Origin of the sequence: Rossellomorea sp. YZS02, assembly GCF_033963925.1 — a bacterium.
Taxonomy (GTDB): Bacteria; Bacillota; Bacilli; order Bacillales; family Bacillaceae_B; genus Rossellomorea.
Window position 1 is genome coordinate 173,015 of record NZ_JAXBLY010000005.1, and the last position, 57,094, is coordinate 230,108.

The 57,094-nt window shown below is 44.4% G+C and carries 50 protein-coding genes and 3 riboswitches (1 of these 53 only partly in view); of the genes, 47 read left to right on the forward strand and 3 right to left on the reverse strand.

Features of this window, described 5'->3' with window-relative positions; genetic code table 11:
• The 35 genes from SLH55_RS07080 to SLH55_RS07250 form a co-directional block, all read left to right on the forward strand.
• Window positions 1-572: the 3' portion of an ABC transporter permease gene (locus SLH55_RS07080; protein ID WP_320323058.1), read on the forward strand. It extends 184 nt beyond the left edge of the window; 572 of the gene's 756 nt are visible here — the last part of the coding sequence; the start codon falls outside the window, past its left edge; the stop codon is at window positions 570-572.
• 160 nt (window positions 573-732) lie between these two features.
• A complete protein-coding gene (locus tag SLH55_RS07085) occupies window positions 733-1,305 on the forward strand; it encodes an REP-associated tyrosine transposase (RefSeq protein ID WP_320323059.1) in 573 nt (190 codons plus the stop codon).
• Window positions 1,306-1,677: 372 nt separating this feature from the next.
• Window positions 1,678-2,256: a ribosome hibernation-promoting factor, HPF/YfiA family gene (gene hpf / locus SLH55_RS07090; RefSeq protein ID WP_257474867.1), complete on the forward strand. Its 579-nt coding sequence runs from the start codon at window positions 1,678-1,680 to the stop codon at window positions 2,254-2,256.
• Between the two features lie 118 nt (window positions 2,257-2,374).
• Window positions 2,375-3,484 carry an aminopeptidase gene (locus SLH55_RS07095; protein WP_320323060.1) on the forward strand — a complete coding sequence of 370 codons (1,110 nt, stop codon included), beginning with the start codon at window positions 2,375-2,377 and terminating at the stop codon, window positions 3,482-3,484.
• A gap of 14 nt (window positions 3,485-3,498) precedes the next feature.
• On the forward strand, window positions 3,499-4,335 hold the full coding sequence (locus SLH55_RS07100; RefSeq protein ID WP_320323061.1) for a DUF1028 domain-containing protein: 837 nt from the start codon (window positions 3,499-3,501) through the stop codon (window positions 4,333-4,335).
• A 130-nt stretch (window positions 4,336-4,465) separates the two neighbouring features.
• Window positions 4,466-5,581: an SEC-C domain-containing protein gene (locus SLH55_RS07105; protein WP_320323062.1), complete on the forward strand. Its 1,116-nt coding sequence runs from the start codon at window positions 4,466-4,468 to the stop codon at window positions 5,579-5,581.
• A 380-nt stretch (window positions 5,582-5,961) separates the two neighbouring features.
• Window positions 5,962-8,472: a preprotein translocase subunit SecA gene (gene secA, locus SLH55_RS07110; RefSeq protein ID WP_320323063.1), complete on the forward strand. Its 2,511-nt coding sequence runs from the start codon at window positions 5,962-5,964 to the stop codon at window positions 8,470-8,472.
• 476 nt (window positions 8,473-8,948) lie between these two features.
• A protein-coding gene (gene prfB / locus SLH55_RS07115; RefSeq protein ID WP_320323064.1) for a peptide chain release factor 2 occupies window positions 8,949-10,050 on the forward strand; the annotation gives its coding sequence in 2 pieces (ribosomal slippage) (window positions 8,949-9,020 and window positions 9,022-10,050; 1,101 coding nt in all).
• Window positions 10,051-10,462: 412 nt separating this feature from the next.
• Entirely contained in the window at window positions 10,463-11,335 is an 873-nt protein-coding gene (locus SLH55_RS07120; protein WP_320323065.1) for a YitT family protein, read from the forward strand.
• Window positions 11,336-11,416: 81 nt separating this feature from the next.
• Entirely contained in the window at window positions 11,417-11,731 is a 315-nt protein-coding gene (gene cccB / locus SLH55_RS07125) for a cytochrome c551 (protein WP_320323066.1), read from the forward strand.
• Between the two features lie 547 nt (window positions 11,732-12,278).
• Window positions 12,279-12,965, forward strand: coding sequence for a cell division ATP-binding protein FtsE (gene ftsE, locus SLH55_RS07130; protein ID WP_098351957.1), 687 nt, complete (start codon window positions 12,279-12,281; stop codon window positions 12,963-12,965).
• The gene (ftsX, locus tag SLH55_RS07135) at window positions 12,955-13,839 is read left to right on the forward strand and encodes a permease-like cell division protein FtsX (RefSeq protein WP_320323067.1); all 885 of its coding nucleotides are present in this window, start codon (window positions 12,955-12,957) and stop codon (window positions 13,837-13,839) included. Before ftsE ends, ftsX begins: the two co-directional genes overlap by 11 nt.
• Before the next feature lie 39 nt (window positions 13,840-13,878).
• Complete coding sequence (locus tag SLH55_RS07140) at window positions 13,879-15,207, forward strand: murein hydrolase activator EnvC family protein (RefSeq protein ID WP_320323068.1); 1,329 nt, start codon at window positions 13,879-13,881, stop codon at window positions 15,205-15,207.
• Between the two features lie 145 nt (window positions 15,208-15,352).
• Window positions 15,353-15,440, forward strand: a riboswitch (cyclic di-GMP riboswitch).
• A 126-nt stretch (window positions 15,441-15,566) separates the two neighbouring features.
• A complete protein-coding gene (locus SLH55_RS07145; protein ID WP_219165887.1) occupies window positions 15,567-15,803 on the forward strand; it encodes a hypothetical protein in 237 nt (78 codons plus the stop codon).
• 233 nt (window positions 15,804-16,036) lie between these two features.
• On the forward strand, window positions 16,037-16,612 hold the full coding sequence (locus tag SLH55_RS07150) for a class I SAM-dependent methyltransferase (RefSeq protein WP_320323069.1): 576 nt from the start codon (window positions 16,037-16,039) through the stop codon (window positions 16,610-16,612).
• 18 nt (window positions 16,613-16,630) lie between these two features.
• Window positions 16,631-17,245: a hypothetical protein gene (locus tag SLH55_RS07155; protein WP_320323070.1), complete on the forward strand. Its 615-nt coding sequence runs from the start codon at window positions 16,631-16,633 to the stop codon at window positions 17,243-17,245.
• Complete coding sequence (locus SLH55_RS07160; protein WP_320323071.1) at window positions 17,238-17,819, forward strand: redoxin domain-containing protein; 582 nt, start codon at window positions 17,238-17,240, stop codon at window positions 17,817-17,819. Before SLH55_RS07155 ends, SLH55_RS07160 begins: the two co-directional genes overlap by 8 nt.
• Before the next feature lie 74 nt (window positions 17,820-17,893).
• Entirely contained in the window at window positions 17,894-18,274 is a 381-nt protein-coding gene (locus SLH55_RS07165; protein ID WP_226676326.1) for a DUF302 domain-containing protein, read from the forward strand.
• 129 nt (window positions 18,275-18,403) lie between these two features.
• Entirely contained in the window at window positions 18,404-19,543 is a 1,140-nt protein-coding gene (locus SLH55_RS07170) for a PLP-dependent aspartate aminotransferase family protein (protein WP_320323072.1), read from the forward strand.
• Between the two features lie 88 nt (window positions 19,544-19,631).
• Window positions 19,632-19,749, forward strand: a riboswitch (SAM riboswitch).
• A 261-nt stretch (window positions 19,750-20,010) separates the two neighbouring features.
• Entirely contained in the window at window positions 20,011-21,306 is a 1,296-nt protein-coding gene (locus SLH55_RS07175; protein ID WP_219165881.1) for an O-acetylhomoserine aminocarboxypropyltransferase/cysteine synthase family protein, read from the forward strand.
• Window positions 21,307-21,504: 198 nt separating this feature from the next.
• Window positions 21,505-22,578, forward strand: a complete 1,074-nt coding sequence (gene metX, locus SLH55_RS07180) for a homoserine O-acetyltransferase MetX (protein ID WP_320323073.1) — start codon at window positions 21,505-21,507, stop codon at window positions 22,576-22,578.
• A 153-nt stretch (window positions 22,579-22,731) separates the two neighbouring features.
• Window positions 22,732-24,189 carry a S41 family peptidase gene (locus SLH55_RS07185; protein WP_320323074.1) on the forward strand — a complete coding sequence of 486 codons (1,458 nt, stop codon included), beginning with the start codon at window positions 22,732-22,734 and terminating at the stop codon, window positions 24,187-24,189.
• A 249-nt stretch (window positions 24,190-24,438) separates the two neighbouring features.
• Window positions 24,439-25,101 carry a sugar transferase gene (locus SLH55_RS07190; RefSeq protein ID WP_320323075.1) on the forward strand — a complete coding sequence of 221 codons (663 nt, stop codon included), beginning with the start codon at window positions 24,439-24,441 and terminating at the stop codon, window positions 25,099-25,101.
• A gap of 30 nt (window positions 25,102-25,131) precedes the next feature.
• Window positions 25,132-26,478 (forward strand): polysaccharide biosynthesis tyrosine autokinase, encoded by a 1,347-nt coding sequence (locus SLH55_RS07195; protein ID WP_320323076.1) that lies wholly within the window; start codon window positions 25,132-25,134, stop codon window positions 26,476-26,478.
• 25 nt (window positions 26,479-26,503) lie between these two features.
• Window positions 26,504-27,283 carry a tyrosine-protein phosphatase gene (locus tag SLH55_RS07200; RefSeq protein WP_219165877.1) on the forward strand — a complete coding sequence of 260 codons (780 nt, stop codon included), beginning with the start codon at window positions 26,504-26,506 and terminating at the stop codon, window positions 27,281-27,283.
• Window positions 27,284-27,327: 44 nt separating this feature from the next.
• Window positions 27,328-28,668 carry a lipopolysaccharide biosynthesis protein gene (locus tag SLH55_RS07205; RefSeq protein ID WP_320323077.1) on the forward strand — a complete coding sequence of 447 codons (1,341 nt, stop codon included), beginning with the start codon at window positions 27,328-27,330 and terminating at the stop codon, window positions 28,666-28,668.
• Window positions 28,655-29,860: an O-antigen ligase family protein gene (locus tag SLH55_RS07210; RefSeq protein WP_320323078.1), complete on the forward strand. Its 1,206-nt coding sequence runs from the start codon at window positions 28,655-28,657 to the stop codon at window positions 29,858-29,860. Before SLH55_RS07205 ends, SLH55_RS07210 begins: the two co-directional genes overlap by 14 nt.
• Window positions 29,826-30,974 carry a glycosyltransferase family 4 protein gene (locus SLH55_RS07215; protein WP_320323079.1) on the forward strand — a complete coding sequence of 383 codons (1,149 nt, stop codon included), beginning with the start codon at window positions 29,826-29,828 and terminating at the stop codon, window positions 30,972-30,974. The genes SLH55_RS07210 and SLH55_RS07215 overlap by 35 nt, the downstream gene beginning before the upstream one ends.
• 2 nt (window positions 30,975-30,976) lie before the next feature.
• Window positions 30,977-31,936 carry an NAD-dependent epimerase/dehydratase family protein gene (locus SLH55_RS07220; RefSeq protein ID WP_320323080.1) on the forward strand — a complete coding sequence of 320 codons (960 nt, stop codon included), beginning with the start codon at window positions 30,977-30,979 and terminating at the stop codon, window positions 31,934-31,936.
• Entirely contained in the window at window positions 31,902-32,975 is a 1,074-nt protein-coding gene (locus SLH55_RS07225) for a polysaccharide deacetylase family protein (protein WP_219165873.1), read from the forward strand. Before SLH55_RS07220 ends, SLH55_RS07225 begins: the two co-directional genes overlap by 35 nt.
• Window positions 32,932-33,735: a hypothetical protein gene (locus SLH55_RS07230; protein WP_320323081.1), complete on the forward strand. Its 804-nt coding sequence runs from the start codon at window positions 32,932-32,934 to the stop codon at window positions 33,733-33,735. The genes SLH55_RS07225 and SLH55_RS07230 overlap by 44 nt, the downstream gene beginning before the upstream one ends.
• Before the next feature lie 217 nt (window positions 33,736-33,952).
• Window positions 33,953-34,714, forward strand: coding sequence for an SDR family oxidoreductase (locus SLH55_RS07235; protein ID WP_320323082.1), 762 nt, complete (start codon window positions 33,953-33,955; stop codon window positions 34,712-34,714).
• A gap of 12 nt (window positions 34,715-34,726) precedes the next feature.
• Entirely contained in the window at window positions 34,727-34,918 is a 192-nt protein-coding gene (locus SLH55_RS07240) for a hypothetical protein (RefSeq protein WP_320323083.1), read from the forward strand.
• Between the two features lie 17 nt (window positions 34,919-34,935).
• Window positions 34,936-35,964 (forward strand): alpha/beta fold hydrolase, encoded by a 1,029-nt coding sequence (locus tag SLH55_RS07245; RefSeq protein WP_320323084.1) that lies wholly within the window; start codon window positions 34,936-34,938, stop codon window positions 35,962-35,964.
• Window positions 35,965-36,836: 872 nt separating this feature from the next.
• Window positions 36,837-38,033, forward strand: coding sequence for a PDZ domain-containing protein (locus tag SLH55_RS07250; RefSeq protein ID WP_320323085.1), 1,197 nt, complete (start codon window positions 36,837-36,839; stop codon window positions 38,031-38,033).
• 33 nt (window positions 38,034-38,066) lie between these two features.
• On the opposite strand, the gene SLH55_RS07255 is transcribed toward SLH55_RS07250, so the two are convergent.
• Together SLH55_RS07255 and SLH55_RS07260 are read right to left on the reverse strand one after the other, a co-directional pair.
• Window positions 38,067-39,290: a dicarboxylate/amino acid:cation symporter gene (locus SLH55_RS07255; protein ID WP_320323086.1), complete on the reverse strand. Its 1,224-nt coding sequence runs from the start codon at window positions 39,288-39,290 to the stop codon at window positions 38,067-38,069.
• Between the two features lie 469 nt (window positions 39,291-39,759).
• On the reverse strand, window positions 39,760-40,623 hold the full coding sequence (locus SLH55_RS07260) for a DUF1206 domain-containing protein (RefSeq protein WP_320323087.1): 864 nt from the start codon (window positions 40,621-40,623) through the stop codon (window positions 39,760-39,762).
• A gap of 200 nt (window positions 40,624-40,823) precedes the next feature.
• A riboswitch (cyclic di-AMP (ydaO/yuaA leader) is annotated at window positions 40,824-40,963 on the forward strand.
• 134 nt (window positions 40,964-41,097) lie between these two features.
• On the opposite strand from SLH55_RS07260, the gene SLH55_RS07265 reads away from it, so the two are divergent.
• The 6 genes from SLH55_RS07265 (at window position 41,098) to SLH55_RS07290 (ending at window position 46,806) form a co-directional block, all read left to right on the forward strand.
• Window positions 41,098-41,754, forward strand: a complete 657-nt coding sequence (locus tag SLH55_RS07265; protein ID WP_320323088.1) for a TrkA family potassium uptake protein — start codon at window positions 41,098-41,100, stop codon at window positions 41,752-41,754.
• A gap of 2 nt (window positions 41,755-41,756) precedes the next feature.
• Window positions 41,757-43,079 carry a TrkH family potassium uptake protein gene (locus SLH55_RS07270; protein ID WP_320323089.1) on the forward strand — a complete coding sequence of 441 codons (1,323 nt, stop codon included), beginning with the start codon at window positions 41,757-41,759 and terminating at the stop codon, window positions 43,077-43,079.
• Between the two features lie 199 nt (window positions 43,080-43,278).
• Window positions 43,279-44,358, forward strand: coding sequence for a 3-phosphoserine/phosphohydroxythreonine transaminase (gene serC, locus SLH55_RS07275; RefSeq protein WP_320323090.1), 1,080 nt, complete (start codon window positions 43,279-43,281; stop codon window positions 44,356-44,358).
• Between the two features lie 2 nt (window positions 44,359-44,360).
• On the forward strand, window positions 44,361-45,536 hold the full coding sequence (locus SLH55_RS07280; RefSeq protein ID WP_320323091.1) for a phosphoglycerate dehydrogenase: 1,176 nt from the start codon (window positions 44,361-44,363) through the stop codon (window positions 45,534-45,536).
• Between the two features lie 325 nt (window positions 45,537-45,861).
• Window positions 45,862-46,503, forward strand: a complete 642-nt coding sequence (locus SLH55_RS07285) for an HD domain-containing protein (RefSeq protein ID WP_219165861.1) — start codon at window positions 45,862-45,864, stop codon at window positions 46,501-46,503.
• A 36-nt stretch (window positions 46,504-46,539) separates the two neighbouring features.
• Window positions 46,540-46,806 carry a CsbA family protein gene (locus SLH55_RS07290; RefSeq protein WP_320323092.1) on the forward strand — a complete coding sequence of 89 codons (267 nt, stop codon included), beginning with the start codon at window positions 46,540-46,542 and terminating at the stop codon, window positions 46,804-46,806.
• Between the two features lie 66 nt (window positions 46,807-46,872).
• Here the strand turns inward: SLH55_RS07290 and SLH55_RS07295 are convergent, their stop codons facing one another.
• Entirely contained in the window at window positions 46,873-48,861 is a 1,989-nt protein-coding gene (locus SLH55_RS07295; protein WP_320323093.1) for a peptidoglycan recognition family protein, read from the reverse strand.
• Window positions 48,862-49,442: 581 nt separating this feature from the next.
• Between SLH55_RS07295 and uvrB the strand changes: the two genes are divergently transcribed.
• The 6 genes from uvrB (at window position 49,443) to SLH55_RS07325 (ending at window position 56,714) form a co-directional block, all read left to right on the forward strand.
• Window positions 49,443-51,425, forward strand: a complete 1,983-nt coding sequence (gene uvrB, locus SLH55_RS07300; protein WP_320323094.1) for an excinuclease ABC subunit UvrB — start codon at window positions 49,443-49,445, stop codon at window positions 51,423-51,425.
• 7 nt (window positions 51,426-51,432) lie between these two features.
• The gene (uvrA, locus tag SLH55_RS07305; RefSeq protein ID WP_320323095.1) at window positions 51,433-54,306 is read left to right on the forward strand and encodes an excinuclease ABC subunit UvrA; all 2,874 of its coding nucleotides are present in this window, start codon (window positions 51,433-51,435) and stop codon (window positions 54,304-54,306) included.
• A 368-nt stretch (window positions 54,307-54,674) separates the two neighbouring features.
• A complete protein-coding gene (locus tag SLH55_RS07310) occupies window positions 54,675-54,989 on the forward strand; it encodes a DUF4870 domain-containing protein (protein WP_219165857.1) in 315 nt (104 codons plus the stop codon).
• A 22-nt stretch (window positions 54,990-55,011) separates the two neighbouring features.
• Complete coding sequence (locus SLH55_RS07315; RefSeq protein WP_320323096.1) at window positions 55,012-56,133, forward strand: DUF4097 domain-containing protein; 1,122 nt, start codon at window positions 55,012-55,014, stop codon at window positions 56,131-56,133.
• A gap of 21 nt (window positions 56,134-56,154) precedes the next feature.
• Window positions 56,155-56,358: a PspC domain-containing protein gene (locus SLH55_RS07320; RefSeq protein ID WP_219165855.1), complete on the forward strand. Its 204-nt coding sequence runs from the start codon at window positions 56,155-56,157 to the stop codon at window positions 56,356-56,358.
• Window positions 56,358-56,714, forward strand: a complete 357-nt coding sequence (locus SLH55_RS07325; RefSeq protein WP_098351986.1) for a phage holin family protein — start codon at window positions 56,358-56,360, stop codon at window positions 56,712-56,714. The genes SLH55_RS07320 and SLH55_RS07325 overlap by 1 nt, the downstream gene beginning before the upstream one ends.
• Window positions 56,715-57,094: the final 380 nt, after the last annotated feature.

The following is a 57,094-nucleotide window of genomic DNA, read 5'->3' on the forward strand; positions in this document are numbered from 1 at the left end:
AACTCTTCAGTCTGATCATTGCCGGGGATATCGTATCGAGTGAATTCTCGTCGGGAACCATCAAGCTATTGCTCATCCGGCCAATTCACCGTGTGAAGATTCTCCTTTCCAAATACATAACCGTACTGGTTATCGCAACTGTTTTAACAGCCTCTCATTTCTTATTTTCTGCCGTACTTGGTTCACTGTGGTTTTATGATAGTTTCTTTGATTTGAACGAGAACTTTTTTATTGTGGCAGGGGCGTATGTCCTGAGATTCATAGAAATGCTGGTGGTTTGTTCGTTCGCTTTTACCTTTTCTGTGGTGACGAGAAGCAGTTCGTTTGCGATTGGTTCTACGATCTTTCTGACCTTTTCTGGAAGCGCGTTATTGATGCTGATGAACGAGCGTGGGCTGGAGTGGGGAAGGTATCTGTTGTTTGCGAATACTGATTTGCAGCAGTATTTCTTTGGGACTCCGCCATTTGAAGGGATGACGTTTTGGTTTTCGGTTGTGGTGATTGCGGTTTATTTGGTTGGGTTTGGTGGATTGTGTTGGTGGAGTTTTGGTCGGCGGGATGTGGATGTTTAGTTTTGTACCAGGTACAATTCAATACCATCTGTACCTGGTACAAACAGGTGTAAATGTACCAGGTACAGAATTAAAAGCTCAAAGAAATACCACTCTGCAGGAATTTTTTAGGTTATGTCGAATTGATATATTTGTACCTTATTAGAGAAAGGAAGAGTATATGACAAGAAACCTTAGAGTTTGGTATCCTGGAGCCATCTATCACATTACTGCACGTGGAAACAGAAAGAATAATCTATTTCGAGACAGAAAGGATTACAATCATTATGTAGGATTAATGCAAAGAGCAAAAGAAAAAACCCCATTCCTTCTTCACTCCTATTGCCTCATGCCTAATCATGTTCACCTCATTATCGGAACACTCAATGATCCTCCTTCAGACATTATCCACTACGTTCACTCCATTTATGCCAGATACTTTAACCGAAAATACCATTATGTTGGCCATGTGTTTCAGGATAGATACTACGCCAAACTAATTAAAAACTCTAAGCAACTGATTGACACGAGCAGTTACGTTCATCTGAATCCAGTGAAGTCGAAATACTCCAAGAAACCTGAAGACTATCAATGGAGTAGCTACAAAAACTATATATCCGCCGGTGACAAGTCAATTGTTGATACTCAAAAGATTTTTTCGTATCTTGGAGAATCTCCTTATGAAAAGTATAAATTTTATGTAGAAATGAAATATAAGATTAAGGATTGGAACGAGCCTCTTCTAAAATATTGATTATAATTTGTACCAGGTACAACGAGACCATAATGTACCAGGTACATTCCACACCATCTGTACCTGGTACACAAACTAACTTCACTTCCTTCACAAATCCGCCCCAAACTCTCCACAAAACCTCCACAACCCCACCGTCTACCCCACCAAAAAAGTGAGATAATAATACCATAAAGAGTACCAGGTGACCCCAAAACACTCGCAACCCCCACCTCACTCTTAAAACTCTCCAACCCTTATTCACCAACACCTTCGACACCACATTACAAACTTTACGAAAAATTGACAAAATTTTAAGAAAGTTTAAGAAGGATAAATGAAGGGAATGGAGAATATATAAACATAGCTTTATTTTTAAAAGGAGGAGTTTACATGTTGAACTACAACATTCGAGGCGAGAACATTGAGGTAACTCCAGCGATTCGCGAACACGTGGAGAAGAAGATTGGCAAGTTAGATCGTTACTTTAATGAAACTCCTGATGCAAATGTACATGTTAATTTAAAAGTGTATCCTGATAAAAATACGAAAACTGAAGTGACTATTCCAATGCCGCATTTAGTGCTACGAGCAGAGGAACGCAACACAGATATGTATGCGGCCATTGATCTGATAGTAGATAAATTGGAGCGTCAAATTCGCAAACATAAGACAAGAGTGAACCGTAAGATGCGTGAAAAAGGCAGCCCGAAGGAGTTCTTCGCGGCTCAGGAAGATTTGAATCATGTTTCTCCTAATGGCGCAGCTGCCGTTGAACTGGAGGAAGAGGACGATCAGGAAGTAGTAAGAACGAAGCAGTTCAACCTGAAACCGATGGACAGCGAAGAAGCCATCCTGCAGATGAACATGCTCGGTCATACATTCTTCATCTTCACCGATGCAGAAACAAACGCGACAAACATTGTGTACAAGCGTCGTGACGGTAAGTACGGTTTAATTGAAACAAACTAAATTGATAACCAAGGAATCCTGCGGTCACAATGATGACCGCAGGATTTTTTAATTGATAGGAGGATTTTACCATTTTTTGTCGAAGTTTGATGGTAGGCAAAAAATAGGGGGAAATGAAATGAGAGATCCACGATTAGAAAAGTTAGCGGAAGTGCTTTTAACCCATTCACTAAAGGTGAAAGAAGGGGAAAAACTTATGATTGCTGGGGAGCAGACTACGAAGCCCCTCATAAAAGAACTCCTTAAAAAATCTTACGAAATAGGAGCTATCCCTTACTTTGAATTGGGAGACCAGGAATTAAATCGAATAATGGCAACACACGCCAGACCAGAACAGATGATCCTGCGAAACAAATGGAATTTGGAACAGTATCAGGACCTGGATGCATTTATTAGTATTGCCAGCGATGCCAATGACGCAGAAATGAGTGAAGTCCCTCCAGAACAATGGCAGGAACTTATGCCTCATATGAAAGAATCCAACGACTATCTCATCCAAAACAAAAAGTGGGTTCTTCTAAACTATCCAAACTTCTCACTCGCACAAAAAGCAAAGATGAGCTATGACACGTTCTTTGATTATCTTCTGGAAGTCTGCACAGTCAATTACAAACAGATGGAAGAAGCCCAGAAGCCTCTGAAAGAGTTGATGGATAAAACCGATAAAGTGCGCATCACCGGTGAAGGGACGGACCTTACATTCTCCATCAAAGACATTCCGTCTGTCATGTGTTTCGGTGAGCGGAACATTCCGGATGGAGAGGTGTATACGGCTCCTGTGAAGGATAGCGTGAATGGGACGATTACCTATAACACTCCGACACTTTATAGGGGATTTTCGTTTAACAATGTTTCCTTGACGTTTGAGGACGGCAAAATTGTGAAGGCGACTGCAGATAATACGAAGGAATTGAACGATATCCTCGATACTGATGAAGGTGCCCGTTTCATCGGTGAGTTTGCTCTTGGTGTGAACCCGAAGATCAACGAACCGATGCTGGATATTTTATTTGATGAAAAGATTAACGGAAGCTTTCACTTCACCCCGGGACAGGCATATGAAGAGGCAGACAACGGAAACCGCTCCAATGTGCACTGGGACATGGTGTGTATCCAGCGTCCTGAATACGGCGGCGGGGAAATTTACTTCGATGATGTTTTAATTCGTAAAGATGGGTTATTTGTAGTAGAAGAGCTAAAAGGTTTGAATCCTGACGCTTTAATCTAAAGGAGGACTTCATCATGACGTATTCCATTGTAGGCTATGACCCGGAAGAGAAAGAATGGGGGATTGCGGTACAATCGAAATTCCTCGGTGTTGGATCGGTTGTGCCGTTTGCAAAAGCAGGGGTCGGCGCAGTGGCGACTCAATCCTACGCGAACACTTCTTACGGTCCACACGCACTTCAACTGATGTCAGAAGGAAAGACGGCGGAAGAAGCTCTTGAAATCATTACAAAGGATGACCCGGAGCGTCCGTTACGCCAGGTAGGATTGATTGATGCCGGTGGAAACCCGGCCACGTTCACGGGTGAAGGGTGTTATGACTGGGCCGGTGGGCAGACAGGCAAACACTTTGCCGCGCAGGGAAATATATTAGTAGATAAGAACACAGTGAAGGCGATGGCGGAGACTTTTGAATCGACGACCGGGTCCCTTGCAGAGCGATTGTTACAGGCATTGAATGCCGGGCAGGAAGCAGGCGGTGATTCCCGGGGGATGCAGTCCGCTGCCCTGTTAGTCGTTAAGGAAAACGGCGGGTATGGCGGATTCAACGACCGGTATATAGATCTGAGGGTGGACGATCACACCTCTCCAATCAAAGAACTGAAGCGGGTCTATCAACTTCATCAGCTCTACTTTAAAGAATCGGATGCCGGTAGAGTGGTATTATTGGAGGGGAATATCCATGATGAAGTGGAACGTGAACTATCGCGACTTGGTTATGCGAAAGAAAAGCAGTCCCTCTATCAGAATCTGAAAGACTACCTCCACACGGAAAACTTTGAAATGCGTGAGCAGGAAGAGAATTATATCGATTTGGATGTATTGGATTATATGAAAAAGCAGGGAAGATAGATGGAAAAAGAACCAGTCGGAAATCGATTGGTTCTTTTTTCTTGTTTTAAAACAGTTTAATGCTTGCTAGAAATGTTATATAATGAACATTTGTGTACGGGACTCAGAGAAGTTGGAGGTAAATACAAACATGAGTACAGTCGGTAGAAATGAACCATGCCCATGTGGCAGTGGAAAGAAATATAAGAAATGCTGTGAGAACGTTGTGAATATAGATACCCTGGTGAATCAGGAGCTGGATGTGCTGCAGGCGCAGCTGTATGACTTTATCGCTACGGCTCAGTCTGCGGAGATGGAAGAGAGCTATCATCACTACTTGTCCAAGATGGACTTGATGCAGGCCGATCCGGATATATATGAAATGGCATTTGTCAGCTGGTACGGAGCGACTCAGAAGGATGCTGACGGTGTTCGTTTAATTGAACGTTTTGTAGATAAACAGTTGAGCACCGTGACCCGCCCTCAGACAGCTGAAATATTGGAATCATGGAAGAACATTCGTGTGACAGCCGGTACAGTTGAGAAGCTGGATGACCATACGCTTCGTGTCGATGAAGCCATCTCAGGGGATACGCTTGTCGTAACGGAGAAATTTGGTAAGCTTGAGGAGAACAGCTTCTTCTTAGGGTTACTATTACCAAATGGAGAGAAGTATCTTCCATTTGCTCAATACTTCATTTATCCAGCGATTGAAAAAGCTGCGATGGAATTAGTGAAGATCCGTTATGAACAAGGTGAGTTTGAAACTCTCCATGATTACTTATCAGGTCAGTACCTGGAAATCGCGGATGTCGGATTTGTTCTTTATAGTGCGGAGAAGAAGAAGTCAGGAAAAGCGGCTTCTAAACCAGATCAGGCAGAAGCAGAACAAGATTCTGATAAGAATGCCGAAGACTCCATTGAAGGAGTGGAAATCTGGAAGACGCCGGAATACAACGAAGCGATTACTTCCCTTCAAACCTTCCTATCTGAAAAAGGGGAAGACAAGAATGAAAGTGCACTCCTCGTAGCCGTATTGGAAAAATACTTCTACACAGAACGCCCAACGATCCGCAATCCAAAAATCTACTCAGGGGCAATGGTCGACATGGCGAAAAACATCGACGAAATCAGCATCCGCCACGTTCAAAAAGAACTGGCGGAATACTTCGATGTCTCTGCCAACAGCATCTCCAGACGAAGCAAACAAATCTGGGAAAGCTACCAGGACACAGTCTACGAACTGCTAAAAACAGTGAACGCCTAACCAGAACTAAATACACTTTTCACAAAAGTCGCCTATCAAAGGCGGCTTTTTTTGAGGGACGGACCTCCCAATTCATGACCATTTAGAATAGAATGCTTGATATGATAGCATTCACTTCTTCCAAAGGCTGAAAAAGGGAGGTCCGTCCCTCAAAGGCTTAAGTTGTATCCGATATGGGATAGTGGTAAGATTGATAGGGAATATATCGTGTTTTGGTGGGAGGATTATTGCGTTTTATAGCGAATTTTAAGTAGAGTGATGCGGAAGAGTTTCTGGGAATTTACAGGGATTTCACATAATTCTCATCGGAATCTCATTTAGTTTCGTTATACTTGTGACGTTTGGCTCTCATTCCAACACAGATAAAGGAGCGTTTATACATGCTTGGTCTATTAAACAAAGTGTTCGATGCGAATAAAAGAGAATTAAAGAGGCTGGAGAAACTGGCCGATCAAATAGAAGAATTAGGCCCCGATATGGAGCGTCTGACGGATGATGAAATCCGTGAAAGAACAGAGCGCTTCAAAGAGCGTTATCAAAAAGGCGAAGATTTAGAGGACATGCTCGTTGAAGCATTTGCTGTCGTTCGTGAAGCGGCTCGACGTGTACTGGGACTTTACCCGTACCGCGTTCAGCTTATGGGTGGTATTTCCCTTCATGGCGGAAACATCTCCGAGATGAAAACCGGTGAAGGTAAAACCCTGACGGCTACAATGCCTGTTTACTTGAATGCTATCACAGGAAAAGGCGTTCACGTTATCACGGTCAATGATTATCTTGCCAGCCGTGATGCCGAGGAAATGGGTAAACTGTACAATTTCTTAGGGTTAACTGTAGGGCTCAACCTCAACTCTATGTCCAAAGATGAAAAACGTGAAGCCTATAATGCGGATATCACATATGGTACAAATAACGAGTTCGGGTTCGACTACCTTCGTGACAACATGGTGCTGTACAAAGATCAAATGGTTCAGCGCAGCCTTCATTTTGCCGTCATCGATGAGGTCGACTCCATTCTGATCGATGAAGCACGTACACCATTGATCATTTCAGGTAACGCACAGCGTACGCCTCAGCTGTACATCCAGGCGAATGCGGTCGTACGTACCCTGAAAAAAGAAGAAGATTACACATACGATGAAAAAACAAAAGGTGTTCAATTAACAGAAGACGGAATCAGCAAGGTAGAAAGAGCCTTCCATATTGATAACCTGTTTGATATTTCACATGTAACTCTTAACCACCACATCAACCAGGCGCTGAAAGCCCACGTTAGTATGCACCGTGACGTTGATTATGTAGTTCAGGAAGGCGAAATTGTCATTGTTGACTCCTTCACGGGACGTCTGATGAAGGGCCGCCGTTATAGTGACGGTCTTCACCAATCAATTGAAGCCAAAGAAGGCCTTGAAATCCAGAACGAAAGCATGACGATGGCAACGATCACGTTCCAGAACTACTTCCGTATGTATGAAAAGCTGTCCGGTATGACGGGTACAGCGAAGACGGAAGAAGAAGAGTTCCGTAATATCTACAATATGAACGTTATTGTCATCCCGACGAACAGACCGATCGTCCGTGATGACCGAGCCGATCTGATTTACGCTTCCATTGAAGGGAAGTTCAATGCGGTTGTGGATGACATCAAAGAACGAAACGATAAAGGGCAACCTGTACTGGTCGGTACGGTTGCCGTAGAAACGTCAGAATTGATTTCCAAGCTTCTTACTAAAAAAGGCGTACGCCATAATGTATTGAATGCGAAAAACCATGGCCGTGAAGCAGAAATCATTTTAGAAGCGGGGCAGCCTGGTGCTGTCACGATTGCAACAAACATGGCCGGTCGTGGTACGGATATCAAGCTTGGGGAAGGCGTCATCGATCTTGGCGGTCTTGCCGTTATCGGTACAGAACGTCACGAATCACGCCGTATCGATAACCAGCTCCGTGGACGTTCCGGACGTCAAGGGGACCCTGGTGTGACTCAGTTCTACCTTTCAATGGAAGATGAATTGATGAGAAGGTTCGGGTCTGACAATATGAAGAGCATGATGGAACGCCTTGGAATGGACGATTCCCAGCCAATCCAAAGCAAGATGGTCAGCCGTGCAGTCGAATCCGCTCAAAAACGAGTGGAAGGAAACAACTTCGACGCTCGTAAACAGCTTCTACAATATGATGATGTCCTGCGTCAGCAGCGTGAAATCATCTACAAACAGCGTAACGAAGTCATCGATTCCGAAAACCTTCGTGAAATCGTTGAAGGCATGATCAAATCAGCCATTGAACGCCAGGTAGCAGCACATACTTCAGAAGAAGAGATGGAGAACTGGAATCTGCAAGGCATCGTAGATTACGTCAATGCCAATCTTCTACCTGAAAATGACGTGACGGTCGACGATCTTCGCGGAAAAGAAGCAGATGAAATGGCGGCACTCATTTATGAAGATGTACAGCACCGCTACAATGAAAAAGAAGAGCAGCTGACGCCGGAGCAAATGCGTGAGTTTGAAAAAGTCATCCTGCTTCGCGCCGTTGATACAAAATGGATCGACCATATCGATGCCATGGATCAACTTCGTCAAGGTATCCACCTTCGTGCATACGGACAAAACGATCCGTTACGTGAATACCAGCATGAAGGATTCGCTATGTTCGAAAGCATGGTCCTTGCCATCGAAGAAGACGTGGCCAAATACGTCATGAAAGCGGAAATCCGCAACAACCTGGAACGCCAGGAAGTGGCCAAAGGTCAAGCGGTCAACCCGAAAGAAGACGGAGCAAAAGCCAAAAAACAACCAGTCCGTAAACAAGCAGACGTCGGCCGCAACGACCCATGCCCATGCGGAAGCGGCAAAAAATACAAACACTGCCACGGAATAACCGGATAACGAAAAGAAATCAGATGATACCTGGGACTTATTTTGCTAAAATAAATCCCAGGTACTTTTCCGTTTTTTACAGGTAGCAGAAGTAGAGGTATTTATAGTGGATGATTTTGTGAAAGACTTTGTTGAAGCCTTGTTGATTAAAGCGGAAGGTGCTCGACTCCTGCGGGAAAAGCGGGACAGTTCGAAAAGCGGAGGCGGCTTGCACAGCCCCGACAAGCATAAGATGAATGGGCCGGGAAGGCGCCCTTTGCCTTCTTGGACCATTTAGCTTATGACCTCGAGGGGCTAGCCGCCGGAGCTAGACAGGTGAGACCCCGCAGGCAAAGCCGAGGAGGCTCACCGCCCGCCCCGCGGAAAGCGAGCACCTGCAGCGGAAATCAACCGCTACTGTCCAAATTAATAGCCATTCATCCTACTTCACAACCTTTTCAATTAGGTAATCCCAACAACCCAAATAACTATAGAGGTGACCACACATGGAACTATCAGAAATCAGAGCAGAGTTAGAAAAATCAGCTAAGACATTAGCGGACTTCAGGGGGTCTCTTTGACTTAGAAAACAAAGAGGCAAGAATCCAGGAACTGGACGAAATCATGGTCCAGCCCGACTTCTGGGATGACCAGCAAAAAGCACAAGGACTTATCAATGAAGGGAACGGTCTGAAGGATCTAGTCAATGAATACAAATCATTGCTTGAATCCCAGGAGAACCTGGAGTTGACCCTTGAACTAGTCAAAGAAGAGCCGGACGAAGAACTTCAAAAGGACCTGGAAGAAGAACTAGGTGACCTGATCAAACGTCTAAACGACTACGAGCTTCAGCTTCTATTAAGTGAAGAACATGATAAAAACAATGCCATCCTTGAACTGCATCCCGGTGCAGGTGGAACCGAGTCACAGGACTGGGGTTCCATGCTTCTTCGTATGTACACTCGTTGGGGTGAAAAACGTGGATTCAAAGTGGAAACTCTGGATTACCTTCCAGGAGATGAAGCAGGAATCAAAAGTGTAACGTTGGCAATTAAAGGCCATAACGCATATGGTTACTTAAAAGCTGAAAAAGGCGTACACCGTCTTGTTCGTATTTCACCATTCGATTCTTCGGGCCGCCGTCATACTTCATTCGTGTCTTGTGAAGTTATGCCTGAATTCAATGAAGAAATTGAAATCGACATCCGTACGGAAGACCTGAAAATCGATACGTACCGTGCAAGTGGAGCCGGTGGACAGCACATCAATACAACCGACTCAGCTGTCCGTATCACTCACTTACCAACTAATGTCGTGGTAACGTGTCAATCGGAACGTTCCCAAATCAAAAACCGTGAGTCGGCCATGAAAATGCTGAAAGCGAAGCTCTACCAAAAGCGGATCGAAGAACAAGAGCAGGAGCTTGCTGAAATCCGTGGAGAACAAAAGGAAATCGGGTGGGGAAGCCAGATCCGTTCCTACGTCTTCCATCCATACTCCATGGTCAAAGACCACAGAACCAACACAGAATCAGGAAACGTTCAAGGCGTCATGGACGGCGACATCGACCCATTCATCAACGCATACCTGAGATCCAGAATACAATAAAATGCCAAACTGCCCTCCCGATCAGCGGAAGGGCAGTTTTTTTGAGGGACGGACCTCCAAAAGCCATAGATCGACCATATTAAAGCCCTTTACCGAGGTCCGTCCCTCAAACTCATGAACCTCATCCCATTAATGCTTTAACACGTTATTGGACTGTTATTTACACCTTTATGTGCCCATGCTATACTCTCAAAGGTTGATGCAGAGGGATATTAGAGCAGTTAATCTTCTCGATATGCATCACGATATCAACTTGTATTTCATTAGAATTGAGAGTGCAAATTCGTCATGGATTGTATACTTCTTCACAAAAAGGATGTCCTGATTTAGAGGTCCGTCCCTGAAGAGTGGTGCATCAAAGAAAAGATTTGTACTCATACTATTAATACATAGGTTAAAGGAGTCGTACTGGATGGGTTTGAAGGAAAGGCGTCGTGATCAGGTAATTAATCCACGGAAAGAGAAGTTGTTAGAGTATTTGTTTGTTGTGTTTGGGTCGACGATTGTGGCCATTGCGTTTAATGTGTTCTTACTTCCGAATGAGGTTGCCTCAGGAGGGGTTAGTGGGATATCGACCATCCTGAATGGACTGTTCGATTGGAAGCCCGCATATGTCCAATGGGCATTTAACATACCGCTATTCATAGCAGGATTGATCTTCCTGGGTCTGCAATTCGGTGTTAAAACAGCCATCGGTACGGTGTTTTTACCACTTGTCGTGTTCTTGACCGAAGACTGGAAGCCATGGACGGAAGATCCGCTCCTTGGCGCACTCTTTGGCGGAATCGGTGTAGGACTTGGTTTAGGGATCGTGTTCCGGGGAAGAGCCTCAACTGGAGGGACGGACCTAGCTGCGCAGATTGTTAATAAGTTTACGGGACTGTCTCTTGGGACATGTGTCGCCCTTATTGATGGTATGATCGTTCTTTCGGCAGCCATCGTTTATGATATTGAGCGAGGGTTATATGCCCTAATTGGATTGTATGTCACAAGTAAAACCATCGATCTCGTACAGGTCGGAATAAGCAGATCGAAAATGGCATTGATTATAACCAATCGCCAGGAAGAAGTTCGTGAAGGAATCCTGAATAAAATCGACCGTGGTGTGACAAAACTATCTGCATACGGTGGCTACACGGATGATGAACGCCCGATCCTCATGTGCGTTGTTGACCAAACAGAATTCACAAAACTGAAACAACTGGTCAAAACCATTGATCCAACTGCATTCGTCGTCACAATGGATGCTTCAGAGGTACTGGGGGAAGGTTTCAAACGGGTTTAATCTTGGTATAATTATGTAAGAGAGGGACGGACCTTGTATCATATCCGCGACTCTGATAAATGTTTCCGAGGGGGATTAAAGATGAAGAGAAAGCTGCTAGGTGTTCTTTTTGGCGCTTCATTGGTACTGGCTGCCTGTGGTGGTGACGGCGGCGACAGTACAGAAACAAGCTCCGGCGGAGTGGACCCTGAAAAAATCGTAAATAATAAGTGCACCAGCTGCCACGGTGGAAACCTTGAAGGCGGGATGGGGCCGGCCCTGAAAAATATCGGTGCTGAGCTAAGCAAAGATCAAATTCTTGAAACCATCAAGAATGGTAAAGGTCAAATGCCACCTGGACTCATTGAAGGTGAGGAAGCGGAAGCAGTAGCTGAATGGTTATCCAATAAGAAATAAGATCAGGAGAAGAATCCACGTTGGGGTTCTTCTTTTTTTGCATGGATTCACTCCATCAACATAAAATATCCACCATTTCTTACTCCTAAGAGTTTATCCACAAGTTTTTCCTAGTCCTTCTTTAAGTGTTTATTACAGAAGTTTTTCTTACATCATGGTTCATTTTGCTGAGCTCAATTATAACCTAGTAATTTAATCAGAATAGCATCAACTTAACGTTTATCATTTTAAGAACCTGAAACTTTAGAGTGTAGTATTAGTACCTGTTATTAGATAAAAAGTACTATTTTTCCATCAAAAAATAGGTAAAATCGACAACAAAACAGGTAAAAAATTCACATTTTTTCACGTGCTGAAATGAAAATGTAATAATTTTTTTCCTTAACTTACTATAAAGTGATGTTATAATTATTTTCGGAAGCGTAATTCGAGTTTTTTCACCATTTTTTGTCTAACGGTGGTAAAGACGACTAGGGTTACGTGCCGTGTACATATGTCGATAACAGCCAAGAGGGTAACTACATAATACAAATTAGGTGATTTGAAAATGATAGAAATGAAAGACGTCTACAAGCAGTACAGCAACGGTGTCATGGCTGCTAATGGCTTTAACGTCCACATTAAGCAAGGTGAGTTTGTGTATGTGGTGGGTCCAAGTGGCGCCGGGAAATCTACGTTCATCAAAATGATGTACCGCGAAGAACGTCCTTCCAAAGGAGATATCATCGTTAATGGTATCAATCTCGCAAAACTGAAGAATAGTAGAGTTCCATACTTACGAAGAAATGTTGGAGTCGTGTTTCAGGATTTCAAGCTGCTACCATCGCTGACAATCTATGAAAACATAGCCTTCGCACTTGAAGTAATAGAAGAACATCCAAAACAGATTAAGAAGAGGGTCATGGAAGTTCTTGACCTGGTAGGGTTAAAGCATAAAGCAAGAATGCTGCCGAATGAGTTATCAGGCGGGGAACAGCAGCGTGTATCGATTGCACGATCGATTGTGAATACGCCAAAACTTGTGATTGCAGATGAGCCGACGGGTAACCTTGATCCGGAAACGTCTTGGGATATCATGAACATCTTTGAAGAAATCAGCAACCGTGGAACAACGGTCATAATGGCTACGCATAACCGTGAAATCGTAAATACAATCAAGCACAGGGTAATCGCCATTGAAAATGGCCGCATTGTCCGGGATGAACAGCGAGGTGATTACGGTTATGAAAGCTAGAACGTATGGCAGGCATTTCAGAGAGAGCTTCAAGAGCATCGGCCGTAACGGCTGGATGACTTTCGCATCGGTGAGTGCGGTTACCGTAACACTGCTACTTGTAGGTGTGTTTATCGTATTGATGTTAAACATGAACAAGGTAGCGACTGATATTGAGAAAGACGTTGAGGTTCGTGTATTACTTGAAATTGGTACTGAGAAATCCCAGATTGATCAGATTGAGAAGAAGATTCAAAAGATAAATGGAGTTGAATCCGTCGAATACTCTTCTAAAGAGGAAGAGCTTCAGAACCTCGTCAAGGACTTGGGTGACGATTTCAGATTATTTGAACAAGATAATCCACTGTATGATGTGTTTATCGTAAAAGCTGAAAACCCACGTGATACGGGAAAAATAGCTGGACAAATCAGCTCATATGACGGTGTAAATGAAGCACTGTACGGTGAGGCGAAGATTGAAAAACTATTTAATGTGCTGGAAATGAGTAGAAATGTAGGACTTGTATTAATTATCGGTCTACTATTCACTGCCATGTTCCTCATTTCAAATACAATCAAAATTACCATTGTCGCAAGAAGAAGGGAAATCGAGATAATGAAACTCGTGGGTGCAACCAACTGGTTTGTACGCTGGCCGTTTATATTAGAAGGATTATGGCTGGGTGTTTTAGGTTCTATTATCCCGATCGCTCTTGTCACCACAGGTTACTACTATGCTTATGAATTTATTAAACCGAAACTACAAAACAATTTTATTCAGATATTAGATTTTACCCCCTTTATCTACCAAGTAAACGGATTGATTTTACTGATGGGTTGCCTGATCGGTGCCTGGGGAAGCTTTATGTCTGTGCGTAAATTCTTAAAAGTGTAAAATTTGATAGGTTGATAGAAGCTGAAAGGAGCATGCCGCTTGAACAGGAAGTATTTTATATCATTATCACTTGCAGCAGCATTAACAATCGGGGGTCTGCCAACGTTCGCTACAACTGCTAGCGCTAACTCCTCTGTGCAGGACTTAAAGAAACAGCAGGGTGACGTTTCTTCTAAAAAGGAAGAGGTCAATGGAAAGATAAATGAGAAAAATTCACAAATTGACCAAAACATCAGCAAGCAGAAAGATATTCAATCCCAAATTACTGAAATCAGCACGAAGTTGAAAGATACAGAAACAAAAATTACAGAAAAAACAAAAGAGATTAATGAAACGACTGCTAAAATCAATAAGCTTAAGGCAGATATTGAAGAGTTAAAGGAAAAGATCGCAGAACGTAACGAGCTTTTAAAAGAACGCGCTCGTGCGATTCAAGAGAAAGGCGGCTCAGCCAATTATCTTGACGTACTTCTTGGAGCGGAAAGCTTCGGAGACTTCATCAACCGTGTCACAGCAGTAAATACAATCGTAAATGCAGATAAAAAAATCATGGACGAACAGAAACGCGATCAAGCTGAATTAGAGAAAAAGCAGGCGGAAGTAGAAAAAGAACTTGCTGACCTTGAAGCTTCAAAAGCGAATCTTCAGTCCCTGAAAAAAGATCTGGATAGCCAAAAAGCTAAAAAAGCAGAATTATTCAAGCAGTTAGAAGCTCAACAGGCTACGTTAAAAGTAGAAAAAGCTGATCTTGAAAAAGAATCAGACGAGCTTGCTAAGATGGAGCAGCAGCTTGAAGGAGAGATCCAGGCAGAACAAGCACGCCTGGCAGAACTAGCCCGTCAGCGTGAAATTGAACGCAAACGTCAGGCTGAAGCTGAAGCAGCTAAACGTGCAGCGGCTACGTCAAGCAATAGTGGTGGTGGCTCGACGTCAACAGCGCCAAGTGCCCCGGTAAGCTCAGGAGCATGGACAGCTCCAGCACATGGAACGATCACTACCAACTTCGGATGGGATGTCTTAAATGGTGAAAGAAGATTCCACTATGGTACAGACATTGCGGCACGTGGAAGTGTTCCAATCTCAGCAGCAGCTGATGGATATGTCATCAAAAGCCATTACAGCTCAAGCTACGGTAATGTTGTATACATTACTCACTCTATCAACGGTCAAACGTTCACTACTGTATATGCTCATATGTCTTCTTCATTAGTAAGTACTGGACAAGCTGTGAATAAAGGCGACCAAATCGGATACATGGGTAACACCGGCTTCTCATTTGGACAGCATTTACACTTTGAACTTTACAGAGGATCTTGGAGTGCATCTCATTCCAATGCTGTAGATCCACGTCAATATATTAACTTTTAAGTTTTAAAACCCCGTTCTCTAGTAGAATGGGGTTTTTTATCGGATGCTTTCACTCTGTATTAGGATAAAGGATTCATCAACTAATTACGGTATTGTGTTTTCATATCATCTTTCTTTTAGTATAATGACAATATATTTAAATGATTTTCGAAAAAGGCAAACTAATTGAAAAATTAGGACGCAAAGCCACGGGTCTTCCATTTTATTAAAATAATGATCGCCGGGTTACCGAAATAACGGAAGCAATGAATACTAATGGTTGCATTTTGCTAGTATGATTTTGCCTGCCGATTCGTAGGATATTTTTTACTAGAGATGCTTTATTAGTAAGGATTGAACCTGTAAGAAGGATGATGGTATTGGAGTTAGCTGATATAAAGAGACAATTGAGAAGTTTCTGCAGAAGAAATCGTACAGCATTAAAGTACACCCATATAGGACAGTATACAGCTGAAGAAGTCAGTGACATGTTCCTGGAATGTGTCGGTCCTGAAGAACTTGAAAAGATCCTACACGACATTGAAATAATCAATCAGCGCGGTGGGGACAGCGTTAAATATTTTATGCTTATATTGGAAGGTTTGAAAGCGGCCTAGATTGCAAGAATACTTATGGATCACCCTTTGTATAATCGGGGTGATCCTTTTGTTTTATGAATCGTATCAGGGCAGGTATAGTTCTTATTTGTTCAACGGTCCGACACACATCCAGCGTACAAATCTGTAATAATTCAACTAAGGGATACACTATGAGTAAATAACTTGATTGTGGGTTTGAGATTTAAGATACTAATACATAATAGGGTATATATTTGAACGGGGGAATTTCAATGACCGGACATTTATTTGAACATCATAAAGCTTCAAAGCTGCTTGATCCAAAGCGGCAAGCCATAGTGCCTGTAGACAAAGCATTGGAGATGCTTCAATTAAAACCTGATGATATTGTGGCAGACCTGGGTTGTGGGAATGGATATTTAACCCTTCCGATTGCCAGGATAGTTGAAACGAAGGTGCAGGCAGTAGATTTACAACAGGAAATGCTTGAGTACTTGAAGCAGCGTGCTGGGGAAGAAGATATAGACAACATCGTGTATGTGAAATCATCCCTTGAGTATCTTAGCTTCAACAAGGAAACGTTAGATAAGGTTGTATCTGCTTTCGTCCTGCATGAAGCTCCTGATTTGATCAAAGTTTTTCAAGATCTTCATGACATGTTTAAAGACGATGGAATCTGGTTGATTCTTGATTGGGAGGCTGTAGAATCCGAAATGGGACCGCCAATAGAGGAAAGGCTTGCTTCTGAGGACTTGGACCGTCAACTTACTTCAGCGGGCTTCACGACAACAGTCGGGCATTTCCATCCGTCCGTCTACTATATCGTTGTGAGAAAGAACGCTTGTTAGTGAAGGGAGTAGTGACCGATGCATGAAATGTGGTACTCCATAGGTTCATTCACGTTTCCTTCTTCCTGGGGAGCAATCATTGCCTCCTTCTTCCTGACGTATCTGTTTCTCTATTTCTGGAATAGAAAGGCAAGCGATTGGTATTCGAGTGCGGTCTTTTATTTTATTCTTACCTGGAAGCTGAGTGTCATAGTGGTAGATTTTCAAACGGTCATCGATCATCCCCTTACAATCCTGTATTTTCATGGAGGAAGGGTTGGTTACTGGCTGGGGATCCTGGCAGCACTTTTATACATAACCTTAAAAAGGGGAGTAAGCCCATCCATTGTAGTCATCGCCTGGGTCAGTACGGTGGTTTCCTTTGAATTTGTCCATCATGTATTAGAACTGGATTTCCTTTCAGAAATCTTCCAACTTATCATCAACGGGACACTCTTTTGGTTTCTATTAAAAAAATCAAGTGGACTAAAGCGGGAAATATGGATAGTGCAATTAGTGGTTGTTTTCACACTGCTTCAACTGCTGTTTCATTCGTTAAATACAGGTTTTACGTTCACTACCGTTACATGGACGTATGTAGTGGTGATGATCTATCTAATTGCTTTATGCGGGAGGAGGAACCATATTGAATAAACGGAATTTTGCCCTGGCAATCGTTGCACTGCTAATTGGGATTTTTCTAGTTAACCTGTTCCAGGATCAACAGGAAAAAAAGGCAAAGCAAGAGTCAGCACAATTAGCCAAAGAGTCCATGGACCTGAGCAATGCCAAGCAGGGGCTGACGAAAGGTGACCGTGCGCCGAATTTTGAACTCACCACTTTAAATGGCGAGAGCATTCAACTGTCCGACTATCAGGGAAAAAAAGTGATCCTGAATTTCTGGGCCACCTGGTGCCCGCCATGTAAAGCCGAAATGCCCCATATGCAACAGTATTATGAAAAAAATGCGGATAAAGAGAATGTCGAAATACTTGCCGTTAATCTGACTTCCCAAGATGACGGAAAGAAAGCGGTCCAGCAGTTTGTCGATGGATACGAGCTCACCTTCCCGATCCTCATGGATGATAAAGGTGATATCGGAGACGAATACAGAGCTTTTACCATTCCGACCACCTATATGATCGACACCAACGGCCTCATCCAGCACAAAATCGTCGGCCCCATGAACGAAGAAATGATGGGTAAAATGGTCGAACAGATGGAATAATGGGAGGGACGGACCTGGTTTCATTACATACGCTATGAGGTATAAGTAACCATGACTCAAAAAGGAGGATCAATATGTTCCATTACACAAAAGAAGTTTCAATGAATGTGAAAGAAGCGGTGACAGCCGTTGAGAACGCACTTAAAGAGGAAAGTTTCGGTGTTCTTTGGAATCTTGACCTTGCCGGGAAGCTCCAGGATAAGGGTCTGGACTTCAATGAAGAAGTGGTCGTGCTCGAAGTATGCAATCCGCATGAAGCAAAGAAAGTGCTGGAGGAAAGCATGCTCGTAAGTTACTTCCTGCCTTGTAAAGTGACGGTATACACAGAAGGCGGAACAACCAAAGTCGGTATGGCGAAGCCGAGCAAGCTGATTGAGATGGTTGATAATGATGAACTGAAAGAGTTGGCATTGGATATTGAAAATCGCTTGATCGGTTGTTTAGAAAACGTTTGATGGATGGGAACCTGTTGCAACAAAGCGACAGGTTCTTTTTTTATGGAAACCAACATCTCTCACTCCTCACAATCTTCTGAATATGATACACTTTTTAAAATACATAGATAAAGGAAGGATGACGGAAATATGAAATTCACCACCAAGGTTGTACATAGTCAGCTTAAGGGAACGGAGGAAATCCGCAGTAAGACGACGCCGATCTACCAGACGTCTGCATTTTCTTTTACCTCACTGGAGGAGCTGGAGGGCTTTTATGAGGGGAAGTCTCCTTATCTCTATACAAGAACGGGTAATCCCAACACCGATGAACTGGGGAAGATGGTGGCGGACCTGGAAGGAGCACCAGCTGGTGTCGCCACATCTTCCGGTTTATCCTCCATCCTCGTGGGAATCCTGGCTGTCGTTCGATCAGGAGACCATATCGTAGCAGCAGAGGATTTGTACGGTGGTACCTTCCATATGTTAAAAGCAGAACTGAACTCATTCGGCATAACCACATCATTCGTTGATTTTACAAATGAGAAGGAAGTAGAAACAGCGATCACTCCGCAAACCAAACTGCTTTACAGTGAAACCGTCACAAATCCATTTATGCGTGTTGAAGATATCTCTAAAATGGTCGCTTTGGCGGAAAAGCATGGCTTGAAAACGATGATTGACAATACGTTTGCCACGCCGTTTCTGCGCCAGCCTTTCCTTGAAGGCGTAGACTTGGTCGCCCACAGCGCGACGAAATATATCGGTGGACACAGTGATATCACGGCAGGGGTGGTCGTAGGTCACGAAGAGCTTGTCCAAAAAGCAAGAGAGAAAGTGGTCAATATTGGTTCGAATTTAAGCCCTTTCGAAGCCTGGTTGACCTGCCGTGGTGCCAAAACGCTGGCACTGAGAGTCGGGACACAGGCCCGTAACGCAGAGACCCTTGCAGATGAACTGCGAAACAACAGAGGAGTGAAATCGGTCTATTACCCAAGCAACCTATCAGAAAAAGGGAACGGTGCAATCGTGACGATTGAACTTGAGCCAACATGTGACATCAGTACATTCTTCAAGTCCCTTGGCTGGATCAAAATCATCCCGTCCCTGGCCGGTGTGGAAACGACGGTATCGTATCCACTTGGAACATCCCATCGTGCCCTTCCGAAAGAAGCTCAGGAGAAACTTGGCATCAACACCCATGTGGTGCGCATATCGTTAGGTATCGAGGATGGGGAAGACATCGTCGCTCAGTTTACAGACGCCATTGTAGCTTCTGTTAAAAAATAAAAAATTCTGAAAATACTCTTGACGATGGTGCTCCTTACCCTTTATAATTCATCTCAACGCAAGAATTTTTTACTTTGACAACTATATGCTCTTATCCAGAGAGGTGGAGGGACTAGGCCCGATGAAACCCGGCAACCTTCATGTACGCTAAAGCGTCGCATGAAAAGGTGCTAATTCCTGCAGGCGATTTGCCTGAAAGATAAGAGGAGGACCCTATTCATTTAGACCCTCTTCTTAGGAAGAGGGTTTTTTGTTTTTACCTCTTCTATCTTCTCAGTTTTTGTGTTCAGCAGGAGAATGTTTGGAGAAGTTCAGCTGCTGATATTCTTTGAAAATTCAGCAGGTGAATTCATCCCAATAATCAACAGCTGAAAAAACCACCCTTTTCAACAGCTGAACCAAACCAAACCAAACCAACCGTAAACCAATCCAAAGCCCAAATCTAAAAAAACCAGGAGGAATTCCCAATGACCAAATCATTCGATTTCGACACTCTGCTACTTCACGGCGGCCAGGAGCCCGACCCATCCACAGGATCAAGAGCGGTACCGATCTATCAAACTACTTCCTACGTATTCGATAACAGCGATCATGCAGCCAAACTATTTGCCCTTGAAGAGCCTGGCAACATCTATACACGCATCATGAATCCGACAGTCGACGTTTTGGAGAAGCGCCTTGCCTTGTTAGAAGGAGGCATCGGGGCCCTTGGGGTGTCATCGGGAATGGCCGCCATCTCCCTGTCGATCCTGAATATTGCTGGAGCAGGAGATGAAATCGTGGCAGCCACAAATCTCTACGGTGGAACGTATAACTTGTTCTCTACGACTCTGCCGAAATACGGGATCAAGGTTCATTTTGTGGATCCGACTGATCCTGAGAACTTCCGTAAAGCAATTACGCCGAAAACGAAGGCGGTATTTGCCGAAACGATTGGAAATCCAAGCCTTCACGTTCTGGATATCGAGGCGGTCTCAAAAGTGGCGCATGACAACCACATTCCACTTATCATTGATAACACCTTTGCCACTCCGTACGTGTGCAAGCCGATCGAGTGGGGAGCGGATATCGTCATCCACTCTGCAACCAAATGGATCGGTGGTCACGGGACGGCAATCGGAGGCGTCGTCATTGACGGAGGGAAGTTTGACTGGAACCATGAGAAATTCCCTGGATTCACGGAAGAGGACAGAAGCTATAATGGACTTCGCTACGCACAAGATGTTGGCCCGGCTGCATTTATCACCAAACTTAGAGTGCAGCTTCTCAGGGATCTCGGTGCCTGCTTAAGTCCTCAAAACGCATTCCTGTTGCTGCAGGGACTTGAAACCCTGCACCTCCGTATCGAACGTCATACGGAAAACGCATTGAAGATTGCGGAGCATTTAAATCAGCACAGCGGGGTCGCGTGGGTGTCTTATCCTGGACTGCCTCAGCATCCATCCCACGCACTTGCTCAAAAATATTTAAAAAACGGAGCAGGCTCCATCGTCGTCTTTGGCATAAAAGGGGGCAGGGATTCAGGGCGGAAAGTCGTTGATAATATTTCCCTATGGTCCCATGTTGCCAACGTCGGGGATGCGAAATCACTGATCATTCATCCAGCTTCCACGACGCATCAGCAATTAAATGAGCAGGAAATCCGCGCGACCGGGGTAACCGAGGATCTTGTAAGACTTTCCGTCGGCTTGGAATCTGTGAAAGACCTGATCGAGGATTTGGATCATGCGATTGAAGTGGCGTTGGAAACGTCGAAGGTATAAGATTTAGGTTTATTGAAGATAAATCCAGGGCTGGATGCTAGTAAAAGGGCATCCAGCGGGTTACTGTATACAGATATCAGCGAAACTGCTTCTTGCAGTCAAATTTAAATGAACCTTTAATACTAATCGGGACATATGGTCGGTGGAAAAACTCAACCCATCGATCACCCCAAACAACACCAAAAAGGAGGTGGAGGAATGGAGAATTCATATTCGTACGAAGTAAGCTCCATTACCATCCCATCCCTCACGTTAGAATCAGGCATCGAGTTGGAAAATGTTCATCTTGCATATGAGCGTACAGGTCGTAAAGATGGCCCTGTCATCCTCGTATGTCATGCCCTCACTGGAACCCATATTGTCAAAGGTACCAGTGAGGACCGCGGCTGGTGGGCTGGACTGATTGGCCCCGGGTCGTATGTTGATACGGAGCGATTCAATGTGGTTGCTTTCAATGTATTGGGAGGGTGTGAAGGAAGCAGTGGTCCAACGGCCGTCAATCCGGATACCGGAGAGCGATACGGTCCGGATTTCCCCCACATCACGATAAGAGATATGGTCCATGCCCAATATGAGGCGCTGCAGCAGCTATCCGTCCAGCACGTAGAAGCTGTGATCGGAGGTTCACTCGGTGGTATGCAGGCGCTTGAGTGGGGAGTGCTGTACCCTTCCTATATCAATAAAGTGTTCGCCCTTGCTGTCTCACCGGCACTGAATGATTATGGTCTCGCGTTCAATCATATCGGGATCACGGCGATCGAAGGGGATCCAGAATTTTATAACGGACACTATCCCCAGGGAGCCGGTTTAAAAGGGCTGGAGATCGCAAGGATGGTCGGGATGGTGACGTATCGGACCCAGGAATTATTCGATCAGCGGTTTCAGCGGGAGAGGACGAATGAGCAATTTAATGTAGAGAGCTATCTGGATTATCAAGGAAAGAAATTAGGAAAGCGTTTTGATCCCAACAGCTATCTTACCTTGTTGAAAGCCATGAATACCCATGATATCGGAAGAGGAAGGGGAGGTGTGGATAAAGTCGCTGAATCCTATCGGTGCGAGCTGATTTCCATCAGCTACGAGGGTGATTTGATCTATTCCCCTCAATACTTAAAAGACTTCACGGAACAAGTATCAAATGGGGAGCACTACTATATCCCGACAGCATTCGGTCATGACGGATTTTTAGTGGAATTTGAGAAGTGGGGAGGGATCATCTCTTCCCATCTCAAACACCATCAGGTTCAAAGAATGGCGACGAACATCAAATAATCTCCATCCAATCATAACTCGTCCCCTTCCGGCATATAGTTAGATAAGCAAAGACATCGCACCGCCTTAGCGCGTTTTTGTGTGGTGTCTTTTTTCGTTGGGTGGAAGATTTTCATCCAGACCATAAACAAACGACTAGCTGGAGGGGAATATATGGAGTGGACGGGCAGAAGGCTCATCATCACCATCATCATTAGCATGCTGATCGGTGCAGGAGGAATGTATGGAGGTTTGGAATGGGCTGATTTGGCAGGGGACGAGCCTGCTCAGTTCGATGGTAAAGGGGAGCTTAATGATAAGCTTCACAAGGTAGAGGTCGCTTATGATCTGATCAGCGATAAGTTTTTTCAGGATGTAGACAAAGGGCAGCTCGTGGAAGGTGCGATCCAGGGGATGCTGAAAACCCTCGATGATCCGTACTCTGTATACATGAACGCAGAGACCGCGTCCCAATTCAATGACGCCTTGGATTCGTCCTTTGAAGGAATCGGTGCGGAGGTCACGATCATGGACGGGAAGCTTGTCATCGTGGCACCGTTTAAAAATTCACCTGCCGAGAAAGCGGGACTGAAACCGAATGACCGCATCATCAAGGTGGACGGGAACAGTATCGACGGCCTCGACCTTTACGAGGCAACGTTGAAAATACGAGGGAAAAAGGGTACGGAAGTGAAGTTGGAGATCACGAGAGAAGGACTGTCGGATCCAATCGAAGTGTCCGTGAAACGGGACGATATCCCGGTTGAAACGGTCATCTCGGATGTGAAGGAAGTCAATGGTAAGAAAACGGGTTATATTCAAATTACCACCTTCTCGGAAAATACCGCCATCGATTTTAAAAAGCAGCTGGCAGAACTTGAAAAGAAAAAAGTGGAAGGATTGGTCCTGGATGTGAGGGGCAACCCTGGAGGACTCCTGTCGAGTGTGGAAGAAATCCTGAAACAATTCGTCACTGAGAAAAAACCGTATGTCCAAATCCAGGAACGAAGCGGAGAGGTGCTGAAATCCTTCTCGAACAGTAAGGAAAGAAAAGCGTATCCTGTCGTCGTTCTTATCGATGAGGGCAGTGCATCTGCATCTGAAATCCTTGCCGGTGCGCTGAAAGAGGCAGAAGGCTATCCCCTGATCGGGACGAAGAGCTTCGGGAAAGGGACCGTACAGCAGGCAGTGCCGATGGGGGACGGCAGCAACATCAAGCTGACGATGTTCAAATGGCTGACGCCGAACGGGAACTGGATCCATAAGAAGGGAATCAAGCCGGACATCCCGGTCAGACAGCCATCCTACTTCTATGCCCATCCCCTTCAGGTGGAGAAGCCATTGGAAGAAGGCATAAACAATGAACAGGTGAAAAATGCCCAGGAAATGCTTCAAGGGTTAGGCTTCACACTTGATCGGGTCGATGGATATTTCAGCAAGAAAACCGCTAAGGCCGTCAAGGACTTCCAGATCCAGGAAAGCATGGATGTCACGGGAATCATCGATGCCAAAACTGGGGAGAGACTACAGGAAGAAATAGTAAAAGCGGTGCAGAATGAGCAGAATGATCTGCAGCTGCAGGCGGCTTTGGAGTATATTGAAAGAACAGCAAAAGGAACTGATAAAGAATAGTCTGCTAAAGAGAAAGGTTCTTAGTGAAATGAACCTTTCTCTTTTTTTTAGTTTTATTCGTGAAAAAAGAGGGGATATAGGAATGGATGTCGAATAATATAACTTAATTTACCAATTAAGGGTTCTATATGACTAAAAGGAGGTGCAAGATTGAAAAAATAGATAACAAGTAATGAATATATAGTCCTTATCCTCAATATAGTAAATTAACATTATTTCTAATTACTTTTTTTAAGGAGGTGAGGAATATTGATAGAACCAAGTAAAATGCATGAAGAGAGCGTTGCACTGGAGCAGGTGGACATTAAGACTCGAATAGATAAGTTGAACAGCAAGAGGATGATGGATATCGTCATCAGTTTGATTTCTATGATTCTATTAAGCCCGATCTTTCTCCTGATATACCTGCTCATTATGATGATGGATGGTCGCCCGGTCATATTTAAACAAACCCGGACAGGCATCAATCATACTCCCTTTACTATTTATAAATTCCGAACCATGAGGGAATCCAATGAAGTAGAGTACGGCTGGAAAGATAAAGTCCCTGATGACTTCGTGTTCAAAGGGGAACACAATCCGGATATTACCACCCTGGGAAAGATTCTTCGTAAAACAAGCCTCGATGAATTACCACAACTATTGAATGTTCTAAAGGGTGATATGAGTATGGTAGGTCCACGACCGGAAGTGCCACGCATCACTCGATATTATGATGAACAGCAGCGACAGAGATTATTAGTAAAACCCGGAATGACCGGATATGCCCAAGTAAATGGGCGCTCTGATATGAACCACGGACAGAAGATATTCTACGATTTATATTATGTTTATAATCAATCTCTCCGGTTGGACCTCAAGATCCTGTTGAAGACAATCGGTACTGTTTTGCGGCGTAGTGGTTCTTATTAGAGAACAACGGAGGTTGAAAGGAGTGTAGGGGTGGAGCAATCATTTAATTATCAAGCTATATTGAAAGAGCTAAAAAACGGTTTGAAATTCATTATCCTGACCACAATACTCACGACGGTCCTGGGGGCCATCATCACGTTCTTCTGGCTCTCTCCTATGTATGAATCCAAGACAGATCTGCTGGTCAATGGTACGGTCGTGAAAGGGAATGGGGAAGACTTATCACTTAATGAAGTGGAAATCAATATCCGTTTAATTGAAACCTACAGTATCATGATCAAGAGTGACCGGATCATGGATAAGGTCGAAGATAAGCTTGACCAGCGCATCAGTAAGGAAGAGCTGGTTAAACAAACAAGTGTAGTCACGAACGAAAACTCCCAGATCATTTCCATCATCGCTGAGAGCCCGAATCCTGAAAACGCAGCAGAAATTGCGAATGAAGTAGCTCTGACGTTTAAAGAAGAAGTAAAGAAAGTGATGGATATCGATAATGTTCATGTTCTTTCATCTGCCAGTCCAAGTGATAAGCCGGTACGCCCCAATAAAATGATCAACATCCTTCTGTCTATGGTCATTGGGTTTATTTTGTCTGCTACATGGGTTCTCTATAGGAAACACTTTGATATGAAATTAATCACCATCCATGAAGTAGAAGAGGCATTATCCCTTCCGGTGTTGAGTGGGATTCCTCATATGAAGAAGTCTAAAAAGGTGGGCGGGGGCTTATCTCAACATCTATTAAAAGCCGGAGAGGTTCATTCCCCTCTTGCTGAGGCTTATCGTTCGCTAAGGACGATTGTCCAGTATAAAACGAAGAACAATGCTGCTTCTGCATTAATGGTGACAAGTAAGCATCCAAATGAAGGGAAGTCATTGACCAGTGCCAACCTTGCGATCGTCATGGCACTCGATAATAAGAAAACCGTTTATATCGATTGTGACTTAAGGAGACCTGATGGACAATTCCTCTTTGGTGTCAGCAGTAGAAAAGGGGTTACTTCCTATCTAGAAGGATATTCTACAGCGAAGGAAATTGTATCAGGAACACATATTCCGAATCTCTCGGTCATCGTCGCCGGAATCATACCTCCGAATCCTACAGAACTTCTGTCATCAAAGAGAATGGACCAGTTGCTGCAAGAGCTTAAGAAAGAGTATGAATATATCATTATTGACAGTCCGCCGATGGTCGTATCAGATTCTTTGGCATTAGCCAACAAAGTGGATGGATGTATATTCGTCGTGAATGCCCAAAAATCCAAACGTGATGAAGTGTCCGATGGAATTCAGCAACTGCAGCAGGTGAAAACGGAAATCCTCGGTACCATCCTGAATGAAATCGCTCCATCCAAGAAAGTTCAGTATTACTATTAATCGTTATAACAGAGGAGGAATCAGTGTGATTGTAGATATACACAACCATATCTTACATGGTATTGATGATGGCCCCGTGACACTTGAAGAATCGATTTCAATGGCAGGACAAGCGGCGGAAACGGGTATTTCACATGTCATCGCCACTCCCCATCAAGGGAACGGACTCCATTTTAATAAAGGGCATCGCATTGTCCATCAGGTAATGGAACTAAATCGTGAATTGAAGAAGCGTCAGATCCCGCTTACGATACTTCCGGGAATGGAAATCCATTTATACGGAGAAGTTGCGGAGGATTTGCAGAAATTGGACTCCATTTTGTTGACTCTGAATGAAACGAATAAGTACGTGCTGATCGAGCTCCCTAATAGTCATTTCCCCTCCTATACGGAGATGATTCTTTATAAGCTTCAATTGGTGGGGTACGTACCGATCATTGCCCACGTTGAACGTAATGAAGAATTGAGGAAAAAGCCGGAGCTGCTGTATTCCTTATTTCAAAAAGGAGCCCTATTCCAAGTGAACGCTGGTAGTATCTTAGGTAAGTTCGGAAAGAGTATTCAAAAGTTTGCCTATGAATTGATCAAATACAATCATGTTCATGTTGTGGCATCTGACGCTCATAATCATCATTCCAGGACGTTTACATTAGGGGAAGCCTATCAAGCGATCCAACATGAATTTTCGGCTATGTATACCAATTACTTTCGTGCCAATGCCGTGTATATTGCCAATGGCATGGATTTCACCAGCTTTACACCAGAGAAAATAAGGAGAAAACAGAGATTGATCGGATTTAAGTGATGCCGCTCCCATGAAGTCATACGTGATTAAGGTGGTACAAGGAGATGAAATTCATAAAAAAATTAAAGGCTCTTATCCTTAAAGGAAACTTCTATCGTAACGTCTCCATTCTCGTTTCAGGCACAGCCATATCTCTCATCGTCATCGTATTGACGACTCCATTGTTGACTCGATTGTACACACCTGAAGAATTTGGTGGATATTCCATTTATGTATCCATCCTGTACACGACATCGGTGATGGCTTCCTTATTATATGAATCGGCTATCCCACTGCCAAGGGATGAGGATGATGCGGTAAATCTCTTAAGTCTTTCATTGATAATTGTATCTGGAATGAGTGTTTTAAGCTTGATTGGGGTCTGGTTGTTCCGGCATTTCATGGCATCCATCGTGAACATTCCCCATTTAGAAGAGTACTTATGGCTACTGCCTTTGAGCTTATTCGGTTTTGGCGTCTTTCAAGTATTGAATACGTGGCTCATAAGGAGGGAAGCCTACCCCTTCATGGCTAAGGGGAAAGTGTTTATGAACATGAGTCAAGTATTCTCGCAAATCAGCCTGGGTCTTCTTCATTTTGGCCCGGTTGGTTTGGTTGCAGGAGAGGTAGTTGGAAGGATGGTAGGCAGCAGTACAGTACTCAGGCTGTCTTTTAAATCCATTAGAGTCCGCCTTCATCAAATCAATCTAAAAAAAATGGGGATGTTGGCCAATCGCTATAAGTACTTTCCACTTATATCAAGCTGGTCGTCCATATTAAGTGTTGCCAGTGGTCATTTGCCTGTCTTCTTCATCGCCGCAACATTCGGGTCGAAAGCTGCAGGCCTTTATATGCTCGGTCAGCGGGTACTTTCGATTCCAGACGCCCTGATCGGGTTCTCGGTGAAACAAGTGTATTTTGCCAGCGCCACAAAACAGAAGCGTTCCACCACTACTCCATTGAACTCCCTTTTTTGGCAGATGGTGTGGAAGCTGTCTGGTGTAAGTTCCTTGATCATATGCATCATTGTAGTAGCCGCACCATGGACATTTGGACATGTGTTTGGCGAAGGGTGGATTGAATCAGGGACCTACATCCAAGTGATGGCGATTCTATTTTTCTTCCAGATGGTCGTTAATCCCATTACATCAAACTTTTATGTCTTTGAAGCCCAACATTTACATCTTATTGGGGAATTCGTTCGTTTTGTTCTCTTGTTGGCTGCAGTATTGGTTTCGATCCATTCCCAATTCTCATCCATACAGTCCCTGCTTTGTTTAAGTGTTCTGGGTTCCGCAGGATATTTGGTTGTTGCTTTTCTTGCCTGGTATGCAATGAGAACAAAAGGTGTGACCCAAGATCAATTGAAATGTGAAATAGGAGTTGAAGCCAGTGAAGCTAAATGAATTTCTTCCCGGTTGGCTGAATTCGTTTCTTTATTTTACATTGGCTTGCAGCTCAATCGTATTTGTTGAGCCTTCTCCCTATGATGTTCTGTTAATGATCCTTATCGCATTGATGTTGAAGAAAATGATCCCCTTTTCGATGGAGCTCCCTGCTCCAATGCTTCTGCTGATCATATTTATAACGTGTAATTTGGCTTCACTCTATTTTGCAAAGGATCCTGTCCATGGTCTCAGCTATAGCGTCATCACGTTTTACCTCGTACTGACATGGATCTGTATCGGGAGCGTGGTCTCCATATATAAAGAAAAGGCTCTTGAGACCATATTTAATGGATACGTAATTGCTGCAATGGCAGCGGCCGTAATCGGTCTCGGTTCCTTCTTCAACCTACTTCCGTTTTCAGATTTATTTATGTGGTCGGGAAGAATAAAGTCGATGTTTAAAGATCCGAATGTGTTCGGTCCCTTTGTGATTCCTGCGGCACTTTTCTTGCTACTGAAGATTGAGATGGTGACTGGGAGAGAAAAAGTGAAAGTATGGATGTTCATCAGTTTCATTGTCCTCTCTTTAGCCGTCTCATTAAGCTTTTCCCGTGCTGCCTGGGGGCATCTTGTCGTCGCACTTTTCATTTATTTTATGTTTTTTAAAGGGAATATCAACAAACGAATCGGTATTATCATTCTCCTTATTCTTTCTTCTCTTCCGATTCTCTACTTTGTTATGGCATCTACTGATCTAGTCGATCTGTTTCATGAGCGGTTAGGATATCAGGAATACGATAATACCCGGTTTGATAAACAGAAGGAATCGTTGGAAGCCGCATTGACCCATCCTCTGGGAGTGGGGTCGGGGCAATCGGAGATGATGTTCAATCATTCTACTCATAGTTTATATGTGAGGATACTCACTGAAAATGGATTTCTGGGGTTTATCTCTTTTATTGGTTTTGTGGGGATGAGTATGTTGACTTGCTTCCGGAATATCAGGAAGACGGAAGGAGTGTATCAGGGTTATTTTGTTGTGATTCTTGCATCCATCATCGGCTTACTTTTCAATAGTTTCTTTATCGATACACTGCACTGGCGCCATTTCTGGCTGCTGCTTGCCTTACCCTGGTGCACTGTCGACAGTATTCTTAAACAAGAGGGGGGAGTATATGAAAGTCATACAATTCATTACAAGAATGGATGATGTAGGGGGAGCTCAAGTTCATGTTCTCGATCTCTCCCTGAGCCTTATGAGAGCGGGACATGAAGTAGTCGTCCTCTCCATGGGGAGCGGACCTGTCACCGATGAGCTCCAGAAGAAAGGAATTAGATGCGAAGAGTTGATACATCTTCAATTAAAGATCCATCCAATACAAGATTGGTTTGCATTGAACGAGCTTTGCAAGTGGTTGAAGAAACTAAAACCTGATATTCTCGCTACTCACTCTTCGAAAGCAGGTATGCTGGGACGTATCGCTGGAAAGATCTGTCGAGTCCCAACTGTATTTACAGCCCATGGATGGGCCTTTTCTGAGGGGGTGCCTGAAAGGAAAAGAAGAATGTATGCCATTCTTGAAAGGGTTGCAGGAAAGATATCCAATGGGATCATAACCGTTTCAAACTATGACTATCAGTTAGCTAAAAAGCACCGGATCATACACGAATCAAAAATGAAGACGATCCATAACAGTGTTCCAGATGTTCCCGAAAATCTCCGAAGGAATCCATCGGGGTCCAAACCCAAATTAATCATGGTAGCAAGGTTTGCCTCCCCAAAGGATCACCGACGCCTTCTCCTCACACTGGAAAACATCCGGGAGCTCTCTTGGGAGCTGGATCTGGTGGGGGACGGACCTTTAGTGCAGGAGATAAAGGATATGGTTGCAAGGAGTTCCATTGCACATCGCGTCCATTTCCTTGGGAACAGACGAAATATACCCGAACTATTGGCAGACTCACATCTATTTGTATTAATCTCAAGGCATGAAGGACTTCCCATCAGTGTCATTGAAGCAATGAGAGCCGGGTTACCCATCGTTGCATCGGATGTAGGAGGAATGAGAGAACTTATTGATGAAGGGAAGAACGGTTTTCTGATCCCAAGGAATGACTCAGAGACATTAAAGGAAAGGTTAAAGACGCTGCTCATTGACCCACAATTGATGAATAAAATGGGGCAATGCAGTAGAACGAGATATGAGAGTCACTTCTTATTTGAACATATGAGTGATCAAACGATAGAGATGTATAAGGCAGTTCAGCTAAATGGTATTGGAATGAGACCAGTCGGACTTCCAAATAAGAGTAGAGAGGTGTAATGATGAAGGTATTGGTAACGGGCGGAGCGGGATTTATAGGGTATCATGTTACAAAAAGTCTACAAGAAAAAGGACATTCTGTTATAATGATCGATTCTCTTATCACTGGCAAAGAAGAAAATATTCCAGATGGTGTTGCATTTTACAAAATGGATATCACCAGTCCGGAAATTGAAACAGTATTCATAAAGGAAGAGCCGGATGTCATTATCCATTTAGCAGCACAGATTTCTGTGTCCTATTCAATGAAGAATCCGCAGGAGGATGGAAAAGTCAACATTATCGGGACCATTAACCTTCTTCATCTGAGTGCAAAATACCATCTGAAAAAATTCATCTTTGCTTCTTCTGCGGCAGTGTATGGAACTCCTCTGAACCTGCCGATCGATGAAAGTCATCAGCTTATGCCTACCTCATCCTATGGTTTATCCAAGATGACATCTGAAAACTATATTCAAATGTATTACCAATCAAATTCCTTACCTTATACGATCCTCCGATTTTCCAATGTGTACGGACCAAGACAAACATCAGAAGGCGAAGCGGGCGTAATCTCTATCTTCCTGAACAATGCGTCACAGGATAAACCCATCCAGGTTTTCGGTAATGGGAATCAAACCCGGGACTTCATATATGTGAAGGATGTTGCTGAGGCTTGTGTCCAGTCACTTGAACTCGGCGAGAACAAGATCATCAATATTGGTTCAGAAACACAGCTGAGCATCAATCAACTCATACACTCAATATCCAAAATTAGCGAAAAACCTTTATCAGTCAAGTTCGAATCTGCAAGGGAAGGTGATATTGAACATAGCTCCCTGGACTATTCAAAAGCAAGGGCGCAGTTGGAATGGTCTCCTCGATACTCATTGGAACAAGGCCTTCGTGAAGCATTGAATGAAATTCAAAGAAAGAGAAGGAGGAGTCATGAAACTGCTTGGGAAAAAAGTCACTCCATTTAATAAAAATCAACCAGGAACTCTAGTTATTTCATTGGATTTTGAGCTCTATTGGGGAATGCAGGACCAGCTTCCCTTTAAAACGTATAAAGATCAATCTGAAGAAGATGCTGAACATGTGGTTTCATCCATATTGGAAAGCTTCAATCGATATAATATCCATGCCACATGGGCCGTTGTCGGCTTTATGTTTTATCAAAATTTCAAAGAGTTGAGAAAAGATTTTCCGGCAAAACTGCCCGGTTATCATGATTCACAGCTTTCGCCCTATGTGTATCTTAATTCTATAAAAAATGATAGAGATCATTATGAATTTCACTTTTCCCCCTCAATGATCAGTGAAATAGCAAAGGCAAAAAACCAAGAGATCGGCACCCACACCTTTTCCCATTATTACTGCTTAGAAGAAGGTCAGACAATCGAAGAATTTAATGCTGATCTCAGTAAAGCCATAGAAGTAATGAAAAAGGTGCGGCAGGAACCAAAAAGCATTGTTTTTCCCCGTAACCAGATAAAGAAGGAGTATGTCCAGCTTTGCAGAAGTAAAGGGATCACTTCCTACCGGGGTACTGAAAAATCTTGGATTTACGATTTGAAGACGGGTGAAAATAAGAGGTATGTGAAGCGCGCTCTCCGTTTTCTTGATGCCTATTTCAATCTCACTGGACACAATACGTATTCCCTAAAGGAAAGTGATGGGTCTATGCCATTGAATATACCATCAAGCAGGTTCCTCAGGCCTTATTGTCCAAGGTTAAAAAGGCTTGAATCCCTTCGTCTTAAAAGAATTCTGGACGATCTAACGTATGCTGCGCAGAACGGCCAAACCTATCATTTGTGGTGGCACCCACATAATTTCAACTCGAACTTGCGAGAAAATCTTGAATTTCTCAATCGAATTTTTGAAGTATTCTCTGGATTGAAGGAAGAGTACGGGATGAGAAGTCTAAATATGACAGAACTACAAAGGGAATTTAATTATAATAGGGGGATTTGTGATGAAGCCGATTTACTGGAAGAAATGGATGTTAGATATAACTGATTTATACGGAACAATTGAAACAGATAGACCTCATAAAAAAACAGACATCACGATCGTTTCTCAACTTCCTAAACATATGTCTGATGACAAATACCATATGCTTAAAAAGTTTAAGACCCTCCATCTGAATCTTGAGCAAACAGAAGAAGAATTATTCAAGGGAATGAATCGAACCACCCGGTATCAGATTAACAGGGCCTCTAAAGATTCTTTTGAAGTCACAATCATAGATCATCCCTCTCCAAAAGACATTAAGGAATTTGTTCAGTTTTTCATCCCGTTTTCAAAGGAGAAAGATATCCCATCCTGCAGTTACAGTAAACTGAATTCCCTAGGTGAAGAAGGAATGCTTGTGATAACGAAAGTGATAGATGAGCATGGGCGTAAACTGGCTTCGCATGCGTATTCCCTGACAGAAGGAAAAGCGAGCATGATTCACTCATGTTCCGGACGGTTTGAATTCGGAAATAATCAAGAAAGAAATCGAATCGGAAGGGCTAATCGCTTTCTTCATTGGAACGATATCCTATACTTTAAGGAGCAAAATTATCAGATTTATGATTTTGTCGGTATATCATTCGATGATGATGAGGATAAAGCCATGAAGAATATTTCTGACTTTAAAAAGGGTTTCGGAGGAAGGGAAGTAATAGAATACAAATATTATATAGCCCATAGCCTTCCGGGAAAAATAGTATTATTTATCTTAAGTCAAAAATGGAGAAAGAGGCCGGATTTCTTAGAGTATAGCTTTAAATAGAAATATTTCTATCAAATATAACCGAACATCATTAGACCTCCTGTTTTCAGAGAGGTCTTTTTGTATGGAAAGAAATTATTGTTTCAGCTGTGGATATGCCATTTTGATAAAGGCATTTCATTCAATTTTACTGAAACTCTGAAATAGTAATCACTCATTCTCCCGTTCTATCTATTATAATAATGACCCTCAATTTACTAGAAAGGAGATTGATAGAATGTTCTCAGTTAAAAACAAAGTCGCCATCGTGACAGGCGGTGGACGGGGTCTTGGGAAAGAGATGGCCATGGCGCTGGGAGAAGCGGGAGCGCATGTGGTCGTATGTTCGAGGAACCTCCCGGCGTGTGAAGAAGTGAAGAAGGAGCTCCTGGATCTAGGCGTACAGTCACTCGCCATCCCTTGCGATGTGACAAAGAAATCAGATGTTGTGAACGTAGTCGAAATGGTGATGAAAGAGTTTGGCAGAATCGATATCCTGATCAATAATAGCGGGACGTCCTGGACCGGCCCTTTTGCCGACATCCCTGAAGATAAGTGGGACAAGGTGATGGATGTTAATGTGAAGGGGGCTTTTTTGTTTTCACAGGAAGTGTCCCGAATCATGGTGGGTCAGAAAAGTGGGAAGATCATTAATATTGCTTCCGTGACCGGATTTGGCGGGACGAATCCCATGCTGATGGATACCGTTCCCTACAATACGAGTAAGGGGGCGGTCATGACCCTGACGAAGGATCTTGCAGTGAAGCTGGCGCCTCATAATATTCAGGTGAATGCCATCGCACCCGGTTTCTTTCCTACGAAAATTACAAAGGAATTATTCGCCAGTCAGGGAAACATGATCAAGCAGCATATACCTGCGCGGAGATTTGGGCAGCCAGAAGATTTGAAAGGTGTTGCCGTCTTCCTTTCCTCTACTGCCTCGGATTATATCAATGGACATATTTTGATCGTGGATGGCGGCATCCGTGCACAGGTTTAAGGAGGGGAAGACATGGATCCATTTTATGAAGATATGAAAAAGCTATGGATGAGTGTGGAGTATGAGCTGAATCAAGCGATTAAAGTGAAATTGGACGACCCGGTGTTTGTAGAATCCGTCAAGCAATGGCTGCAGCTATTCCACGTTATCGTGAATTTATTTCAAACTCTGCTCTTTCCACAGGCAACGACATTAAATGAATAAAGAATAGAGGTAACACGATGAAAGAAGAGAATAATCAAAAAGAAGTCGCAAGGTGGAGAGGCTTCATTGACACATTGCAAAATGAAAGCGAGTGGCAGCCGAACTTTCCAAGGGAAGAAATCTGGAATCGATACAACAGTAAACTATGGTACTATCATTCCGAAAATAAAAATGGTCTGATCCCCGTATTTTTACTATATTCACATATCAACAAACCATCCATTCTTGATCTGACCAAAGAACATAGTATGATAGGGGGATTTCTGAAGGAAGGATATGATGTCTACCTTCTCGAATTTGGTGAACCTGTAATAGAAGAAAGAGGAATCGGTTTGGCGGAGTATCTTTCTCTTTATGTGGACCCGTGCATAAAGGAAACGCTTAAACATAGTGGTGAAAATCAGCTTTCCCTTTCCGGCTTTTGTTTAGGAGGGACGCTAGCTGTCATCTACGCAGCGTTACACCCTCAACTCATCAAGAATCTTATGCTTTTTGTCACCCCCATCGACTTTAATCAAATCCCGGATTATCGCAGTTGGGTCGAAGCTTTGAAAAAAGATGAATTGGATGTCCCGGCTTTCGTGGAAGAAATGAATATCATCCCCGCACCCTTCGTCCGCTATGGAATGAGGGCATTGACCGCGCCTATTTACCTTTCTCCCTATTTTTCACTTTTAAACAGAGCCTACGATAAGGAATATACGGATTACTGGCTTCGCTTCAATCAATGGACCAATGATCATCTCTCCCTAACCGGTGCGATGGCAAGGGATATCCTCACATATTTCATTAAAGAAAATGTTTTGATGAAAGGGGAATTTACACTCTCCGGGGAAAAGGTCGATCTGAAAACAATAGAATCCAACACTTACATGATTTCTTCTCAATATGATCATTTGGTTCCAACATCCATCAGCACTCCATTATTAGACCTGATTTCGAGTGAGGATAAGCAATTATCAGAGGTGGCAGGGGGACATGCCAGTCTTATTAAATATGGAATTTCAACCGGACTTAAAGAGTGGTTACACGCTCACTCGAAATAAAGAAAGGAGGGAAACATGACGATGATGGATTGGGAAGTGGATTACCCGTTGGAATATTTAAGTTTTGCTTTCTTTGTTTTTAAGGATTTTATTTTATCTTATTTTAATTAAAAGGCTGTTTTCGCAAAGATTGTTGCTATTCATATACAGACGAAGATTTGCGAATGCTCTGTCTTATAGGGTGTGGTGCAGTCGGGTGAAGGGAACAGTCCCGCTTTCCTCAGACGTTCGGCCGAGCCTCCTCAGAAAAAACCGCTTCCGGGGTCTCGGCACGCCCGTTTTCCGTATGAGTCTACGCAGTACCCTGCACCCTCTAAAGTAGTAAGTAGTTGACAGAGCAAAATGGTTTGATGGTTTGTGACCTCAGTTTAAAAGAGTAAAGGACAAAAAATCAGTCAATGAAATTAATGTAAAAGCAGTGGCATACACAATTTCCACATTTCCTTTATGATCGTAAAACTTTTCATCTGTCTAGTTGATTGGAGCGGAAGGTGCTCGACTCCTGCGGGAATAGCGTGAAAGTTGAGACCCCACAGGGCAAAGCCCGAGGAGGCTCAACTCACGCCCCGCGGAAAGCGAGCACCTGTAGCGGAAATCAACCGCCACTCGCTACATCCAAAAGCAACAATGTATTCGAAAACAGCCAAATGAAAAAAGAGACGGTCGGCAGTTAAGCCTGGTCGTCTCTTTTTTGCAATGATAGGGAATATTTCCGTCTAATCGACATCATTTCCCGGGAAAATATGAGGAATGCTGTCGGAAATGACATCGAAACGTAAAATGAACGAATAAAATTGCAATAGGTTTTAACCGCTTCTTTTGATAAAATAGTAGATAATGCAAATTTTCTTACAAAAGGTGGTGAGTGATCATTGGTTGAGATTTGGTTGCTGGAGATCCTGAAAGGATTCGGGAAATTATTTCTGCATCCTGTTTTCTATCTCTCTGTGTTCTTCTCTATTATGATGGGCTATTACCGTGTGAAGAGGGAACGAAGAGATTTTAATACGAGATTGTTGGATGGATACCATGATATGAGGGTATTATTTTCTTACGGTATCGTACTAGGGTTGCTGTTTTCAATCGTTACGGTAGGAGTGGGAATGGTGATTCCTATCGCCGGCGTGATCCTGATCGGGGCGGTGTCGATCCTGTTTGCGCTGACGGGTCGTTTTCAGCTTATGTCAGCTACCATGACTGTAGGTTTTTCCTATTTCATATTAGTGTTGTTGGATTATTTTCAATGGGACATCCCCTATGTGAATACATATGTGGAGAACGTGAACCTGGGACTGCTGAGTTCCGTCGTCGTACTACTGGGTGTGCTGACGATGATAGAAGGCATCCTGATTCGACTGAATGGTTGGAAGCATACATCACCCCGTTTATTCAAGAGTGCCCGCGGCCTGAAAGTTGGGGCACATCTCGGGAAGAAACTGTGGCTGGTTCCGATGTTCATCCTGATTCCTGACGGGAGCTTGACGCTTCCATTTGACTGGTGGCCGGTGCTTACTGTTGGGACGGAAACGTATTCTTTGCTATGCGTACCGTTTCTTCTTGGTTTTCAGCAACTTGTGAAAAGCACGTTGCCGGAAGTGGCGATTAAATATACGGGATCCCGGGTTTTCTGGTTGGGTGCATTCGTTTTGACGTTGGCCGTAACAGGTTTTTGGGCACCTATGTTTTCAATCGGTGCAGCAGCCGTCGCCGTCATAGGACGTGCATGGATTGCATACCGCTACAGAAGTACGGAGGATTCAAAGCCTTACTTCTTCAAACGTCAGCCGAAGGGAGTCATGATCCTTGGTATCCTCCCGGGGTCGCCTGCCAAGAAATTGACCCTTGAAGTAGGTGAAATCGTCCTGAAGGTGAACGGAGTAGAGGTAAATACGGAAAGAGCGTTTTATGAAGCCCTTCAAAAGAATGGGGCTTATTGTAAACTGGAGGTACTTGGGACGAACGGAGAGAACCGTTTTACTCAAGGAGCTTTGTATGAAGGTGATCATCATGAATTGGGGATCATTTTTGCCGATGAGGCTTCTGGATGGGAGCATCACCAGGTTTCTTGAATAAGAAAAAAGGATAGCCGCGGCTATCCTTTTTTAGTGCTTTTCACTATCCTTCTCCGTCTTATCAATAATCGACGTACCGACCAAATCTCCGGTCACATTCAGGGCCGTGCATCCCATTCCGACAAGGGCATCGATCGCCGTCAACAAAGCGACGGTTTCCATTGGAAGGCCGAGCTGGGCGAATACCGTTGCTATCATGATGATACCTGCTCCAGGGACACCTGCTGTTCCGATTGAAGCCAATGTTCCTACGAGGACAACGACCAGCATATCGGTCAGAGATAACGGGTCTCCGACGACATTGGCGGCGAATACGGCAGATACGGCAATCCGGATGGCAGCGCCGTCCATATTAATCGTTGCACCGAGGGGTAAGCTGAACCCGTACAGGCTTTTCGGCAAGCCGAGATTTTTAGCTGCATTCAGTGTCAATGGCAGTGTTCCAGAACTGCTTTGGGTGACGAATGCAGTCAACATTGGTGTGCGGGCTTGAGCAAAGAAACGGCGCGGGCTGATTTTGAAACCTGCAAGGGCGATAATATAGATTCCGATTTGGACAAACAATGCAATATACAGAACGAGAATCATATTACCTAATGAGAGCAGCGTGTCCAGTCCCTGATTTCCGACTGTATTGGCCATGATGGCAAAAATCCCGACCGGTACATATTGAAGAATCACCTTCATGACGGCCAGGGTGGCTTCGTTCAAACCATTTACTACCTTATACACATGGTCGCCCAGTTCACGATACTCCGCTTGCGACCGTAAATACGAAATCGCAATACCGAACACAATGGCTGTAAAAATGATCCCCAGAAGGTTCATTTCAGTGAATGCCGTGACGATATTCTCCGGAATGATATTCAGGAGGACGCTTGTGACTCCGGGATTTTCCGGCACCTTGAATTTCTCCGTCGTATCAAGGGTCATGCCTGTTCCTGGTTTAAAGATACTGGCAACGGCGATTCCGACGATGATGGCTAAAGCAGATGATAATAAATAGTATAAGAACGTCTTTCCGCCCATTCGTCCAAGCTTGCTTACATTCGTCTGATTCACTCCTACCATCAAGGTGAACAAGATGAGGGGGATGATCAGGAACTTAAGCAGGCGAATCAAGATGTCGCCAAGGGGTGAAAGGACGGATGCATCCTTTCCGAAGATTAGACCGGCGGCAACCCCCAGTACGAGAGCCACGGTTATTTTGATGATCAGGGATGTATTGAGATAACCTCTCCATAGAGATTTCATGTTTTGACGCCTCCTTTAGTCTTATAGTCCCCAAAGTCCTAAAACATAACATTTATATAAATCTGATAGGTTTAGTGAGGATTCATTTTCATAAGATACAACAGATCTTAGAAAGTGTCAAAGTCGGTGATTATTTGAGTGGAAAAGACTCTTATATTTCAAATAGATCCCTCTGAACAGATGGTCTTTTAGCATCCGCTTGTTATACCGCTGTTGATTTCCGTGCAAGACTTCGCTTTCCTCGGGCGTCCGGCTGAGCCTCCTCGTCGCATACGCTCCTGCGGGGTCTCAGCCAGTCCGCTTTTCCGAAGGAGTCTTCGTCTTGCACTCCAATCTACAGCTGGAACCTGCTGAATACATGAGTTAAGCTTTAGCACTTAAAAAATCCGAACGAGATTGATTTTTAATCAAATCACTCGTTCGGATTTTTCTTTAGCTGGAACCCTTTTGTCCCAGCCTCTTTATTTGATTAATAAATCGTCATATGACGGTTCTTTCCTTTCAGTATCTGAAAAACTCCATATAAGAATAATCCAACGGCTACGATTCCAAGGAGCCATTGTCCGAAAGGCTGCTGGGCGAGTTTAGATAATGCCCCGTCAAGTCCCTTTGTTTTATCCGGGTCGGCGGTGATGGCCGTCTGGATGAAGAAATAGCCAATGAGTAAAAAGACGATCCCGCGTGAATACAGCCCCAATTTCCCAGTTTTTCGTCCAAGTTCCCATTCCTTCTCTGTCATTTCATGTCGTTTGAATTTGTCGGTGTATTTCTCTGTATAAGCTTTATGAATTTCATAGAGTGCGAAACCAATAATGATAAGTCCGACAATTCCGACGATCCATTGACCGAAAGGCTGGGCCAATAGCTTGGCTGAAAGGGTCTGTTTGGAACCCGAACCGGATCCCGAGCTTTTGGCATGCATGGCAATGGCAAAGGCGTTGTAGGTTAAGGACCCATAGGCGATGCCGCTGATAAGGCTTGCGAGTCTCCTGAACATGGACTTCCCGTCATTCTTTACATGCTCCGGATCTTTGATCACCTGGATGAGGCGCCAAAGGACGATTCCAATCAATCCAACTCCCAGGACCCATAATAGGACTTCCCCAAAAGGCTTGCTTGCCACGGCCGCAAAGGCCCCGCTCGAATCCGAGGTGCTACCGCCTATACCGAGTGCAGCCATGACGGATAATGCCCCAATAAGCATATACACGATGCCCCTTGAGATATAACCAACCCTTGCAAATCCTTTAATCCATGGTTTTATATTATTCGATGAAACGGATGAACTGTTTTTGTTCCCATTTGACGAACTAAGGGATGAAACTCCTGCCATAAACCTTTCTTCCTTTCTAATTCAATTTTCGTAAGACTTATGTATGCTATTCCCCTGATAACGAAATAACAAACCTTTTTAACGAACAGTAAATGTTGGATGTATTGAGACAATTTTGCCTGTTTTTCTTTAAGAATTTTTTACAAATAATCTATTTACAACCCATGTGGAGAGGAGTAATATATCTATCATCAAATGAATATTCTTTATCGCTTAATTCATGAATTGAAGCGGGGGAACCATTAGTACTATAGGGGTGAATCCTTTCTATTGAAAGGTAGGGCTACTTCCATGACCCGAATCCGTCAGCTAACCTCGTAAGCGTAGTGGGAGAGGATGATACTTGTGATCTTTAATGGATAATGACCACAGGCTTAGTTCCTGGTGGTCTTTTTGCGTTGTTTGATATGGGAATTAAGTCATGAACAAGCATTAGATGGTTAAGCTATAAAAAAGGTTTTGGAGGATTTCATCATGAAAAAGCAGTTTGCCGTTATTGGATTAGGGAGATTTGGAGGGAATTTGGTCCAGGAGTTGGCTGATCTGGATGTTGAGGTGTTAGCCATTGATATTCATCATGATGTGGTACAGAAATATATTGATATTGCGACTCATGCTGTGCAGGCGAATGCCATGGACGAATCCGTTCTCAGGTCACTTGGTTTGCGGAATTTCGATCACGTGATTGTATCCTTCGGGGATAATATAGAAGCAAGTATTCTCACGACGCTCCTTCTTAAGGAATTGGGAGTGAAGGAAGTATGGGTGAAGGCGTCAAATTCCTATCATCAGAAGGTGCTTGACCGGATCGGGGCAGATAAGGTCATTCATCCTGAAAGGGACATGGCCAGAAGGATCGCCCATCATATCACATCTGAAAAGATCATCGATTACATCGAGTTATCGAAGGAGCACAGTATTGTAGAAGTATGCGCTTCAAAGAAGGTAGCCAACAGAACGTTGAATGATCTTGATGTACGGGCAAAGTTCGGATGTAACATCATCGCCATCCACCGGGGAGAAGAGGTCATTGTATCTCCTTCTGCCGATGAAGTGGTCGAAATGGAGGATCTCCTGATCGTCATAGGACATAATCGGGATATTAACCGATTTGAAAAAGAAGGTGTATAAGGATGAAGCAAAAGGTCATTCGGTTAAGTCCACCGCAGCTTCTTGTTGTGACCTTTCTATTTTTTATCATATTGGGGATGGGACTGTTAAAACTTCCTTTCGCCACCACTGAACATATTACCTGGCTTGAGGCCCTGTTCACGACTACGTCAGCCATGACTGTGACGGGTCTTGCTGTTGTGGATACGGGGAGCGTCTACACTTTGTTCGGGGAAATCGTCGTCATGAGCCTTATCCAGATCGGAGGACTAGGGATCATGTCCTTCGCGGTCTTGATCTTTATGATGCTAGGTAAAAAGATCGGATTCAAAGAGCGATTGCTTCTGCAACAGGCCCTGAACCAAACGTCAGTGGGCGGGGTCATCAAGCTTGTGAAGTATTTATTTGTCTTTTCTTTTATCGTTGAAGGGTTTGCCGTCCTTTTATTAGCGACGGAATGGGTGCCGGAGTTTGGATGGAAGAGGGGATTATATGTCAGTGTCTTTCATTCAATATCGGCGTTTAACAATGCAGGCTTCTCCCTATGGTCCGACAGTCTGATGGGATATGTGGGTAGCCCTGTCATCAACTTGACGATTTCATTTCTGTTTATATTGGGAGGGATCGGGTTTACGGTTCTGGTGGATTTGTGGAAATCCAAAACGATCCGTCAGTTATCCCTTCATACCAAAATCATGGTAATTGGAACCTTCCTGGTCAATGTTATTGCCTTCATCATGATATTCGTACTGGAGTTCAATAATCCGAATACCCTGGCTTCACTCCCGATTTCAGATAAGATATTTGCCTCCTATTTTCAGGCGGTAACACCCCGGACAGCAGGATTCAACTCACTTGATTACGGGAGCATGGAGCGTTCCACTTTGCTCTTTACGATCTTATTAATGTTTATCGGAGCAGGGAGTGCTTCCACTGGAGGGGGTATTAAGCTGACGACCTTTGTTGTCATTTCCCTGAGTATGATTGCCTTTTTAAAAGAGAAAAAAGAGATTCGGATTTTCAGGAGAACGATTGATCAAACGCATATTTTTAAAGCATTGGCTTTATCCATGATCAGCGTGCTCTTGGTCTTCACCGCTCTTTTCTTCCTTGAAATGACGGAAAAGAATGTGTCGTTCCTTTCCCTTGTGTTTGAAGTGGTGTCTGCCTTCGGGACGGTAGGGCTGTCCATGGGGATTACGGGCTCCCTTTCGGTCATAGGAAAATGGATCATCATCATTGTGATGTTCGTCGGTAAACTCGGACCCCTCACATTGGCTTTCTCCCTTTCCCGACCTGATAAAGAGAAGATCCGCTATCCGAAAGAAGATATCCTTACAGGCTGAAAATCGGCTTTCCTGCTTTGCCCATCCAGGGCATGTGGGAAGGCCGATTTTTTTATAAATCAAGCAAGAATCCATCCATGACCTCGCATAAGGCTAAAAACACTGTTGTTAAGCGTTTTCATCATGAGTTTTTGTGATTGACTTAAGCATTGCACGGGATTATACTGTTGAAAAATTCTGACTTTTGGTGGTGCTGTTGTTGAAGCGTGTGTATAACTTTTCTGCTGGTCCTGCTGTGTTGCCTGAGCCTGTATTACAGAAGGTACAGGCCGAGTTATTGAATTATCGTGAAAGTGGCATGTCTGTGATGGAATTAAGTCATCGGTCGGCCCCTTTCCAAAATATAATAGAAGAAGCACAAGGCCTACTCCGTGAACTGCTTTCGATCCCTGACAATTATCAGGTGATTTTCATGCAGGGGGGAGCATCCCTGCAGTTCTCCATGATCCCCCTGAATCTTCTCGGTGAAGGACAGGGAGCGGATTACATCGTGACAGGAAGCTGGTCGAAGAAAGCCGTTAAAGAGGCAGAGAAAGTCGGAAAGGTCCAAACACTTTCCCTCAAAGAACCCTTTGAGATCCCGTCCTACACATCAGAAGATTTTTCATCACAATCGAGCTATGTACATATCACATCCAATAATACGATCGAAGGGACCCGGTTTCATGAATATCCTGACACAGGGGGCATTCCCCTTATCGCCGACATGTCTTCCCATATCCTCTCTGAGAAGATCGATGTTTCTTCATTCGGACTCATCTATGCAGGTGCCCAAAAAAATCTCGGGCCATCAGGCGTGACGGTCGCCATCATCCACGACAGCCTGGTCGGGAAGGCACCTGATCAATGTCCGACCATGTTAAATTACGAAACATATGTGAAGCATGACTCCCTCTTCAATACACCGCCGACCTTTGCCATCTATGTTCTGAAGCTTGTACTGGAATGGGTGAAGGAGAACGGTGGGGTGGAAGGGATGCAGGAGCATAATGAGAAGAAAGCGGCCCTTCTTTATTCCTGTATCGATGAATCATCGTTATTCCAGAACCCCGTACCGGTGAAAAATCGTTCACTTATGAACATTCCGTTTTCTACGGGAGATGATGAGTTGAATGCCCAGTTTTTAATGGAAGCCAAAGCGGAAGGGTTTGAGTTCCTGAAGGGCCATCGTTCAGTTGGGGGAATGAGGGCCAGTCTATACAATGCCATGCCAAGTGAAGGTGTAGAAGCACTTGTCGATTTCATGAAAAAATTTGAAGTGAAGCAAGGAGGACAATGAACATGATCTCAATCAATACGTACAATGCCATCAGTCAAAGCGGATTATCCCTGATCGAGGATGATCTCAACTATCATTTGAACGGAAATGGGGATCCGGATGGAATCCTCGTCAGGTCAAAGAACCTCCATGATTATGATTTTCCGGCTTCCGTCAAAGCCATCGCCCGTGCAGGGGCGGGAGTCAATAATATCCCCATCGATCTCTGTACGGAAAAGGGGATCGTCGTTTTCAATACACCCGGTGCCAATGCGAACGCCGTCAAGGAGCTTGTCCTCGCCAATTTGATTGCTTCATCTCGTAATCTGTATACGGCCGTTGGCTGGACAAACTCATTAAAGGAATCGGAAGAAGATGTACCCGGAGTAGTGGAAGCAAAGAAAAAAGAGTTCGTGGGAAGTGAAATCAAAGGGAAGAAGCTCGGAGTCGTAGGCCTCGGAGCGATTGGTGTCCTGGTGGCCAACGATGCCCTTGCACTCGGCATGGATGTAGTGGCGTACGATCCGTTTATCTCCGTCGATGCTGCATGGCGTTTATCGCAGGATGTGAAACGGGCCCATCAAATTGAAGAAGTGTGGGCAGAGTGTGATTTCGTCACCCTACACATCCCTTTGACGGATAAAACAGCAAGCTTCGTGAGCCCGGAAGCTTTCGCGAAAATGAAAAAAGGGATGACGATCTTGAACTTTTCACGAGGTGAGCTTGTGGAAGAGGATGCCATGGCCGGAGCATTGGATTCAGGGGTTGTCCGGAAATATGTGACGGACTTTCCGAATAAAAGGGTACTCGACATGAAAAATGTCGTTCCTGTTCCTCATCTCGGTGCTTCTACCGTTGAGTCGGAAGAGAACTGTGCCATCATGGCCACCAAGCAGTTAAAAACGTATCTTGAAACCGGGAATATTAAGCATGCCGTCAATCTGCCGGATGTAGAGCTGCCGTACAGCGGGAAAATGAGAGTGACAGTCATGCATCAGAACATCCCGAACATGGTGGGACAAATTGCCACGGTCCTGTCCGGATACGCCGTCAACATCGCAGATATGATCAACCGCAGTAAGCATACGTGGGCCTATACCATGATCGATCTTGACCAAAAGCTAAATGAAGAGGAACAAGCGGATGTCAAACAAAAATTGAAAAACATCTCTGGCGTCGTTTCCGTGCGCCTTATCTGATCCATATAACACTCCCTCATTCAATGAGGGAGTTCTTTTTATCAGCACATCCTATCCTGAAAAAATGTGGACGGGCAATCAGCACGTATCATTACCCGGTAAAATACCATATTAGTAAGAGAAGTAGAAATGATTGCGCTAGTGGAAGAACACCGCAGCCCCGAGGAAAGCGAGCACCTGGAGCGGAAATCAACCGCTACTCGCCCCATTAAATGCAACCCGATATATGAAAAAAGCCAAAGGAAAAGCCACGGATTTTTGCATCGGCGGACTCTCCTTGATACTATTTTCATAAAGTAAAGATAATCAGTGAGAGGAGAATACCATGGGAATTCATCATTATTTTAAAAGCTTATCAGATCTCGAGACACTCATCCGCTGTCCGGGTCGATTCAAATATCATGAGCATAATGTAGCCAGTCATTCCTTCAAAGTGACGAAAATCGCCCAGTTTCTCGGGACGGTGGAGGAACAGAACGGAAAGGAAATCGATTGGAAATCCCTTTACGAAAAAGCGCTGAACCATGATTATGCAGAATTGTTCACGGGCGATATCAAAACCCCTGTGAAATATGCCTCAGGCAAGCTGCGGGAGCTCTTCAGCCAGGTGGAGGACCAGATGGTGAATAAATTCATCACGACGGAATTTCCACCTCAGTTCCAAGAAGTGTACAGGGAACGTTTCAAAGAAGGGAAGGACGAGACCCTTGAAGGAAGGATTCTCTCCGTTGCGGATAAAATCGACCTGTTGTACGAATCCTTCGGTGAAATCCAAAAGGGAAATCCAGAACCGTTATTTATTGAAATCTATCAGGAAGCGCTGTCTACCATTGTGAAATATAAGGACCTGGAATGCGTACAATACTTTCTCGAATACGTCCTTCCGGATATGCTGTCAGAGAAATTCATCCCCCATAGTGAGCTGAAGGAACGGACACGGAAACTGATCCGGGAAGGTGACGAGTAAGAACCCCTTTCCAGAATGGGGAAACTTCGGTAGAATATGTGGTATTCCCTTATCTTTCAAGGAGAGTTGAACGTGTCCAAAATTATTTTAGGCTTATTTTTACCAGGATTGCTTGTCGTTCTGTTCACAAGGGTGACGTATAATCATTATGTCGGCCTGATCCTGACCGTTGCCCTCATCGCGGCTTCCGTGTCAAAGGGCTATACGGATTCTTGGTTGCTCATAGTCATAGACGCGGCTTCGCTGACCGCCGGATTCTGGTATAGTGACCGGATGATGAAAAAAGCGAAGAGAAGTGCATGAGTATAAAGCTCATAAAAAAACCAGGTCCCTTTAAGAGGGTCCTGGTTTTTTAGTGGTTATTTTTTTCTATTTTGGGGCAGCGACTACATCAACATCATTCGCTCTTACAAAGGCAAGGCGGTGATTAAGGTGGATGAGGTAAAACTCATCGTCCCCCCAAACAATCTTGTGCGTCGTCTCCGGGTTATACGTGTAGACCGGTGCGCTGTAGAAGCTTCCCTTCACTTTCTCAGAGGCGACATATTTCTGTCCCGGGGTAAGGGTATATTGAAGCTCAGTCATGCCTCTTACCGGAATCCCTTCAGGGAAGGCTTCTGCTTCCGGATAAGCTAATCCGTAAACCGGGATACCTGTTTTTCCTTCTTTTGGTGTGATGACAATGCCTGAGCCTTTGGTAGTATTGGTCCCTTTCGGATTATAGAACCACGCTTTTTGAGCTCCATACCAAATCGCGGTCCAGTCCCCTTCTTCTTCAGCCTTATAAAAAGTTTGACCTGTTACGGCTTTATTTCCCCAATTAGACGCATCCAGTGGATGAGCATTTGGAAGTGCCGCATCTTTGATTAGTGGGGCATCGAAGCTCGGAGCTGAATACAAATACACAAAGTTTGCCGATTGTTTCGGCACAGGTTCACCGGTCGGTGTCTGAAGATCCGGCATATTCGTGCTGAAATTAGGCCGGATTTGCACGACGTCTTTTTGCTTTTTCCCTGACTCGAGCGGTGCTCCTAAGATCTGCATATAATGTGCCCAATCCCAGAATGGACCCGGATCCCAGTGCATGGCCGGCTGTCTGGCGGCGGATGTTCCCGGCACTTCGTCATGTGCGATGATGTGATCTCGGTCCAGCGGAATATTGTACTCCTTGGATAGGTGCTTTACCAATCGCGCAGATGCATGATAAAGCTGTTCGTTATACCAGGCTGCCCCTTCAATCGCGATTCCTTCATGTTCGATCCCGATGCTCTTGGAGTTGAAGTACCAGTTACCTGCATGCCACGCTACATCTTTGTTATCGACCATCTGGGTAATATCACCGTCCGAAGATCGGATTACATAGTGGGCGGAAGCCTGGGTCGTTTCCCGTTGAAATACCGTTTTTGTTAGATCATAGCTGATTTCCGTGTCGTGGAGGACGATGTACTTGATTTCCTGATCATCATACGGACGATTGGCTTTGTCGTAGTTGCCGTATGACCATTCATATACAGTGCCATCATGATCGATTTGTTTGTAGGCTGCCGGGACGTAATGGCAGGCAAGGCCATTCGGACAGTCTGCCTTGTTCTCATCGTTGTCGGATTTCAAATGTAGGCTGTTGATGGTTTCTTTATTAGGTTGGGTTTGTTTAGCTGCCAGCTTGACGGAATATCCATCTTCAGTCTGCTTCACTGCACCATTGTTGATCGTATCATACACCCGATCGGCAAAATCCCTTGCTCCTGTACTGTCAGATGAACCACTGTATTTGGCAACAGCTCCATACCAATCATTGAGGTCAGTCGAAGCTTGTCCCACCGTTTGTTTCGCATACTTGGCGAGTAGTGCAGCAGCGCCGCGGATGTTCTGCTTTTCATCATGCTTCAACGTTTCTGTTGGAAGGGAAAGCAAGTCAGCTGCCGTATTTAATGTGTGGAGAGAGGGGTCGGTAATGGACAAATCGGAGAACCTTTCAGTTGTCACCGCTTGCTGTCCAGCTGCTTCTTCCTTCCCTGATAGATACATATGAAGGGGTTCATCTCCGGGCTCTTCCATAGAATCAAGGTCGACATCAGTCAGATGCATCAGTCCGTAGCCGCCGGAAGCACTCGGCTTCCCGTCATGGTGTTCCCATAAGGACATGTTATAACCGACTGATAGCAGGATTTCGACGGGTACGTTAAACTCCTTGGCGGCTTCTTGAAATGCTTCCTGCAATTCTAGTGAATCGACCATTGCTGCCTGTGCGATTCCTTTATAAGAACTGGAAGGAGATACGGGGGATATGGCAGATCCCAATAGGAATCCTGTCATACTCAGACTGCCGGCAACTTTTAACCATTTCGCTTTTTTCATACATTCCTCCTGTTGTGAAGTATTTTAATAGAACACATAAAAAAGCTTAATGAAAAATAGACTGAATAGTCAATCAATTATTGGATATATGCCTAGATGAATATTTTGGGGAAGATAATTGAATTGTGGATAAAGAGTGAATTATGTGAATAAGATACTGGTTCTATTGGTTATTCACAGTTTGAAACCGTGTACAAAAGGTTTGTTCACAAGAAAATTGACGAAATGTGCATAAGTTTAAGGATTTTCCACAAGTGTTATCGAGTTATACACATGGTTATGCACAGGGTGTGTATAGAATTGGTCGCATTCTGTCGAAAAAAGACGGTCGCCCCGCAGTTCCTTGTCGAAAATTCTATTCTATCACCAAATAAATAAGAACGTTGAAGTTATCCACAATGTTGAGAAAGAAAAAAGGGAAGGTCCGTCCCTCGAGTGAAATAAACGAACTTTTGTTCGCTTATTGTTGGTTAATCCTGAAGGAAATGTGGTAGAATGTGTATAGAAGAATGTACAGTGTTTAAGATGGGTATATGTAGGTAAATACAAGGTAGCAGTCCTTTATTATAGGAGGTTTCACGGTGAAAGATCAATTTGAGCTCAAGTCTAAATATAAACCAGAGGGAGATCAGCCCCTGGCTATAGAGAAACTGGTACAGGGTATAAATGAAGGGAAGCGTCATCAAACTCTACTTGGAGCAACAGGGACGGGAAAGACATTCACCGTCTCCAATGTGATCAAGCAGGTTGAGAAGCCGACCCTTATCATTGCCCATAATAAAACCCTGGCAGGACAGCTCTACAGCGAGTTTAAGGAATTCTTCCCTGATAACGCAGTTGAGTATTTTGTCAGTTACTATGATTACTATCAGCCCGAAGCGTATGTTCCACAGACCGACACCTTCATCGAAAAGGATGCAAGCATCAATGATGAAATCGATAAATTAAGGCACTCCGCTACCTCGGCTTTGTTCGAGAGGAAGGATGTCATCATCATTGCCAGCGTATCCTGCATTTATGGTTTGGGTAATCCGGAAGAGTACCGCGAGCTCGTCCTTTCCCTCCGAACGGGAATGGAGATCGAACGGAATCAACTGCTCCGTAAGCTTGTGGATATCCAATATGAGCGAAATGATATCGACTTCCAACGCGGAACCTTCCGAGTACGTGGAGATGTTGTGGAAATTTTCCCGGCTTCCCGTGATGAGCACTGTATGCGTGTAGAATTTTTCGGTGATGAAATCGATCGGATCCGTGAGGTGGACGCCCTGACAGGGGAAATCTTGGGAGATCGAGACCATATCGCCATCTTCCCGGCTTCCCACTTCGTTACCCGTGAGGAAAAAATGCAGGTAGCGATCAAAAATATTGAGAAAGAACTGGAAGAACAGCTGGCGATCATGAAGGAAGAAAATAAATTGCTAGAGGCACAGCGCCTGGAGCAGCGGACACGTTATGACCTGGAAATGATGAGGGAAATGGGCTTCTGTTCAGGAATCGAGAACTATTCCCGACACCTGACATTGCGGCCGTCCGGATCGACTCCGTACACGCTTCTGGATTACTTTCCTGATGACTTCCTGATCGTAATCGACGAGTCCCATGTAACGTTGCCTCAGATCAGGGGAATGTTCAACGGGGACCAGGCACGTAAAAAAGTGCTCGTGGATCATGGATTCCGTCTGCCTTCAGCCATGGACAATCGTCCTCTCCGATTTGAAGAATTCGAGAAGAAGACCCAGCAGCTCCTTTATGTTTCGGCAACTCCCGGACCATATGAGCTGGAACATAGTCCTGAAATGGTCGAGCAGATCATCCGGCCGACGGGACTTCTGGATCCGATCATCGAGGTACGTCCGATCGAAGGGCAGATTGATGATCTGTTAGGTGAAATCAATGAACGGATCGAGAAGAATGAAAGGGTACTCGTCACTACGTTAACGAAGAAGATGTCAGAAGATCTCAGTGCTTACTTGAAGGAAATCGGGATCAAGGTCCAATATCTCCACTCAGAGATCAAAACGTTGGAGCGTATTGAAATTATCCGGGACCTCCGATTGGGGAAATATGATGTGCTGGTCGGAATCAACCTGCTCCGGGAAGGGCTGGATATTCCGGAAGTTTCACTTGTCACCATCCTTGATGCTGACAAGGAAGGCTTCCTGCGTTCAGAACGGTCCCTGATCCAGACGATAGGCCGGGCTGCCCGTAACAGCAACGGGAGAGTCATTATGTACGCAGATAAAATCACGGATTCCATGCAGAAAGCACTCGATGAAACCGAGCGTCGCCGTACGATACAGCAGGAATACAATGCAAAACACGGCGTGACCCCGACGACGATACAAAAAGAGATCCGTGATGTCATCAGGGCAACTCATGCCGCTGAAGAAGCAGGGGTTTATGAAGGAGAACAGACAAAGGTTTCGAAAATGTCTAAACCGGAGCGACAAAAACTTATTGCTAGCCTGGAAGTGGAAATGAAGGAAGCGGCCAAGGCACTCGATTTCGAACGTGCCGCACAGCTTCGCGATACCATTCTTGAGCTCAAGGCGGAAGGATGAACGAATCATGGCGCAGGACCAAATAATCGTACAAGGAGCTAGAGCTCATAATTTAAAAAATATAGATATTAAAATCCCACGGGATAAACTGGTTGTTTTAACAGGGCTGTCAGGGTCGGGGAAATCTTCCCTTGCCTTCGATACCATTTATGCAGAGGGCCAGAGACGTTATGTCGAATCCTTATCCGCCTATGCCCGTCAGTTTCTGGGGCAGATGGATAAGCCGGACGTCGACGCCATCGAAGGGTTATCGCCTGCGATTTCCATCGATCAAAAAACGACGAGCCGCAATCCCCGTTCAACAGTGGGGACGGTAACAGAAATTTATGATTACCTGAGATTGCTGTTTGCCCGTGTCGGAAAACCGATCTGTCCGAATCATGGGATTGAGATCACTTCCCAAACAATCGAACAGATGGTTGACCGGATTTTGGAATATCCTGAGAGGACCAAACTGCAAGTCCTGGCACCGGTCGTGTCGGGCCGTAAAGGAACTCATGTGAAGACTCTTGAAGACATCAAGAAACAGGGATTCGTGAGGGTACGCATCAATGGAGAGGTACAGGATCTCGGTGAGGAGATTTCGTTAGAGAAAAACAAGAAGCATTCCATTGAAGTGATCATCGACCGGATCGTTGTAAAGGAGGGAGTCGCTGCACGACTTTCGGATTCACTTGAAACGGCATTGCGGCTCGCAGATGGACAGGTGATCATCGATGTCATAGGGGAAGAAGAGCTTCTATTCAGCGAGCATCACGCATGTCCTTACTGTGGATTCTCCATCAGTGAACTCGAACCGCGGATGTTTTCCTTCAACAGTCCTTATGGTGCATGTGTAAGTTGTGATGGGCTGGGAACAAAGCTTGAGGTGGATAAGGAGCTTGTGATCCCCAATTGGGACCGTACCCTTGCTGAGCATGCCATTGCTCCATGGGAACCGACTAGTTCTCAATACTATCCCTCTCTTCTGAAGGCCGTATGCGACCATTATGAAATTCCAATGGATATTCCCGTTAAGGATCTGCCGAAGCACCAGATGGATAAGATTCTTTATGGATCCGGGAAAGATGAGATTTACTTCCGTTACGAGAACGATTTCGGACAGGTGAGGGAAAACTATCTCCGTTTCGAAGGCGTCATCCCGAATGTGGAGAGACGCTATCGTGAAACGAGCTCGGATTATATCCGTGAGCAGATGGAAAAGTATATGGCGCAGCAGGACTGTCCTACATGTCACGGCCACCGTTTAAAAGAAGAGAGCCTGTCGGTGAAGGTGGATTCCCTTCACATAGGGGAAGTGACGGCTTTTTCAATCGAGGAAGCGGAGCAGTTCTTCCATCAACTCCAACTTTCCGAGAAAGATATGAAGATCGCCAACCTAATTATGAGGGAAATCAAAGAACGTCTTGGCTTCCTGGTGAATGTTGGACTGGAATACCTCACATTGAGCAGGGCGGCCGGTACGTTATCGGGCGGGGAGGCACAGCGGATCCGCCTTGCCACTCAAATCGGTTCGCGGCTGACGGGGGTCCTTTACATCCTCGATGAACCATCCATTGGTTTGCATCAACGGGATAATGACCGTCTGATTGATACATTAAAGAATATGCGTGAAATAGGGAATACGCTGATCGTCGTGGAGCATGATGAAGATACGATGATGGCAGCTGATTATCTGATCGATATTGGACCAGGTGCGGGAGTACATGGTGGTGAGGTCGTATCAGCGGGGACACCACAGGAAGTAATGGACGATCCGAACTCATTGACCGGTCAGTATCTGTCAGGTAAGAAATTCATCCCCCTTCCACAGGAAAGGCGCAAACCCGATGGCCGTTACCTGGAAATTGTGGGGGCAAAGGAAAACAACCTGAACAACGTCAAGGTGAAGCTGCCACTGGGGATCTTCACAGCCGTAACCGGCGTATCGGGATCCGGAAAAAGTACCCTTATCAACGAAATCCTGCATAAATCCCTGGCTCAAAAGCTTCATAATGCGAAGTCTAAACCAGGTGAGCATAAAGAAGTGAAAGGTATCGACCATCTGGACAAAGTCATCGATATCGATCAGTCGCCTATCGGACGTACCCCTAGGTCCAATCCAGCAACGTATACCGGGGTATTCGATGATATCAGGGATGTATTTGCGACTACGAATGAAGCGAAAGTCCGCGGCTATAAAAAGGGCCGTTTCAGCTTTAACGTAAAAGGCGGCCGCTGTGAAGCGTGTCGCGGGGACGGAATCATCAAGATTGAAATGCATTTCCTGCCGGATGTGTACGTTCCCTGTGAAGTATGTCATGGAAAACGATACAACCGTGAAACCCTTGAAGTGAAATACAAAGATAAGAATATTTCAGACGTCCTTGAGATGACGGTAGAAGATGCAGTGAAGTTCTTCGAAAACATCCCTAAGATCAAACGTAAGCTGCAGACCATTTTTGATGTCGGCCTTGGATATATCACTTTAGGTCAGCCGGCCACCACATTATCAGGTGGGGAAGCCCAGCGTGTGAAGCTAGCATCCGAATTGCACCGACGTTCAACGGGTCGTTCACTCTATATCCTAGATGAGCCGACCACTGGACTACATGTCGATGATATCGCACGTCTCCTCGTCGTCCTTCAACGACTGGTCGAAAACGGAGACACCGTCCTTGTCATCGAGCACAACCTCGATGTCATCAAGGCAGCCGATTACCTTGTGGACCTTGGTCCCGAAGGTGGAGACAAAGGGGGAACGATCGTCGCAAGCGGAACCCCTGAAAAAGTAGCCGAAGTACAAGGCTCCTACACAGGTAAATACCTCAAACCCGTACTCGAACGCGATCGTGAACGGATGAAAAAGAAAGTTCGGGAGAAAGAAGAAGTAACAAATTGATAATGAGGGGAGATGTTTAATGCATCTCTCTTTTTTTATTATTAATATGAACAGGGCATTGGTTTTTACTTCACCTTTAATTCGGAGGGCTGGAGGCTTTTTGTGTAAAAGTTATGTAATTGATTGTGAATGATCGAGTATCATGTTGGATAATAAATGCTTGAAAAGTTGATTGGAGCGGAAATCAACAAGCTACTTGCCCATATAAAATGTTCATCAAAAACCAAAACCACACCTCCATACCTACCCAAATTCAGCCTCCAGATGGAGTGAAGCACAAATCCCATATGTGAAAATAAGATTAGTAACAAATGCATTGAAACTTTTTGCCCAGCGTATCGTAAATAATAGTAGAGGAGATGATGAAGATGGACACCAATAAGGTATTATCAGCCCTATGCTATTTTAGTATATTTTTTGCCGGCTTCCTTTTTCCTTTGATCGTATATTTTCTAACGGATAATCCATACGTGAAAAAGGATGCAAAAGCAGCATTTCTATCTCATTTATTACCGGTCATTGCGGTCCCTCTTGTGATTGCGGGTCTGTTTATGGATATGGGGGTTTTCGCCACTGGTGCGGGACTGCCTGTCTTTACCTTCGTCATGATCGGTTTAGCTATATTACTCAGTGTTGTTGTAGTCATTTGGAATGTGTATAAGGGCATCAAAGTACTTTTATAATCGATAAAGGGGATGAAAGAGTATGAATGAAGAACGCAAACGCATTTTGGATATGTTGGAGAATGGAACGATTTCGGCACAGGAAGCACTGGCATTGTTGGAAGCGCTCGAGAAGCAGCCAAAAACATCGAAGACTAAAGAAAAAGATTTTCTTGATGATTTTGTATCCATCTTTCAAGACGAGAAAAAGGATGGGAAGGATCAACATTCGGGAAATCCGAAAGATAAGCTTCTTGACTTCATGAATTCGGCGCTGAATAAGATCAAGAATTTCGACTTTGATTTCCAATGGAATCAATCAGTAGAGTTGTCCCATGTTTACCAGCAGCCCAATACGGATTTTGTGAAAATTGATGTGGATGTGGCGAATGGGAAGGTGGAACTGATTCCATGGGATGGAGAGGAAGTCCGTGTAGAATGTGAAGCCAAGGTGTATCGCACGGAAGATCACGAAGAAGCGAGAAAGCAGTTTATGGAGAATACATCCTTTGCCGTGGATGAAGATACGCTCTATTATTCGACCCAATTAAAGTGGATGAAAGTGGATTCCAAGCTCTACATTCCGAAGCATCAATATAAAAGGATTTCGGTCCGCTTATTCAATGGTGGATTAAAAGCCAGTAATCTGGAAGTTGAGGATCTTCGTACGAAGGCGGCAAATGGGAAGATCGAAATTGACCGCCTGTCTTCGAAAAAAGTAGAAGTTGAAACGTCCAACGGGGCGATTACCATCAAGAACGCAAAAGCAGATCATGTAGAGGCGGAGTCCATTAATGGGAAGGTCCATGTTGAAGGGGATATTTTGTACTCTGATGTTCAGTCTCTGAATGGAAACATCGTCTGTGCCCTTACGGGGGAGAAATCCGATACGGTGCATGCCAAAACGGTAACGGGCAATATTGATCTGTTCGTACCTGAAAACATCAATATTTCAGGAGAAGCTAAATCGAATTTCGGTAGTTTCAAGGTAGAGCTGCAGGGTATTGATGTATTAGAGGAAAAAAACGAAGTGGTGCAGAAATCGATCCGTTTCAGTCGAAAAACCGACTCGACGGATAAGCTTCATCTTTTTGCGGAAACAAAAGCAGGATCTGTCCTCATAAAAAAGCATGAACAGAAGAATGTTAATAAGGACAACGCATAAGATGAGAAAGAAGGTATAACGATGAAAAAACGATTAGCACGATCAAGGTCCGACCGTAAGCTGGCTGGAGTGATTGGGGGATTATCCCGTTATGTGGGGATCGATTCCACGATCCTGAGGGTGATTTTTATCATCCTGCTCATTCCGACGGGATTTTTTCCGCTCGGTGTCATTTATGGGTTATTGGCCTTCGTGCTGCCACATGAGGAGGAAGCCATCAGATAATGAGATGGATTATCGGAATTTTAATCAATGCAGTGATTTTTATTGCATTAGCCGGATTTTTTGAAGGATTCGAAGTATCGGGGATCGGAGCAGCAATCGGAGCGAGTTTTATCCTTTCGATCCTGAATGTTCTCGTGAAACCGATACTGATCATCCTCACGTTGCCGGTCACGATTTTATCACTGGGGCTGTTTTTATTCGTCATCAATGCCATCACGTTATTATTGACGGATGGTCTGATGGGAAGCAGTTTTGAACTATCAGGCTTCGGGATGGCATTTCTGGCATCGATCATTTTGTCACTGGCCAATCTGGTGATTCAAAAAGCGGTCCTCGAGCCAATGAAAGAGAAGTAAATAGAAAAGGACTCCGGTTTTTACGTGCCGGAGTTTTTTTGTTCGAAAAGTTTACTATTTTACAAGGGGTGTTTTCGTAAACATTGTTGCTTTTGGATGAAGCGAGTGGCGGTTGATTTCCGCTACAGGTGCTCGCTTTCCGCGGGGCTGGCGGTGAGCCTCCTCGGCTACGCCTGCGGGGTCTCACCTGTCCAGCTACGGCGGCTAGCCCCTCGAGGTCATAAGCTAAATGGTCCAAGAAGGCAAAAGAACGCCTTCTTAGCCCATTCATCTTATGCTTGTCGGGGCTGAACGAGCCGCCTCCGCATTTCGTGCTGTCCAGCGTTTCCCGCAGGAGCTATTCCTGTGAGGTGAGAATTCATCTATTGCATAAAAAAAGA

Excerpts from the sequence above, each read along its gene's own strand:
- SLH55_RS07320 (WP_219165855.1), top strand. The coding sequence starts at position 56,155 with ATGAAAAAACGATTAGCACGATCAAGGTCCGACCGTAAGCTGGCTGGA.
- SLH55_RS07265 (WP_320323088.1), top strand. The coding sequence starts at position 41,098 with ATGAAAAAGCAGTTTGCCGTTATTGGATTAGGGAGATTTGGAGGGAAT.
- SLH55_RS07240 (WP_320323083.1), top strand. The coding sequence starts at position 34,727 with ATGGATCCATTTTATGAAGATATGAAAAAGCTATGGATGAGTGTGGAG.
- SLH55_RS07315 (WP_320323096.1), top strand. The coding sequence starts at position 55,012 with ATGAATGAAGAACGCAAACGCATTTTGGATATGTTGGAGAATGGAACG.
- SLH55_RS07280 (WP_320323091.1), top strand. The coding sequence starts at position 44,361 with ATGATCTCAATCAATACGTACAATGCCATCAGTCAAAGCGGATTATCC.
- ftsE (WP_098351957.1), top strand. The coding sequence starts at position 12,279 with ATGATAGAAATGAAAGACGTCTACAAGCAGTACAGCAACGGTGTCATG.
- SLH55_RS07105 (WP_320323062.1), top strand. The coding sequence starts at position 4,466 with ATGAGTACAGTCGGTAGAAATGAACCATGCCCATGTGGCAGTGGAAAG.
- SLH55_RS07165 (WP_226676326.1), top strand. The coding sequence starts at position 17,894 with ATGTTCCATTACACAAAAGAAGTTTCAATGAATGTGAAAGAAGCGGTG.
- uvrA (WP_320323095.1), top strand. The coding sequence starts at position 51,433 with ATGGCGCAGGACCAAATAATCGTACAAGGAGCTAGAGCTCATAATTTA.
- SLH55_RS07095 (WP_320323060.1), top strand. The coding sequence starts at position 2,375 with ATGAGAGATCCACGATTAGAAAAGTTAGCGGAAGTGCTTTTAACCCAT.
- SLH55_RS07150 (WP_320323069.1), top strand. The coding sequence starts at position 16,037 with ATGACCGGACATTTATTTGAACATCATAAAGCTTCAAAGCTGCTTGAT.
- SLH55_RS07285 (WP_219165861.1), top strand. The coding sequence starts at position 45,862 with ATGGGAATTCATCATTATTTTAAAAGCTTATCAGATCTCGAGACACTC.
- SLH55_RS07170 (WP_320323072.1), top strand. The coding sequence starts at position 18,404 with ATGAAATTCACCACCAAGGTTGTACATAGTCAGCTTAAGGGAACGGAG.
- SLH55_RS07310 (WP_219165857.1), top strand. The coding sequence starts at position 54,675 with ATGGACACCAATAAGGTATTATCAGCCCTATGCTATTTTAGTATATTT.
- SLH55_RS07215 (WP_320323079.1), top strand. The coding sequence starts at position 29,826 with ATGAAAGTCATACAATTCATTACAAGAATGGATGATGTAGGGGGAGCT.
- SLH55_RS07290 (WP_320323092.1), top strand. The coding sequence starts at position 46,540 with ATGTGGTATTCCCTTATCTTTCAAGGAGAGTTGAACGTGTCCAAAATT.
- SLH55_RS07085 (WP_320323059.1), top strand. The coding sequence starts at position 733 with ATGACAAGAAACCTTAGAGTTTGGTATCCTGGAGCCATCTATCACATT.
- SLH55_RS07230 (WP_320323081.1), top strand. The coding sequence starts at position 32,932 with ATGAAGCCGATTTACTGGAAGAAATGGATGTTAGATATAACTGATTTA.
- SLH55_RS07245 (WP_320323084.1), top strand. The coding sequence starts at position 34,936 with ATGAAAGAAGAGAATAATCAAAAAGAAGTCGCAAGGTGGAGAGGCTTC.
- SLH55_RS07100 (WP_320323061.1), top strand. The coding sequence starts at position 3,499 with ATGACGTATTCCATTGTAGGCTATGACCCGGAAGAGAAAGAATGGGGG.
- secA (WP_320323063.1), top strand. The coding sequence starts at position 5,962 with ATGCTTGGTCTATTAAACAAAGTGTTCGATGCGAATAAAAGAGAATTA.
- SLH55_RS07175 (WP_219165881.1), top strand. The coding sequence starts at position 20,011 with ATGACCAAATCATTCGATTTCGACACTCTGCTACTTCACGGCGGCCAG.
- SLH55_RS07120 (WP_320323065.1), top strand. The coding sequence starts at position 10,463 with ATGGGTTTGAAGGAAAGGCGTCGTGATCAGGTAATTAATCCACGGAAA.
- SLH55_RS07260 (WP_320323087.1), bottom strand. The coding sequence starts at position 40,623 with ATGGCAGGAGTTTCATCCCTTAGTTCGTCAAATGGGAACAAAAACAGT.
- SLH55_RS07220 (WP_320323080.1), top strand. The coding sequence starts at position 30,977 with ATGAAGGTATTGGTAACGGGCGGAGCGGGATTTATAGGGTATCATGTT.
- SLH55_RS07270 (WP_320323089.1), top strand. The coding sequence starts at position 41,757 with ATGAAGCAAAAGGTCATTCGGTTAAGTCCACCGCAGCTTCTTGTTGTG.
- cccB (WP_320323066.1), top strand. The coding sequence starts at position 11,417 with ATGAAGAGAAAGCTGCTAGGTGTTCTTTTTGGCGCTTCATTGGTACTG.
- ftsX (WP_320323067.1), top strand. The coding sequence starts at position 12,955 with ATGAAAGCTAGAACGTATGGCAGGCATTTCAGAGAGAGCTTCAAGAGC.
- hpf (WP_257474867.1), top strand. The coding sequence starts at position 1,678 with ATGTTGAACTACAACATTCGAGGCGAGAACATTGAGGTAACTCCAGCG.
- SLH55_RS07295 (WP_320323093.1), bottom strand. The coding sequence starts at position 48,861 with ATGAAAAAAGCGAAATGGTTAAAAGTTGCCGGCAGTCTGAGTATGACA.
- SLH55_RS07225 (WP_219165873.1), top strand. The coding sequence starts at position 31,902 with ATGAAACTGCTTGGGAAAAAAGTCACTCCATTTAATAAAAATCAACCA.
- SLH55_RS07205 (WP_320323077.1), top strand. The coding sequence starts at position 27,328 with ATGAAATTCATAAAAAAATTAAAGGCTCTTATCCTTAAAGGAAACTTC.
- SLH55_RS07325 (WP_098351986.1), top strand. The coding sequence starts at position 56,358 with ATGAGATGGATTATCGGAATTTTAATCAATGCAGTGATTTTTATTGCA.
- SLH55_RS07185 (WP_320323074.1), top strand. The coding sequence starts at position 22,732 with ATGGAGTGGACGGGCAGAAGGCTCATCATCACCATCATCATTAGCATG.
- metX (WP_320323073.1), top strand. The coding sequence starts at position 21,505 with ATGGAGAATTCATATTCGTACGAAGTAAGCTCCATTACCATCCCATCC.
- SLH55_RS07155 (WP_320323070.1), top strand. The coding sequence starts at position 16,631 with ATGCATGAAATGTGGTACTCCATAGGTTCATTCACGTTTCCTTCTTCC.
- SLH55_RS07255 (WP_320323086.1), bottom strand. The coding sequence starts at position 39,290 with ATGAAATCTCTATGGAGAGGTTATCTCAATACATCCCTGATCATCAAA.
- SLH55_RS07235 (WP_320323082.1), top strand. The coding sequence starts at position 33,953 with ATGTTCTCAGTTAAAAACAAAGTCGCCATCGTGACAGGCGGTGGACGG.